Genomic DNA, 54,682 nt, shown 5'->3' with positions numbered 1-54,682 from the left:
ACCGGAGAAGCTCACCGTCGCCGGCCCCTGCGCCAGCTCCGCCTGCAGGGCCTGGGAGTCCGGCCAGGTCACCGTGCGCGGTGACCGGGGCGGTTCGGTTACTTCAGCTGGCCGATCGCCGGCGCCGGCTCGAACTGGTAGTTCGCCGGGCCGAAGGTCTCGTCCATCACCTTCTGCCAGGTGCCGTCGTCCACCATCTTCTCGAGCGCCGTGTTGATCTTGGCGGTGAGCTCGGAGCCCTTCTTGGTGCCGATGCCGTAGTTCTCGTTGGACAGGCTCAGGCCCGCCAGCTTGAACTTGCCCTTGTACTGGTCCTGCGCGGCGTAGCCGGCGAGGATCGAGTTGTCGGTGGTCAGGGCGTCGACGACCTTGCTCTGCAGGGCGGAGATGCACTCCGAGTAGCCGCCGCGCTCGACGAGCTGCGCCTCCGGGGCGATCTTGGTCTTGACGTTCTGCGCCGAGGTCGAACCGGTCACGGAGCAGAGCTTCTTGCCGTTGAGGTCCTCGCCCGCGGCGATGTTGTCGTCGGCACGGATCAGCAGGTCCTGGTGGGCCAGGAAGTACGGGCCGGCGAAGTCGACCTTCTGCTTGCGCTCGTCGTTGATCGAGTAGGAGGCGACGATGAAGTCGACGTCACCGTTCTGCAGCGCGGTCTCGCGGTCCGCGCTCTTGGTCTCCTTGAACTCGATGTTCTTCTCGTCGTAGCCGAGCTCCTTGGCGACGTACTTCGCCACCTCGACGTCCATGCCGGAGAAGGACCCGTCCGGCTCCTTCAGGCCGATGCCGGGCTGGTCGTACTTGATGCCGACGGTGATCTTCTTGCCGCCGTCGCCCGAACCGGACGAGCCGCTGTCGCCGTCGTCGTCACCGCAGGCGGAGGCGGTCAGGGCGAGTACGGCGACGAGGGCGGCGGCAGCGCCGGTCTTGCGGAGATTCATGGTGAACATCCTTCTGTGAAGTTGACGTTGCCAGGCAGGTCAGTGGTGCAGGATCTTCGAGAGGAAGTCCCGCGCCCGTTCACTGCGAGGGTTGGTGAAGAACTGGTCCGGCGTGGCCTCTTCGACGATCTGTCCGTCCGCCATGAAGACGACGCGGTTTGCTGCCGAGCGGGCGAATCCCATTTCGTGGGTGACGACGACCATGGTCATGCCGTCACGGGCGAGCTGCTGCATGACCTCCAGCACCTCGTTGATCATCTCGGGGTCGAGCGCCGAGGTGGGCTCGTCGAAGAGCATCACCTTTGGCTCCATGGCCAGCGCCCGCGCGATCGCCACGCGCTGCTGCTGGCCGCCCGAGAGCTGAGCGGGGTACTTGTCGGCCTGGTTGCCGACGCCGACCCGGTCGAGCAGCCGGCGGGCCTTCTCCTCCGCCTGCTGCTTGTTCTCCTTGCGGACCTTTATCGGGCCCAGCATGACGTTCTGCAGCACCGTCTTGTGCGCGAAGAGGTTGAAGGACTGGAACACCATGCCGACGTCCGCCCGCAGCTGCGCGAGCGCCTTGCCCTCGGCGGGCAGCGGCTGGCCGTCGAGCCTGATGTCCCCGGAGTCGATCGTCTCCAGTCGGTTGATCGCCCGGCACAGCGTGGACTTGCCCGAACCCGAGGGCCCGATCACCACGACGACCTCGCCCCGCGCGATCGACAGGTTGATGTCCTGGAGCACGTGCAGCGCGCCGAAATGCTTGTTGACGTTGTCCAGGACGACCAGCGGATCGCCCACCGGTGCCGCGTCCTTGGTCACCGAAACCTCGGTCATCGGCCTTTCGCTCCATCCTCTTCGGGTTGCCTGGACCTTAGTGACGCACAATGACGAGCGTCATTACATCTGAGGGGAAATTGAGCATAACGATCCGGCTTCAATCGGACACCAGGGGTAATTGGGGCGGGGCTGAGAGTAGCCGAGATGTGGCGGAAACATGGGTGTGACGAGGAGGCCCTTGACGCGCGCCCCCGCCGTAGGGGTGTATCTGTGTCTGGGACCCGCCGACGGAGTGAAAGGAGCGTGACACCGTGAAGCTGCTGCTTGTCGAGGACGACGACCACGTCGCCGCCGCGCTCTCCGCCGTGCTGCGCCGGCACGGGTTCGACGTAGGGACCGCCCGCAGCGGCGAGGAGGCCCTGCAGGAGCTGCTGCACGGCAGGCTCGCCCCGTTCGACGTCGTCCTTCTCGACCTCGGGCTGCCCGACCAGGACGGCTTCGAGGTGTGCGGCCGGATCCGCAAGCTCACCAGCACCCCCGTGATCATGGTCACCGCCCGGGCGGACGTCCGGTCGCGGATCCATGGCCTCAACCTGGGCGCTGACGACTATGTGGTCAAGCCCTACGACACCGGTGAGCTGCTGGCGCGCATCCACGCCGTCGCCCGGCGGACGAGCGGCGAGGGCGACGCCGAGGGCGGCCAGGCGGCGGCCGACGCCTACGAGTCGCTGCGGCTGGGCCCCCTCACCCTGGAGCTGCCGACGCGCCGCGTCCTGGTCAACGGCGAGGAGGTCGCGCTCACCCGAAAGGAGTTCGACCTGTTGGCGCTGCTCGCCAACCGGCCGGGCGTGGTCTTCCGCCGGGAGCAGATCATCAGCGAGGTCTGGCGCACCAGCTGGGAGGGCACCGGACGCACCCTGGAGGTGCACGTGGCCTCGCTGCGCTCCAAGCTCAAGATGCCCGAGCTGATCGAGACGGTGCGCGGGGTGGGCTACCGGCTCGTCGCGCCGCCGCTCGCGTCCTGAGGGCGGTCCCGCTTGCGTACCCGTCTCCTCCCGCTGCTGATCATCCTGATGGCGGGCATCCTTCTGGCGCTCGCCGTTCCGCTCGCCGAGCGGATCGCGCAGCAGGACCAGCAGCACGTCGTCGTCGACCGGATGGACGACATCGCCCGCTTCGCCTCCCTCGGCCTGTACGTCACCACGCGTGAGGAGAGCGCCGCCTCCGCGGAGGAGAGGGACCGCCGCCGGGCACTGCGGCAGGAGCTCGAGAAGTACTACTCCGTCTACGGCATCAAAGCGGGCGTCTTCTACCGCGACCACGGCGTGATGGAGGCCTTCCCGGAGGAGGGCTGGGAGCCGTCGGCCACGCCCGAGGGCGACGAGGCGTTCAAGGAGGCCCTGGCCGGCCGCCGCAGCCACGACCCCCGCCAGGTCTGGCCCTGGCAGGAGCGCTCCCTCGTCGTCGCCTCGCCCATCGTGCGCGACGGGGACGTGGTCGCCGTCGTGGTCACCGAGTCACCCACCGACAAAATGCGCGAACGGATCCTGATCGGCTGGCTCTGGCTGGCGGCGGGCATCGGCGGCGCCATGCTGGTGGCCGTCGCGGCGGCCTTCCGGCTCACCGGCTGGGTGCTGCGGCCGGTGCGCATCCTCGACAAGGCGACGCACGACATCGCCACCGGACGGATGAAGTCCCGGGTCGCGGCCTCCGGCGGCCCGCCGGAGCTCCAGCGCCTCGCCCGCTCCTTCAACGAGATGGCGGACAACGTCGAGGACGTCCTCGAACAGCAGCGGGCGTTCGTCGCGGACGCCTCGCACCAGCTGCGCAACCCGCTCGCCGCCCTGCTGCTGCGGATCGAGCTGCTCAAGTTCGAGCTGCCGGAGGGACACGAGGAGATCGCCTCCGTACAGGCCGAGGGCAAACGGCTGGCGCACGTCCTCGACGACCTGCTCGACCTGGCGCTCGCCGAACACGCGGCGGCCGATCCGCGGCTGACGGACGTCGCCCGCCTCGTCGACGAGCGGACGGCGGCCTGGGCCCCCCTGGCACAGGAGAAGGGCGTCACGCTGGCGCGCGGCGGCAACGGCGCGGTCACCGGCTGGGCCGACCCCGTGACGCTGTCCAGCGCGCTGGACGCGGTCGTCGACAACGCCGTGAAGTTCACGCCCGCCGGAGGGACGGTGCGGATCGAGGTGGCCGCGGACGGCGACACGGTCACGGTGACGGTCACCGACGAGGGCCCGGGCCTCGCCGAGGACGAGCTGGCACGGGTCGGCGACCGCTTCTGGCGCAGCGGCCGGCACCAGAACGTCAAGGGCTCCGGCCTCGGGCTGTCCATCGCGCGGACCCTGCTGGCGGCGGCGGGCGGGCACATAGCGTTCGAGTCGAACGAGCCGCACGGGCTGCGGGTGACGGTCTCCGTACCGCGCGAGGAGCCGTCGGGGGAGTAGGGCCCGGACCCTCCGTTAGGGTGCACGGCCGCCGCGCCGCTCAGGCGCGCGCGCCGCCCCCTGATAGCGGTGTACGTCATGCGCCTACGCCCCCTCGCACTCGCCGCCGCGGCTCTGGCCGTCCTCGCGGCCGCGCCCCCCGCCGGCAGCCCGCTGGGCATCGGGGACCCCCTCTTCCCGCACCTCGGCAACCCCGGCTACGACGTGACAGCGTACGACCTGGCGTTCCGCTACGAGGGCCGCAACGACCGACCCCTCGAGGCCGTGACCCGGATCGACGCCCGCGCCACCGACACCCTGCGCAGCGTCAACCTGGACTTCACCCAGGGCACCGTGCACGCCGTCACCGTCGACGGAGTGAAGGCCGGGTTCACCGAGGCGGGCGAGGACCTGGTGATCCGACCCGAGCACCCCGTCCGCGCCGGCGCCCGGTTCCGCGTCACCGTCCGCCACACGAGCGAACCGCTGCGCAACGACGGCGCCGGCTGGGTGCGTACCGCAGACGGCCTCGCCATGGCCAACCAGGCCGACGCCGCCCACCGCGCCTTTCCCTGCAACGACCACCCCGCCGACAAGGCCCGCTTCACGTTCCGCGTCACTGCCCCGCGCGGCTACACGGTCGTCGCCAACGGCCTGCCCGCCGGCGAGCCCGTCGACGGCGTCTGGACGTACCGCAGCCGGCACCCCATGGCCACGGAGCTGGCGCAGATCTCCATCGGCCGCTCCGCCGTCCTGACGGGCGAGGGCCCGCACGGACTGCCGCTGCGCCACGTCGTGCCCGCCGCCGACGGCAAGGCGCTGCGACCGGTCCTCACCCGCACCGCGGAGCACCTGCGGTGGATGGAGCAGCGCGTGGGCCGCTACCCCTTCGAGACGTACGGCGTGCTCGCCGTCGACGCCGGGCTGGGGTACGCCCTGGAGACCCAGACGCTCTCCCTCTTCGACCGGTCGCTGCTCGCCCGCGCGGGGGCGGAGGCGTACGCCGAGGGCGTGATGGTGCACGAGCTGGCGCACCAGTGGTTCGGTGACAGCGTCACCCCCCGCCGCTGGACCGACCTCTGGCTGAACGAGGGCCACGCCACCTGGTACGAGGCCCTCTACAACGACGAGCAGGGGGTGGAGCCGCTGGCCGAGCGGATGGCCGTGGCCTACGCGCACTCCGACGCCTGGCGCGCCCAGGGCGGCCCCCCGGCCGACCTCCGCAAACCGTCGGCCGACGGCAAACTGGGCATCTTCCGCCCCAACGTGTACGACGGGAGCGCGCTGGTGCTGTACGCGCTGCGCCAGGAGATCGGCGCCGACGCCTTCCAGCGGCTGGAGCGGGCCTGGGTGAGCCGCTACGCCGACCGTACGGCGGGCACGGCCGACTTCGTGGCCCTGGCCTCCGAGACCGCGGGCCGCGACCTCACCGGCTTCCTGGAGCCCTGGCTGTACGGCGAGCGGACACCGGCCATGCCGGGGCACCCGGACTGGCGCCCGGCGGTGCCGGAACGGGGCGGGCGCTCCTGACGGGGCCTGGCGGTCCCGCGGGCGGCGGACCCGCCCGTAATACGGATGACGCTCCCGGCGGCGGCGTGCGACCATCTACAGGTCGGCGACGCCGCCCCGAGGGGAATCCTCCGGTCCGGCGGAGCGTTGAATCCGACGTATCAGCAGCATCCAATCCAACGTAAGGATCCGATTGACCTCCCCTTCTTCCCTTCCCCAGGACGACCAGCGCCTCCAGAGCAGCCTGCGAGCCGACGCCCTGATGGAAGCGGACGCGGCCTGGAGTCACGGAGACGACAACAGGGACGGCGAGCAGTTCGAGCGCGAGGAGCGCGCGGCGCTGCGCCGTGTCGCGGGTCTGTCGACCGAGCTGGAGGACGTCACCGAGGTCGAGTACCGGCAGCTCCGGCTGGAGCGCGTGGTGCTCGTCGGCGTGTGGACCTCCGGGACCGCCCAGGACGCGGACAACTCCCTCGCGGAGCTCGCGGCGCTGGCCGAGACGGCGGGCGCGCACGTCCTCGACGGTGTCATCCAGCGGCGCGACAAGCCGGACCCGGCGACCTTCATCGGCTCCGGCAAGGCGATCGAGCTGCGTGACATCGTGCTCGAGTCCGGCGCCGACACCGTCGTGTGCGACGGCGAGCTGAGCCCCGGCCAGCTCATCCACCTCGAGGACGTCGTCAAGGTCAAGGTGATCGACCGGACCGCCCTGATCCTCGACATCTTCGCCCAGCACGCCAAGTCCCGTGAGGGCAAGGCGCAGGTGGCGCTGGCGCAGATGCAGTACATGCTGCCGCGGCTGCGCGGCTGGGGTCAGTCCCTGTCCCGCCAGATGGGCGGCGGCAAGGGCGGCGGCCTCGCGACGCGTGGTCCCGGTGAGACCAAGATCGAGACGGACCGGCGGCGGATCCGCGAGAAGATGGCGAAGATGCGCCGGGAGATCGCGGAGATGAAGACCGGCCGCGAGATCAAGCGGCAGGAGCGCAGGCGCAACAAGGTGCCCTCCGTGGCGATCGCCGGCTACACCAACGCCGGAAAGTCGTCCCTGCTCAACCGGCTGACCGGTGCGGGCGTGCTGGTGGAGAACGCGCTGTTCGCCACCCTCGACCCGACGGTGCGCCGGGCGGAGACGCCCACGGGCCGCGTCTACACCCTCGCCGACACGGTCGGGTTCGTCCGGCATCTGCCGCACCACCTGGTCGAGGCGTTCCGCTCCACGATGGAGGAGGTGGGCGAGTCCGACCTCATCCTGCACGTGGTCGACGGTTCGCACCCCGCTCCGGAGGAGCAGCTCGCGGCGGTCCGCGAGGTGATCCGGGACGTCGGCGCCGCCGATGTGCCGGAGATCGTCGTGATCAACAAGGCCGACGCGTCCGACCCGCACGTGCTGCAGCGGCTGCTGCGCGTCGAGAAGCACTCCATCGCGGTCTCCGCCCGTACGGGCGAGGGCATCCAGGAGCTGCTGGCGATGATCGACGCCGAGCTGCCGAGGCCGCAGGTCGAGGTGGCGGCGGTCGTGCCGTACACGCACGGCTCGCTGGTCTCGCGGGTGCACGCCGAAGGTGAGGTCATCACCGAGGAGCACACCGCGGAGGGCACGCTGCTCAAGGCCCGCGTCCACGAGGAGCTCGCGGCCGAACTCGCACCGTACGCCGTCTGAGACTCATCCCCGAGGCCCTGCCCGGCGTCCGCCGGGCGGGGCCTCGTGCTGTCCTGCCCCCTTCAGAAACGCGGAGGAACGCCATGCACCCTGTGCTCTCCCTGTACGACGAGCAGATGCGCCGTGACGTCCCGCCGGACGGTCCCGGCGTACGCGTCGAACGGACGGCGGCCGTCGTCCGGCAGACCGGAGCCGCCGACGACTGGAACGGCGTGCTCTGGTCGCGGCTCACCGCGGACACCGCGGACGCGGAGATCGCCGCGCAGATCGCGCACTACGGCGGGCTCGGGCTCGGCTTCGAGTGGAAGCACTACAGCCACGACGAGCCGGCGGACCTGGCCGGGCGGCTGCTCGCGGCGGGCTTCACGGCCGAGGAGCCGGAGGCGCTGATGGTCGCGTCGACGGCCGGGCTGTCCGCGGACGCTCCGGCGCCGTCCGGGGTGGAGCTGCGGCCCGTCACGGACGCCGCCGGAGTGGAACTGGTCGTCGCCGTCCACGAGGAGGCCTTCGGTGCGCCGGGAGACCGCCTGCGGCATCAGCTGCTGGCGCAGCTCGCCCACTCGCCGGACACGGTGGCGGCTGTCGTCGCCGTGGCCGACGGCCGCCCGGTCAGCTCCGCACGCCTGGAACTCGTCCCCGGCCGGGACTTCGCCGGCCTGTGGGGCGGCGGCACGGTCCCCGCGTGGCGGGGCCGGGGCGTGTACCGCGCGCTGGTCGCGTACCGCGCCCGGATCGCCACGGCCCGTGGCTACGGCTACCTCCAGGTCGACGCCTCCGACATGAGCCGCCCCATCCTGGAACGCCTCGGCTTCGAACGCCTCGCGGTGACGACGCCGTACGTGTACGCGGCCCGCTGAAGGCCGCAGGTCACTGCATCGTCGCCTGCGGCGGGTGCTCCGCGGACCGAGGGCAGCGGTAGATCTGCATGGTGTAGCCGCGGCCCATCGTCACCAGCGTGGGCTCGCCGGCCGGCGGGTACGACGAGCCGGAGACCGGTTCCTCCACGGGCCGCCAGCTGAGCCCCTCCTCGCCCTGCCACTCCCCGCTGTCCGCGGTGAGCAGCGCGTCCATCGGCGCGCCGCAGCCGCAGACGACGGGTTCGGGATCGCGGAAGGTCCAGGGTGCGGGCCATCCGCCCGCCTTCCAGCCCGGAGCCACCGACAGCGCCTGGGAGTACAGGAACGGCCGGTGCCCCGCGGCTCGCGCCCAGGTATCGAGGCGGGCCACGACCTCCTCCGGCAGGAGGTGGCCCGGAGGGTATTCGACGACCGGCTCCGGATGCAGAACGCAGGGCGCCGGTACGAAGTCGTCCTCGGCGTACGCTGGTTCCGGACGGTCGTCCGACGGCACCCCGATCTCCGTGACCGTCCGCCAGCGGATCCGTATCGCCGGCAGATAGTCGTCGCCGTGCCCGAACGGACACCACAGCAGCTGGAGCAGGTCCGACCCGGGCGGGAAGCCGGCGTCCGGCGCGTCCCGTGCGTACAACTGGAGCACGGGCAGCATCGGCACGGGTCCGTCCGGCGCCCCGTACCCGTTGCCGCTGATCCGGTCCAGGACGGCCGTCTCGTCCGGCGTCAGCAGGTTCGTGCCCGGCTGCTGGGGGCGTCCCCACGCCTCGGTCAGGATCCGGCGCCGCAGTCGCACGTCCGCGACCGCGTGCACGCTGAAGGTCTCGTGCGAGGCGTCGCACCGCGGCCACGCCTCACCCCGCGGCCACAGCAGCGGTCCGCCCACCGAGCTGTCGTCCACCCCCGGCGTGCCCGGCCGCGGATGCAGCCGGACCGCCGTGCGGCCCAGTCCGGCGAGCTCCGGTACCGCGGCGGCGATGTCCACCGGGCGTGAAGGTGTCGCAGGCTTCATGACGTCCCCCCCCCGAAAAGGTCAGGCCGACATCACATCACGCGGGTCCGACAATCCCCGCGGCGGCGGTCCTCAGCCGACCGCGCAGCCGCCCGCCTCGGCCGCCGGCAGCGGGTCCGGGACGCCGATCTTCGGCAGGCCCAGCATCACGCCCTGCGGCTTCGGGGCCGCGCTGCGCAGCTCCCAGGCGTCGCCCGAGCGGGTGCGGCGCACGGACCTCGCCGGGCCCTCCGCGAGGAGGTGGTGCGGGGCGGCGTAGGTGATCGCCACGGTCACCATGTCGCCGGGGCGGACCGGCTCCTCCGGCTTCGCGAAGTGCACCAGCCGGTTGTCGGGGGCGCGGCCGGACAGGCGCCGCGTGGCGTCGTCCTTGCGGCCCTCGCCCTCGGCGACCATGACCTCGACGACCCGGCCGACCTGCTTCTTGTTCTCCTCCCAGGAGATCTCCTCCTGGAGGGCGACCAACCGGTCGTACCGCTCCTGCACGACGGCCTTCGGGATCTGGCCGTCCATCGTCGCCGCCGGCGTCCCCGGGCGCTTGGAGTACTGGAAGGTGAACGCCTGCGCGAAGCGCGCCTCGCGCACCGTGTGCAGCGTCTGCTGGAAGTCCTCCTCGGTCTCGCCGGGGAAGCCCACGATGATGTCGGTGGAGATCGCGGCGTCCGGCATCGCGGCGCGCACCTTCTCGATGATCCCGAGGAAACGCTCCTGCCGGTACGACCGGCGCATCGCCTTCAGCACCGGGTCCGAACCGGACTGCAGCGGCATGTGCAGCTGCGGCATCACGTTCGGCGTCTCGGCCATCGCCTCGATCACGTCGTCCGTGAAGTCGCGCGGATGCGGCGAGGTGAAACGCACGCGCTCCAGGCCCTCGACGTTCCCGCAGGCCCGCAGCAGCTTGCTGAACGCCTGCCGGTCGCCGATGTCGGAGCCGTAGGCGTTGACGTTCTGACCGAGCAGGGTGATCTCCGAGACACCCTCGGCGACCAGCGCCTCCACCTCGGCGAGGATGTCGCCGGGGCGGCGGTCCTTCTCCTTGCCGCGCAGCGCCGGGACGATGCAGAAGGTGCAGGTGTTGTTGCAGCCGACGGAGATCGACACCCACGCCGCGTACGCCGACTCGCGCCGCGTCGGCAGCGTGGAGGGGAACGCCTCCAGCGACTCGGCGATCTCGACCTGGGCCTCGGCCTGCACCCGCGCCCGCTCCAGGAGCACGGGCAGCTTGCCCACGTTGTGCGTGCCGAAGACGACGTCCACCCACGGCGCCCGCTTCACGATCGTGTCGCGGTCCTTCTGCGCCAGACAGCCGCCCACGGCGATCTGCATGCCCGGGTTGGCGGCCTTCTTCGGGGCCAGCTGGCCGAGATTGCCGTACAGCTTGTTGTCGGCGTTCTCCCGCACCGCGCAGGTGTTGAAGACGACGACGTCCGCGGCCTCGGCGTCCTTGGGCGCGCGGACGTAACCGGCGGCCTCCAGCAGGCCCGCCATCCGCTCGCTGTCGTGGACGTTCATCTGACAGCCGTAGGTCTTGACCGTGTACGTGCGCTGGAGCTGCTCCGACATGCCAGTGATCATCCAAACGGGTCAGGGTTTCCGGAGGCCGGGGTGCCGAGAGGGGCGGACGGCCAAGGCTCCAGTTTACGGCTCTGGCACCGCCTTCCGGTCCCCGGGAACGACGGATCCGGCCCGGCCCGCATTACGATCGCGTGCATGCACCTGTCCCTGCGCCGTCCCGGCCGCCGCCGCGCGATACGTATCGCCGCCGCGGCCGTCCTGGCGCTCGCCCTGCTGGCGTGGTGGCTGCTGCCCCGAGGCGACAGCAGGCCGAGCGGCGACATGACCTTCGCCACAGGGGTGTCCAAGGGCGTCTACGCGCGCTACGGCGGACTGCTCAAGCAGCAGCTGAACCAGGACCTGCCCGATCTCGACGTCCACCTCGTGAACAGCGAGGGGTCCATCGACAACATGGAGAAGGTCGCCACGGGCCAGGCGGACTTCGCCGTCGCCGCCGCGGACGCCGTCGCCGAGTACCGGCTCAAGAAGCGGGAGGGCTGGCGGCAGCTGCGGGCGGTGGCCCGCCTCTACGACGACTACATCCAGCTCGTCGTGCCCGCCGGCTCGGACATCCGCACCGCGCAGGACCTGGCCGGCAAGAACGTCGGCGTGGGGACGGACAAGTCCGGGGTGCAGCTCATCGCCAGCCGTCTGCTGAAGGCCGCCGGACTCGACATGACGACCGACGTGCACGCCGTACGCGAGTCGATCACCACCATGACGGGACTGCTGAAGGACGGCGACATCGACGCCTTCTTCTGGTCGGGCGGACTGCCGACCGCGACGGTGAACACCCTCTCCGAGCAGATGAGCATCCGGCTCGTCCCGCTGAACAACCTCCTGGGCCCGCTGCACGACCAGAGCGCGTACGCCCACTACTACCGCTCCGCCGTGATGTCGCCCGACGCCTATCCGAAGCTCGCGGACAACAAGGCGGTCTCCACGATCGCCGTGGCGAACCTGCTGGTCACCACCACCCGCGCCGATACGGAGCTGACCGAGGCGATCACCCGCGAGGTGATCAGGAGCCGCGACCGGATCGCCGGGGAGGTGCACGCCGCCCAGCTGGTGGACCTGCGCACCGCGATCTTCACCGACCCGCTGGACCTGCACGAGGGCGCGCAGCGGTACTACCGCGACGAGAAGCCGTAGCGGACGAGAAGCCGTAGCGGCGTCCCGGGCGGTCCCTCACCGCAGCCGAGAGTGCACGCCGCGCGGCGGGCTGCCGGCGGCCGCCCGCTGCACGCGGGAGACGTCGTACACGCCCGGCACCCGGCGCATCGCCCGCATCAGCACCGGCAGCCGGGACGGATCACGCAGCTGCAGCGTGTACGTGTGGCGCACGCGCTGTTCGCGCGGCAGCTCGACGTCCGCCGCGACGATCGCCGCGCCCTCCGCCGCGATCGCCTCCGTGAGGTCCGCCAGCAGATGCGCGCGGACGAACGCCTCCGCGTGCAGGGTGACGCGCAGCTCCGACTCGCCCTCACGCCAGGTCACCGTCACCGGCTCACGCCCGGCCGTCGTCATCCGTACGACGGCCGAGCACTGCACGCGGTGGACGGCGACGGCGCCGCCCCGTACCTCGAAACCGGTCACCGCGTCCGGCGGCACCGGTGTACAGCAGCGCGCGAGACGGACGGCGGCGCCGGGGAGGTCGGCGATCGCCGGCTCGGCGGGCTCTGGTCTGTCGGGCTCCGGCGCCACCGGAGCGGCCGACGGGGCGGCGGGCGCCTGCCCGGCCTCCGGGACGGCCGGCGCGGGCGGCTCGAGGTCCGCGGGGTGCGCCGCCAGCCACCGGGTGATGGAGATGCGCGCGCCCGGCGTCTGCGCGTGCTCCAGCCACTCCGGCGACGGCCCGGAGGCGGGCTCCGGCGACTCGGGCTCGGGGGACAGCAGCAGCTGCAGCGTGTCGCCGTCCCGAAGCTCCGTCCCCATGCTCACCAGCCGGCCGTGCACGCGCGCGCCCACGCACGCGTGGGCGTCCTCCCCGTGCGCCGCGTAGGCGGCGTCCACGCACGTGGCGCCCGCCGGCAGCCGCAGCGGCAGGCCGCGGTCGGAGAACACCGTGATCTCCCGGTCGGGCGCCAGATCCTCGCGCAGCGCCGTCCAGAAGGTGTCCGGGTCCGGCGCCGCCCGCTGCCAGTCCAGCAGTCGCGCCAGCCACTCGCCGACCGGACCGCCGTCGCCTCCCGCGCTCCCCACGGCGACGACACCCGTCTCCGCCACCCGGTGCATCCGGTGGGTCCGCACCAGTACCTCCACGACCAGCCCGCGCGACTCGGCGACGGCCGTGTGCAGCGACTGGTAGAGGTTGAACTTCGGTACGGCGATGAAGTCCTTGAACTCCGAGATCACCGGCGTGAAGCAGGTGTGCAGCTCGCCCAGCACGGCGTAGCAGTCGGCGTCCTCCGGTACGAGCACCAGCAGCCGCCCGAAGTCCGCCGCGCTCAGCGCGCCGCGCTTCAGCAGGACCCGGTGCACGGAGACCACGTGCCGGGGGCGGATCAGCACCTCGGCGGAGATGTCCGCCTCGCGCAGCAGCGCGCGCAGCTCCCGCGCCGTGTCCTGGAGCGGATCCGGCTGCGAGCGGTGCGCGACGACCAGCTCGCGGGTGGAGGCGTACTCCTCGGGGTGCAGGATCGCGAAGACCAGATCCTCCAGCTCCGTCTTCAGCGTCTGCACGCCCAGCCGCTCGGCGAGCGGGATGAGCACGTCGCGGGTGACCTTGGCGATGCGGACCTGCTTCTCGCGGCGCATCACGCCCAGCGTGCGCATGTTGTGCAGCCGGTCGGCGAGCTTGATGGCCATCACCCGGACGTCGCTGCCGGTGGCCACCAGCATCTTGCGGAAGGTCTCCGGCTCGGCCGCCGCCCCGTAGTCGACCTTCTCCAGCTTGGTGACGCCGTCGACGAGATAGCAGACCTCCGCGCCGAACTCCTCCTGGACCTGCTCCAGCGTCACGTCGGTGTCCTCGACCGTGTCGTGCAGCAGGGAGGCGGTCAGCGTCGTGGTCTCCGCGCCGAGTTCGGCGAGGATCAGCGTGACGGCGAGCGGATGGGTGATGTACGGCTCGCCGCTCTTGCGCATCTGCCCGCGGTGCGACTCCTCCGCCAGCACATAGGCGCGGGCCAGCACCGACAGGTCCGCGTCCGGGAAGAACGAGCGGTGCGCCTTGGCGACGTGCTCCAGGGCGTCGGGCAGCCGGTCCCGCCCGCCGGTGCCGATCTGCGCCGCGGCCCGGCCCAGCCGTCGCAGGTCGAGGCGGGGGAGCCCGCGTCTGCCGCTACGGGGCGGGGCGGGAGGGGCGGCGTCCGCGCTGGCCTCTGCGCTCAAGGGGGCACCTCCGGCAGTCCGACCGGCGTGTACGGGACCCGTGCGGCGACGACGGCCGCCCGGTTCTCGGGGGCGATGATCCCGGTGCCGGTGATTGATGGTACCGACCTCACCACGCAGCGCGACCGCGCTCTCCCCCAGCCGGGTGGCTATCACCCGTTCGAGGTATGGCGTTCTTGCCTGGGCAGGGTGTTGGGTGCCCCGGACCGATTTCGTACGCCCCCGCGGAAGGCTCCCGTACGGCCCCGCGGTCCGTTCCCGTACGCCGCCCTACAGCCAGCCGGCCGCGGTGGTGCCCTCCGCGACGATCACCGCCGGGCCCGTCATCTCCACAGTGCCGTCCGGGTGTTCGGTGATGACGAGCCGTCCGCCCGGGACGTCGACCGTGTACGTCTCGGGGCGGCCGGTGACCGCCGGGTCGACGCCGTCGCGGCGGGCGGACGCCACCATCACGGCGCACGCGCCCGTGCCACACGAGCGGGTCTCGCCGGAGCCGCGCTCGTGCACGCGCATCGCCACGTGCCGCGGGCCCCGGTCCACGACGAACTCGACGTTCACGCCGTCCGGGTAGGCCGCGGCGGGGGAGTACGCGGGTGCGTCGTACAGCTTCCCGGCGTCCGCCAGATCGGCGACGAAGGCCACGGCGTGCGGGTTGCCCATGTTGACGTTGGCGGCCGGCCAGGAGCGGTCGTCGACCGACACGGTGACCTCGCCGTCCACCAGCCGCGCGGCGCCCATGCGCACCGTGACGTCGCCGTCCTTCGCCAGATGCGCGCGGCGGACCCCGGCGCGGGTGGCGATGGCCAGATCGCCGGCCTCCACGTGGCCCGCGTGCTGCAGATAGCGGGCGAAGACGCGCACGCCGTTGCCGCACATCTCGGCGATTGAACCGTCGCTGTTGCGGTAGTCCATGAACCACTCGGCCTCGCCGGCCAGACGCGCCGCCTCCGGATGCGCGGCCGAGCGCACCACGCGCAGCACTCCGTCCGCGCCGATACCGGCGCGCCGGTCGCACAGGCGGGCGACGTCGGCGGGGGAGAGGTCGATCAGGCCGTCGGGGTCGGGAACGATCACGAAGTCGTTCTCGGTGCCGTGGCCCTTGAGGAAGTGCAGCGGAGCGGAGGTCACGTTCCCGATCGTACGGGGTGCGGTGGACGGCCGACGCGGCCGGTGGGCGTCGCGGAGTGCGGTGGGTGTTCCGGTGAAGGTGAGGCGGTGCGCGTCCCGCTCAAGCGGCGTCCGTTCTACCGCAGCCGCGCGATCCGCCAGATGGCCAGAACGGCCACCACCGCGACCGTCACGGCGTAGAGCAGCACGACCCGCCAGTCCGTCCGCTGTTCCGCGTCCCCTCCGCTCAGCCCGGGCAGCACGTAACCGACCCGGCGGGCGGCCATCAGCGCCCAGCCGCCGGCCGACAGGGAGATGAGCAGCCCGAGCATCGCCACGACCGCCCCGCCGTCCCCGAACTCGAAGGCGAGCGGGAAGGCGAACATCAGGGAGCCGATCACGGCGCAGCCGATGATGGGCGCGAGCTGCCAGAAGCGCAGCAGGCGCGGCGGACGCAGTTCGCGGAAGGACTCCTCACCCACGGTCACCGCGGGATCGGTCTCGTCGAGGGGGGCGTCGTGCAGCAGCTCCGCCGTCTCGTCCGGCAGCGGGCCGGTCGCGCCCAGCGCGTAACCGCCGTCCCGTCCGCCGGGGCCTGGGGAGGGATCCTGACGGCTGTCACGAGGGCCGGCCTCCATCGCCACGTGCCCTCCCAACCTCCGGCGTACCTGCGGAACACTGCTCCGACAGCCGTGCGCGCCCCACGCGGAAGCGTGTATTCGACACGGCTCGATCGCAATCGATGATGGCATGCCGCCGGGCGCCGAAAGGGCCGTCAGAGCGTCCCGATGCCATCACGTGATCAGGCTGTGACCGGTCGTTCGAGGGGCCGGTGCGCGGGAGGCGCGACGTGCCCCTGAGCCGCCCGGAGCAAGGGCCCGCGGCCCGGGGACGATCACGGTCGGTGCCGACCGGAACCATGATCGCGACGGGGCGTCCGCAGCCGTCGTTCGTCTCACCCGAACGGCCCGGAGAGCGGTGCGCCCCTCCCCGTACGACACGAGTCTGGAGCCAGCGCATGGCCTTCGGGGCTGTGCCCGGCGAGGCAGGGAGCCGCTTATGAGTTCCATGGACGTCCCGGCGGACGTACCCAAACAGGCCGTCCGGGCGGCCGTGCACCGTCCTCCGGTCACGCTCACCTGGGTGACGCTGGCCATGATGACGACGGCGTCGGTCGCCAGCCTCCGTGCCGCGCCCACCATGGCCGTGTACGGGCTGGCGTGCGTGTTCCTCTACCTGCTGCCGGCGGTCGTGTTCCTGCTGCCGACCGCCCTGGTGTCGGCGGAGCTGGCCTCCGGCTGGTCGGGCGGCGTGTACCGGTGGGTCAGCGAGGGCCTGTCGAAGCCCCTCGGCTTCCTCGCCGTGTGGTGCCAGTTCGCGATGACGATCTTCTACTACCCGAGCCTCCTGGCGTTCGTGGCGAGCACCATCGCGTACATCATCGATCCGTCCCTGGCCTCCAACGGCGTCTACACCGCGATCGTGATCATGGTGCTGTACTGGACGGGCGTCTGGGTCTCCTCCCGCGGCACCGAGGCGCTCGCCGGGCTCTCCAAGTGGGGCCTGATCATCGGCACCCTCATCCCCGGCACCCTGCTGGTGGTCCTGGGCATGATCTTCCTCGGCCAGGGCAACCCGTCCGCCGCGCCGATGGACAGCTCCCATCTGCTGCCGCAGTGGACCGGTCTGGCCAGCCTGGTGCTGATCGTGAACAACTTCCTGTCGTACTCCGGCATGGAGATGAACGCGGTCCACGTCTCCTCGCTGAAGGAGCCCGCCAAGGAGTTCCCCAAGGCGATGTTCCTGGCCGTGGGCATGGTGCTGCTGATCTTCATCCTGCCCGCGCTGGCGATCAGCTGGGTGGTCCCGGCCAGCCAGCTCAGCCTGACGGCCGGTGTGATGCAGGCGTTCGACGCCTTCTTCAAGTACTTCCACATCGGCTGGCTCACCCCGATCGCCGCCGTCGCCCTGATCTCCGCCTCGCTGGGCGGCATGCTCACCTGGCTGGCCGGCCCGTCCAAGGGCCTGCTGGAGATCTCCCGCAGCGAGGGCTACCTGCCGCCGTTCCTGCAGAAGCTCAACAAGTACGGGATCCAGCAGAACATCCTCGTCACGCAGGGCATCGTCACCTCGGTGATCGCCCTGGGATACGCGCTGATCCCCGACGTCTCCAGCGTCTACTGGATCTTCTCGACCATCACCACGCAGGTGTATCTGATCGTCTACCTGCTGATGTTCATGGCGGCCATGCGGCTGCGGAAGAACAAGCCCGACCATCCGCGCGGCTACCGCACCCCCGCCCTCGGGCTGGTGTGCGTCGTCGGCCTGCTGTCCTCGCTGGCGGCGCTGTGCATCGGGTTCGTACCGCCCTCGCAGTTCGGCGGCAACAGCGTGCTGCAGTACGTCGTCATCGTCGGCGGCGGCCTGGTGATCCTGGGTCTGCTCATCCCCTGGCTGTTCCTGAAGTTCAGGAAGCCGAGCTGGCAGACCGAGGCCGCACGGGAAGAGGAGGCCACGTCATGAGCCCCACCCGCTTCGCCTCCGAGCACAAGTGGATCTACATCGGCGCCATCGTGATGCTGGTCGTCATCGCCGTCATCGGCCTCATCCAGTACGAGAGCGTGAAGACCACCAACGAGGCCACGAAGAAGGCGAACCAGCTCGCCGACGCGGCCGAGGCCGCCGGCTACCCCCGCCCCGACGCCGCGGCCATCGCCCGCACACTCGGCACGGACGGCGGCCCCGTGTGCGACGACCCGGCGAGCGCGCTGGAGTCCGGGCTGTGGAAGGTCAACCTCTCCAACGGCGCCACGGGCCCCGGCCAGCGGCCGGTCATCTCCGACACCCAGGTCGTACGGGCCGAGGCGAAGGTGCTGGAGATCTACTGCCCCGACAAGCTCTCCAAGATCCAGGACCGGATCGACGACCTGAAGACGGACGACACGGTACGGCGCTGAGTCTCCTGGCGCTCCGGCCGGAAGGTCTGGAGGTTCTGGAAGAAGAAGCCCCCGGCGGGGTCATCCCGCCGGGGGCTTCTTCTTCGGGGGTTCCGTGGGGACCGCGTCACGCGTGGGCGGCCTGCGGCGCCTTCCGCTGCACGAACTGCGTGGTCAGCGTGGCGATCACCGACGAGATGACGATGAGGGGCATCTGGTTGTACGCGTCCGGCCCCGTCAGCAGGACGCTGAGGACCGCGCTCGTCAGCGGCAGACCGGTGACCGTCGCCGTGGCCGCCGTCATACCGACCGCGAGCGCGGGGGTCGCGCCGAACCCGGGCAGCCCCGAGCACGCGATGGCCGCCGCCGCCCCGATGAGCACCGCGGGGAAGATGGGACCGCCGCGCAGACTGCCCAGGCAGATGCCCCAGGCCAGGCCCTTGCAGGCCACGAGGGCGACGAGGGCGGCCACGGACCAGGCGTGCGGATCGGCGGCCAGCTTGCCGAGCATCGTCTGGCCGGACAGCGCCGCCTCCTCCGGCGACCGGTCGGTGAGCAGGGCGTACGCCGTGAGGCAGCCGCCGACGGCGACGGCGCACAGGACGGTCCGTACCGCTGTCTGCTGCTTCGTCCACGCCACGGTGCGGTGCCCGAGGGTGCGGCAGGCCGACACGACGACTGCGATGAGGACGGCCACCGGCAGACCCCACAGGAAGTCCCCCGCGTCGGGATTGACATTGGGGGGAACCTCGGGGAGCTGCAGGGCGCCGATCGACAGACCCGTCCACTCGCCGAAACCGGTGAAGACCAGCGCACCGGCCGCGCTGGCGGCCAGACAGGGCAGGACCAGGGCGACGAGCTGCGCGCTGCCGAGCCCGGCGGCCTCGATCACCATGACGGCGGCCGCCACCGGACCGCCCAGGATCGTGGAGATCGCCGCGGTGGAACCGGCGGTGGCCAGGACGGCGCCCGCCCGCGGTTCGGGCTCGGCGCGCAGCGTCCGCAGCGCGAGCAGGGCCAGCCCGCTGCCCACCGCCATCAGCGGTGCCTCCGGCCCCAGCACCACGCCGAGCGGGAGCGTGGCCAGCGCGGCGAGCACCACGCCCGGCAGCGCGTCCGGCCCGACGGGCGGGCCGCCGAGCCCGAAGACGGGCACATGGCCGCCGCTCCCGGGCATACGGGTCACGATCGGCGCCATGATCAGCCCGGCCAGCAGCAGCGCGGGCAGCGGCCACCACCAGGGCGCGCGGTCGAAGCCGGCCGCTTCCGGAAGCGACTCCCAGACCCAGTGCTGCAGGGAGTGTTGGAGGCTGACGAAGAAGAAGCAGGCCAGGGCGATGGGCACGCCGAGCAGGAGGGAGAACAGCAGCAGGCGCAGATAGCCCCGGTTGAGGAGGAGTTCGCGCAGGGTGGGGGAGGGCCGTGCCTCCGCTGGGGCGGTCATGGGCGTCCGCGGCGGATGTCGTTGTCGGCCATGGCCACATCCAACGGGCGGACGTGGCGCGACGCATGCCGGGGAGGGCGAACGGGTGGGGCGGCGGCGCGGTGCGGACAGGGCCGTCGGCCGTCGGTTCCTACGCCGTGAGCTGCCCGCTGGGGGCGTTACGTCGTGGGCCTCAGGCCGTGGCCGCCCGCTCCAGCAGCTCGGACGCGCGTGACTCCAGGAGGTCGCGGTCCTGTGCGGCGCCGCTCAGCCAGTGCACCCGCGGATCCCGCCGGAACCACGAATCCTGACGGCGGGCGAAGCGCTTGGTCGCGCGTACGGTCTCGGCGCGCGCCTCCTCCTCCGTGCACTCGCCCGCCAGGAACGCCAGCACCTGCTGGTAGCCGAGGGCGCGCGAGGCGGTGCGCCCGTCGCGCAGCCCCTCCGCCTCCAGCCGGCGGACCTCGTCGACCAGGCCCGCCTCCCACATCCGGTCCACCCGCAGGGCGATCCGCTCGTCCAGCTCGGGACGGGGGACGTCGACGCCGATCTGCAGGGTGTCGTAGACCGACTCGTGCCCGGGCAGGTTCGCCGTGAACGGCCGGCCGGTGATCTCGATCACCTCCAGCGCGCGGACGACCCGCCGTCCGTTGCTCGGCAGGATCGCCGCCGCCGCGGCCGGGTCCGCCTCCGCCAGCCGCCGGTGCAGCGCCCCGGAGCCCAGCTCCGCCAGCTCCGCCTCCAGCGCCGCCCGTACGGCCGGGTCGGTGCCGGGGAACTCCAGCGCGTCGACGGCCCCGCGGACGTACAGCCCGGAGCCGCCCACCAGCACCGGCGTACGGCCCTCGGCCAGCAGCCGGTCGATCACCCCGCGGGCCAGGCGCTGGTACTCGGCGACGCTCGCGGTCTCGGTGATGTCCCACACGTCCAGCAGATGGTGCGGGACGCCCTGCCGCTCGGCGGGGGTCAGCTTGGCGGTGCCGATGTCCATCCCCTGGTAGAGCTGCATCGAGTCGGTGTTGACGACTTCGCCGCCGAACCGGCGGGCGAGGGCGACGCCCAGATCGGACTTGCCGGTGGCGGTGGCGCCGACGACGGCGACGACCTGGGGGCGGTGCGGCTTGGTGTTCACGGAGATCAGTCTCCCAAACACCGGGGCCGCCCCTCGAACGAGCGACGTGACGTGCCGTCGGCGGCGTCGTTGGCCGTTGCGAGGTTCCGGCCGCCGGTTGCTGGACCGACATGCCGGGGCGGCGCAATGAGACGCTCCGGGCGGTCCGGGATTTCGCCCACACGAGTCAGTTATGGAGTAGATATGGGCGTTTTGGCCAAGCTGCTTGGTCGCAAGGGTGAGCCGTCGAGCGACGCCGCCGCGGCCGCGGAGCCGGTTGTGGAGGCCGCCGGGTCGGCGGAGGCCGCCGGGTCCGCGGAGGCGGCCCGGGTTGCGGAGCCGGCTCGGGAGCCCGCCGGCGAGCCGGCCGCCGAAGCGGCGGAGTCTGCTGCCGAGGGTGGCGCGGAGGAGGCCGTCGCCGGGGTCGGGGCGGAGGCCGGGGGCGCGGAATCGGCGGAGCCCGCGGTGGTCGAGGCCGCCGAGATCCCCAAGCAGCAGTCCGCGGGCGAGGCCGCGGACAGCGGGGCGGGCGAGGACGTCCGCGGCTAGCTTCTCCGGCGCGACGCCCGTTGCCGGACGGCGGCGCGGGCGACGCGCCGCCCTCGCGTCCGGCTTGACACCAAAATCGAACATCCATTCAGATGGTGTCTCCGGCCCCGTGTTTCCAGGGGGCGGCACAGCCGCTCTCCTTCAGTTTTCCACAGGCCGGCGCGACGTCTCGGCGGATTGTCAGTGGTACCCGCTAGCGTCGTGGACGTGAAGCGATCGACTCAGACATCCCGGGTGGAGCCCATGGCAGCGACCGACCGCGAGAAGGCCCTTGACGCCGCTCTCGCCCAGATTGAACGGCAATTCGGCAAGGGCGCCGTGATGCGCCTCGGTGAGCGGCCCAACGAGCCCGTCGAGGTGATCTCCACCGGGTCGACCGCTCTCGACGTCGCCCTCGGCGTCGGCGGCCTCCCGCGCGGCCGTGTGGTGGAGGTGTACGGACCGGAGTCCTCCGGCAAGACGACCCTCACGCTGCACGCCGTCGCCAACGCCCAGCGGGCCGGCGGCCAGGTGGCCTTCGTGGACGCCGAGCACGCCCTCGACCCCGAGTACGCCAAGAAGCTCGGCGTCGACATCGACAACCTGATCCTCTCCCAGCCCGACAACGGCGAGCAGGCGCTCGAGATCGTCGACATGCTGGTCCGCTCCGGCGCCCTCGACCTCATCGTCATCGACTCCGTCGCGGCGCTCGTCCCGCGCGCGGAGATCGAGGGCGAGATGGGCGACTCGCACGTGGGTCTGCAGGCCCGGCTGATGAGCCAGGCGCTGCGGAAGATCACCAGTGCGCTGAACCAGTCCAAGACCACGGCGATCTTCATCAACCAGCTCCGCGAGAAGATCGGTGTGATGTTCGGCTCCCCCGAGACCACCACGGGTGGCCGGGCGCTGAAGTTCTACGCCTCGGTGCGACTGGACATCCGCCGCATCGAGACCCTGAAGGACGGCACGGACGCGGTCGGCAACCGCACCCGCGTCAAGGTCGTCAAGAACAAGGTCGCCCCGCCCTTCAAGCAGGCCGAGTTCGACATCCTCTACGGCCAGGGCATCAGCCGCGAGGGCGGTCTGATCGACATGGGCGTGGAGCACGGCTTCGTGCGCAAGGCCGGCGCCTGGTACACGTACGAGGGCGACCAGCTCGGCCAGGGCAAGGAGAACGCCCGCAACTTCCTCAAGGACAACCCCGACCTCGCCAACGAGATCGAGAAGAAGATCCTGGAGAAGCTGGGCATCGGCGTCCGTCCCGAGGCCGCCGCCGAGGGCGAGTCCGCCGCGGACGCCGCCACTCCGTCCGCGGCCGCGGACGACAAGGCGGCGGACAAGAAGACCGTCCCGGCCCCCGCCAAGACCACGGCGAAGGCCGCCAAGGCCACCGCCAAGGCCTGAGTCGGTGACCCGCCGTACGGAGTGGGTCCCGCAGACGGCTGACGACGCGGCCCTCCTCCCGACGAGCGGCGAGGGCGAGGAGGAGGGCGTCCGTCCGGCCGGCTCGCGCCGTTCGTCGCGGACCGGCCGGGGGCGGAACGGACGGGAGCGGGGCGGGCTGGACCCGAACGGGCGGGAGCAGGGCGGGCGGGAGCGCGCCCCCTCCGGGCCGCCGGCCGACCCCGCCGAGCGGGCGCGGGCGATCTGCCTGCGTCTGCTCACGGGGACGCCCCGGACGCGTAAGCAGCTCGCCGACGCGCTGGCCAAACGGGAGATCCCCCGGGAGGTGGCGGACGAGGTGCTCTCCCGTTTCGAGGAGGTGGGCCTCATCGACGACGCCGCGTTCGCCTCGGCCTGGGTGGAGTCCCGCCACCACGGCCGCGGGCTGGCCCGGCGCGCACTGGCCGGGGAGCTGCGGACCAAGGGCGTGGACCCCGCGCTGATCAGCGAGGCGGTGGCGCGGCTCGACTCCGACCAGGAGCTCGAGACGGCCCGTGAGCTGGTCGCCCGCAAACTCCGCGCCACCCGCGGCCTGGACCGCGACAAACGCCTCCGCCGCCTCGCCGGCATGCTCGCCCGTAAGGGCTACAACGAGGGCCTGGCCCTGCGGGTGGTGCGCGAGGCGCTGGAGGCCGAGGGGGAGGACACGGACGAGCTGGGGGAGTGGGACTGAGACCCCACGGCGAGGGGCGGGACCGCCACCGGCCCCGCCCCAGCCGTACGGATCATGCCCTGGGCTGAACGCATCCCGCGCTCGTACGGATCACGCCCGATCCCCGGCGTACCCCACCCTCGCTCGTGTGGGTCAGCCCGAGACCTGGTCGAAGACGCCCTTGGCCTCCTGGCCCAGATGCGGGCCGGCCAGCCAGACCTGGTTGAGGGCGCCGATCGAGGTGACGGAGACCAGCGCCGGCCCGCCGTCACGCTCGGCGAACCAGCCGCCGCCCGAGGAGCCCGCGGTCATCGAGCAGCCCATGCGGTACATCGTGGGCTGGTCCGGGTCGATCGACAGCCGGCCCGGGTCGCCCGCGCAGGAGAAGATCCGCTGCCCGTCGTAGGGCGGCGCCTCCGGATAGCCCATCGCCGTGACGTCCACCGCGTCGGCCACCTTCGGAGCGTCGAACCACACCGGCACGGCCGCCTTGGTCGTCTCCTCCAGCGACGCCGCCCCGCCGTCCTCCGGCTTCACCCGCAGCATCGCGAAGTCGTACGGCGCCCCGGCGCCGCCCTCCGCCTGGCCCTGCGCGATCCACTCGTCGGTCGTCCGTGCCTGGTCCGCCCACCACACGCCCAGCGGCGCCAGCTCGTCGCGCGGCGCGTTCTCCAGCTGGTCCGCCGGCTTGCCGGCGTCGTTGTAGGAGGGGACGAACGCCACGTTGCGGTACCAGCCGCCGGTCTTGCCGGCGTGCACGCAGTGTCCTGCCGTCGCCACCAGGTTCGACTTACCCGGGTTCGCCGGATCGGCGACCACCGTGCCGGAGCACACCATCGACCCCTCCGGCCCGTCGAAGAACACCTTCCCCACGGGCGAGGCGTTCTCCCGGTACGGCGCGTCGATCTCCGTGGCCTCCACCCGCTGCGGCTCCGGGTCCGTCACCCCCTGCTCGTCCCCGGTGTCCGCCGGCACCTGCTCCTCCGGCGGCTGGTCCGCGTCGCGCATCCGCTCCGGGCCCCACAGGTCCTCGATGACCGGGTTGATGAAGTCCTCGGCCTCGCGCAGCCAGTCGTCCTGGTCCCAGTTCTTCCAGGCGCCGTTCTTCCACTCGTCGAGGTTGATCCCGAGGCCCTCGAGCGACGACTCCAGATCGCTCGGCAGCTCCAGGTCATCCAGCCCGCCCGGCGCGCTCGGCTTCGCGTCGGCCGTCTTTCCGTCGTCCCCGGAGCACCCCGCGCCGGTCAGCGCCAGCGCCGTGACCAGCGCACACACGGCGGCGGCGCGCCGTGCGACACCCGCATGCCGGACCAGCGGCGCGCCGGCTCGGCGGTTCCGTGTAACGGGCATGACTCGAACTCCCCCACATGTCTGAATACTTCGAACGCCCGGACCCTACTGGTGGGGCCAAGCCGCCACCATGCCGGTGCAGTTGGGGACGGCCCGGCGGGGCTCGCGGTTCCGTTCCGCCCGCAGGCCGCCGGAAGGATCTTCAGACTGCCCGTGCTCCCCCGCCGCTCCTGTCGTTGATACGTACGGGGGAAGACCCGGCCCCCCGTACCCGAACGGAGGGGAGCGCCGTGCTCGCAGCAGACCGCGAGGCCATCCTGCGCCGCCAGGCCACGCGCGAATCGACCGCACGCACGTACGCGCGCTCACTGCCGATCGTGCCCGTCCGCGCCCGCGGTCTGACGATCGAGGGCGCCGACGGCCGGCGCTATCTCGACTGCCTCTCCGGCGCCGGAAGCCTCGCCCTCGGACACAACCACCCCGTCGTGCTGGAGGCCATCCGCTCCGTCCTCGACTCCGGCGCCCCGCTGCACGTCCTCGATCTGGCGACGCCGGTCAAGGACGACTTCACCACCGAGCTGTTCGACACCCTGCCCGCGGGCCTCGCCGACCGCGCCCGCGTGCAGTTCTGCGGTCCGGCCGGCACCGACGCCGTCGAGGCCGCGCTCAAGCTCACCCGCACCGCCACGGGCCGCGGCGGCGTGCTCGCCTTCTCCGGCGCGTACCACGGCATGACCGCGGGCGCCCTCGGCGTCGGCGGCAGCTCCGGCCCGCCGGCCTCGGACGCCGGCGTGACCCGGCTGCCCTACCCGTACGACTACCGCTGCCCCTTCGGCACCGGCGGGGAGGAGGGCGCGGACCTCGCCGCCCGCTACACCGAGAACCTCCTCGCCGACCCCAAGGGCGGCGTGGAGCCGGCCGCCGCGATGATCGTCGAACCCGTGCAGGGCGAGGGCGGCGTCATCCCCGCGCCCGACAGCTGGCTGCGCCGGATGCGCCGCCTCACCGAACAGCGCGGCATCCCCCTGATCGCCGACGAGGTGCAGACCGGGGTCGGCCGCACCGGCACGTTCTGGGCCGTCGAGCACAGCGGGATCGTCCCCGACGTGATGGTCCTGTCCAAGGCCATCGGCGGCAGCCTCCCGCTGGCCGTCGTCGTGTACGACCAGGACCTCGACCTGTGGCCGCAGGGCGCCCACGCCGGCACCTTCCGCGGCAACCAGCTCGCGATGGCCGCCGGCGCCGCCACCCTCCGCTACGTACGGGAGAACGAACTCCCCGCCCGCGCCGCCCGCCTCGGCGAGCGGATGACGGCCGCCCTGCGCACCCTGGCCGGCGAACACCCCTGCATCGGCGACGTCCGCGGGCGCGGCCTCATGATCGGCATAGAGCTCGTCGACCCCACCGCCGGCGACGCCCCGCACCCGCCCGCCCCCGTGCTCGCCGCCGCCGTCCAGCGCGCCTGCCTGGACCGCGGCCTGATCGTCGAACTCGGCGGCCGGCACGAGAGCGTCGTACGCCTGCTGCCGCCCCTGACCATCACCGAGGAGCAGACCGAGGCCGTCCTGGACCGCCTGGCCGACGCCCTCGCCGCGGCCGAGCGCGGCCGGCCGCGGGGCAGGCGGCCCAGCCTGTCCGTGCTCCTGGGCGGCGCGGGCCGCCACTGAGACCGCGCGCCCGCCCGCTCCATTCCATACGCCCCCGTTCGAGGACCCGTTGTGAACGCAAGCCCCGCCGACGACGACGCCGCCACCGCACGCCCTCCCGTCCGCCGCCGGCTCGCCCGGCTGATCGAGCCCGCCGTACCCCGCCAGTACCGCCGCGGCGAGACCGGCCCCGCCGCGGCCGACCCCGTCGAGGACCCGGACCCCCGCGCCGCCGCCGAGGCCGCCACCACCGAGAGCCTGCTGCGCTGCTGGGTCCGCGAGAACGCGGTGGAGCGCCCCGAGAACGACACCCTGCGCGTCCTCCTCCCCGCCAGCGGCGCCGCGCTGCGCGTCCCCGTCCGCTACTGGTCCCCGACCGGCCACCACCGCTTCGGCCGCCCCGTGCTGCACGGCGCGCCCAAGGACGCCCCGCCGCTGGACTCCGTCACCCTCGCCGCCCTGCTCGGCCGCGAGGCGGCGTACGCGGCGGGCGGCGAGTGCATCGACCGCGACGGCTCCGAACTCGTCGGCCGGGTCGCCGACTCCGCCCGCCGCACGGCGGCCTTCCTGGCCCGTACGCCGGAGGAGACCTCCCCGGTCCGATTCCTCACCGCCGAGCAGTCCCTCGTCCTCGGCCACCCGCTGCACCCCACCCCCAAGAGCCGCGAGGGCCTCTCCGACGCCGAAGCCGCCGCCTACTCCCCGGAGCTGCGCGGCTCCTTCCCCCTGCACTGGTACGCGGTGAACCCCGCCGTCCTCGCCGCCGACTCGTACTGGACGCACGGCGGCAGGACCGTCACCGCCGCCGCCCTCGCCCTCGAACTCGCCGGCGACGGCCTGCCGCTGCCCGCCGGCCATATCCCGCTGCCCCTGCACCCCTGGCAGGCCCGCGAACTCCAGGCGCGGCCCGAGGTCGTACGCCTCATGGACGCCGGACTGCTGCGCGACCTCGGCCCGTACGGCGAGCCCTGGCACCCCACCTCGTCGGTGCGCACCGTCCTGCGCCCCGGCGCGCCCGCCATGCTCAAGCTGTCCCTGGGGCTGCGCATCACCAACTCCCGCCGGGAGAACCTCCGCAAGGAACTCCACCGGGGCGTCGAGGTCCACCGGCTGCTGCGCTCCGGGCTCGCCAAGGGCTGGGCGGCGGCCTTCCCCGGCGGCGTCGGGTTCGACATCGTGCGCGATCCCGCGTGGCTCGCCGTGGACACCGAGGACGGAGCGCCCGTCCAGGGCCTCGACGTCGTCATCCGGCACCAGCCGTTCGCCGACACCGACGACGTGCTGTGCATCGCCGCCCTCACCGCCCGCCGCCCCACCGCCGGCAACCACGGCATGCGGTCCCGGCTGGAGGAGGTCATCGGGCGGCTCGCCGAGGCGACCGGGCAGTCCGCCGCGGCCGTGTCCGCCGAGTGGTTCCTGCGCTACCTCGAAGCCGTCGTCCGCCCCGTGCTGTGGCTCGACGCCGAGGCGGGCGTGGCCCTGGAGGCCCACCAGCAGAACACCCTCGTCGTCCTGGACGGCGACGGCTGGCCCGTCGGCGGCCGCTACCGCGACAACCAGGGTTACTACTTCCGTGAGTCCCGCCGCGAGGACCTCGACCGCCGCCTGCCCGGGATCGGCGGGGCCAGCGACACGTTCGTCCCCGACGACGTCACCGACGAGCGCTTCGCGTACTACCTCGGCATCAACAACGTACTCGGCCTCATCGGCGCGTTCGGGGCCGCCGGGCTCGCCCCCGAGCCCATGCTGCTCGCCGCCTTCCGCCGCTTCCTCACCGACCTCACCGACGGGCCGGCGCGGCTCGCCACCCCGCTGCCGGCGCGGCTGCTGGAGCCGCGGACGCTGCGCTGCAAGGCCAATCTGCTCACCCGGCTGCACGGGCTCGACGAACTGGTCGGCCCCGTCGACACCCAGTCCGTGTACGTGACCATCCCCAACCCGCTCGCCCCCTGAGAGGAAGCCGGCCGTGGCCGACGACGACACGCTGGTCCTGCGGCTCCCCTTACCGCGCCCCGCCCCGGACGACCTGGAGCCGCTCCCGGTCCCCGACTGGAAGCCGGCCGACACCGCGGCCGGCCACTTCCGCCTCGAACCGGTGGCCCCGGACCGTGATCTGCCGCTCCTGCACCACTGGATGAACGACCCGGCCGTGGACGCCTTCTGGAGCCTCGCGGGCCCGGCGTCCCGCGTCGCGGCCCACCTGCGGGCCCAGGCCGGTACGCCGAGCGTCCCCTGCCTCGGCCTGCTCGACGGCCGGCCCATGAGCTACTGGGAGCTCTACCGCGCGGACCGCGACCCCCTCGCCGCGTACTACCCGGTCCGCCGCCACGACATGGGCGTCCACCTGCTGATCGGCTCCGCCGCGGACCGCGGGCGCGGCGTGGGCTCCGCGCTGCTGCGCGCGGTCTCGGACCTGGTCTTCGACCACCACCCGCGCTGCGACCGCGTCGTCGCGGAACCCGATCTGCGCAACACGCCGTCCATCGCGGCCTTCCTCAACGCGGGCTTCCACTTCCACGGCGAGCTCACCCTGCCGGACAAACGGGCCGCGCTGATGGTGCGGGAACGCTCCCTGCGGCATTGGTGAGCGCAGGCGCACAGACCACCAACTACCCTGTGACGAACCGCTCACGGACCGTGACGTCGGTCACTGTCAGTGGTCCGACGTAGGGTGTGGGGCCATGGGAGACGACAGCCCGGGCAGGCCGGGGATTGACGAGCTGCTGCACGCCGCCGTGACCGCGGTGGGCGGTGTGGAGCGGCCCGGCCAGGCCGCCATGGCCAAGGCGGTGCGGGACGCGATCGAGGGCGATTCGCATCTGCTGGTGCAGGCGGGGACGGGTACGGGCAAGTCCCTCGGTTACCTCGTGCCCGCGCTCGCCAGCGGCGACCGGGTCGTGATCGCCACCGCGACGCTCGCACTGCAGCGCCAGCTCGTCGAGCGCGACCTGCCCCGCACGGTCGAGGCGCTGCACCCGCTGCTGCGCCGCAAGCCCGAGTTCGCGATGCTCAAGGGCCGGTCGAACTACCTCTGCCTGCACCGGGTGCACGAGGGCGTGCCGCAGGAGGAAGAGGAGGGCCTCTTCGACCAGTTCGAGGCGCACGCCCCCACGAGCAAGCTCGGCAAGGACCTGCTGCGCCTGCGCGACTGGGCCGACGAGACGGAGACCGGCGACCGCGACTCCCTCACGCCCGGCGTCTCCGACCGGGCCTGGTCCCAGGTGTCGGTGTCCGCCCGCGAATGTCTCGGCGCCTCCCGCTGCGCCTACGGCGCGGAGTGCTTCGCCGAGGCCGCCCGCGAGCGGGCCAAGCTGGCCGAGGTGATCGTCACCAACCACGCCCTGCTGGCCATCGACGCGCTGGAGGGCGCCCCCGTCCTCCCCAGCCACGAGGTGCTGATCGTCGACGAGGCCCACGAGCTGGTGTCCCGGGTGACGGGCGTGGCGACGGGCGAGCTCACCCCCGGCCGGGTGAACCGCGCGGTGAAGCTCGCCGCGAAGCTCGTCAACGAGAAGGCCGCCGACGATCTGCTGAGCGCCGGCGACAACTTCGAGCGCCTGATGGAGCTGGCCCTCCCCGGCCGGCTGGAGCCCGTGCCCGACGACCTCGACCACGCGCTGCGGATGCTCCGCGACTCCTGCCGCACGGTGATCACCGCGCTCGGCTCCACGCGCGACAAGAACGTCGCCGACGAGGACGCCGTCCGCAAACTCGCCCTGGCCTCCGTGGAGAACGTGCACGAGGTCGCCGAGCGGATCACCCACGGCTCGGAGTACGACGTGGTGTGGTTCGAGCGGCACGACCGCTACGGGGCGTCGCTGCGCGTGGCGCCGCTGTCCGTGTCGGGCCTGGTCCGCGAGAAGGTCTTCAACGACCGCTCCGTGGTCCTCACCTCCGCCACCCTGAAGCTCGGCGGCGACTTCAACGGGGTGGGCGCCTCGCTGGGCCTGCCCCCGGAGGGCACCGAGGAGGAGGACGCCCCGTCCTGGCAGGGCCTCGACGTCGGCTCCCCGTTCGACTACCCCAAGCAGGGCATCCTCTACGTCGCCCGGCACCTCGCCCCGCCGGGCCGGGACAGCAGCCGCGGCGACATGCTGGACGAGCTGGCCGAGCTCGTGGAGGCGGCCGGCGGCCGCACCCTCGGCCTGTTCTCCTCGATGCGGGCCGCGCAGACCGCCGCCGAGGAGCTGCGCGGCAGGCTCGACCTGCCGATCCTGCTGCAGGGGGAGGAGACCCTCGGCGAGCTGATCGCCCGCTTCGCGGACGATCCGCGCACCTGTCTGTTCGGCACCCTGTCGCTGTGGCAGGGCGTCGACGTCCCCGGGGCCGGCTGCCAGCTCGTGGTGATGGACCGCGTCCCGTTCCCGCGGCCCGACGACCCGCTGACCAAGGCCCGCGGCGACGCCGTCGACAAGGCCGGCGGCAACGGCTTCATGGCCGTCTCCGCGACCCACGCCGCGCTGCTCATGGCCCAGGGCGCCGGCCGGCTCATCCGCGCCGCCGGCGACCGGGGCGTGGTGGCCGTACTCGATCCGCGGCTGGCCACCGCCCGGTACGGGAGCTTCCTGCGGGCGTCGATGCCCGGGTTCTGGTACACCACCGACCGCAACCAGGCGCGCAGGTCGCTGGCGGCGATCGACGCGGCGGCGAAGCAGTCGGAGGGCTGAAATACGTCGGATCTCTGATGTCGAAAGGGTGGTGCCGCACGCGCAATTGCCAGCAGAATGTGGGGCCGTTGGGCTGATACAACCGATCTCTGGGACGGGACTACGGTTTTGGCTACCTCATTCGATCCGCAGCGACGCGACATCCTGAAACTGGGCGGGGCCCTCGGCCTCGCCTCCCTCATGGGCGGCGCGGCCGTGGGCGGCGCCACCGCACACGCCGCCACCGCACAGGCCGCCACGGCCGGGCGTATGCCCGACCTCTCCGCCACCTCTCTGCGCTACCTCGCCCCTGCCACCGACTGGCAGTCGCAGGCCCTGCCCATCGGCAACGGCCGCCTGGGCGCGATGCTGTTCGCCGGCCCCGACGAGGACCGGATCCAGTTCAACGAGCAGAGCCTGTGGGGCGGCGTCAACAACTACGACAACGCCCTCGCGGGCCAGCCGGACGACGCCTTCGACACGAGCATGACAGGCTTCGGCTCGTACCGGAACTTCGGCGACCTCGCGGTCACCTTCGTGCCCCGCCCGAAGGTGACCGCCCCCGGCGGCCCGTACCAGACCTCCTCCACGGAGGGGCTGGACAAGTCGTACGACGGGAGCGCGCAGACCAAGTGGTGCATCGTGGGGCCCGGCGCCACGGTGCAGTGGCAGGCCGCGCTGCCCGAGCCGGCGGTCGTCGGCACCTACCGGCTGACCAGCGCCAACGACGTACCGGACCGGGACCCGCAGCAGTGGACGTTCGCCGGCTCCGACGACGGCGCCGCGTGGGTGACGCTCGACAGCCGGACCCTGTCCGGGCCCTTCGAGAGCCGCTTCCTGACCAAGGAGTTCAGCTGCGGCAACACCACGGCGTACCGCTACTACCGCTTCACCTTCGTGCCCAAGGCGGGGATCAGCCACTTCCAGGTCGCCGAGATCGCCCTCGCCGGCGTCGACCTCGACCCGGACTCCCAGCAGCACGTCACCGGCTACGAGCGGGCCCTCGATCTCACCACCGGCGTCCATGTCACACGCTTCGGGCTGCCCGGCGGGCAGGTCCTGCGCGAGGCGTTCGCCAGCCGCACCGCAGACGTCCTGGTCCTGCGCTACTCCACGGACGGCGCCGAGGGCCTCTCCGGGGCGCTGTCCCTGACCTCCGCCCAGGACGGCGCCCCGACGACCGCCCAGACGTCCGACGGCTCACCGCGGCTGAGCTTCGCCGGCGCCATGGGCAACGGTCTGAAGCACGCCTGCACGGTGCGGGTCGTGGCGGCCGACGGCGAGGTCCGCGCCGACGGCGCCGGGCTGAGCTTCAGCCGCTGTACGACGCTCACGCTGCTCCTCGACGCCCGCACGGACTACAAGCTGGACGCGGCCGCCGGCTGGCGCGGCGAGGACCCCGCGCCGGTGGTGGCGCGCACGCTCGCGGCGGCGGCCGGCCGGTCGTACGCCTCGCTCCTCGACGAGCACACGGCCACGATGCAGGCCCTCATCGGCCGCGTCACGGTCGACTGGGGCACCAGCGACAAGTCGGTCCAGGCCCTGCCCACGGACACCCGGCTGACCCGGTACGCGGCGGGCGGTCAGGACCCGAGCCTGGAGCAGACGATGTTCCACTACGGGCGCTATCTGCTGATCAGCTCCTCCCGGCCGGACGGACTGCCGGCCAATCTGCAGGGCCTGTGGAACAACAGCAACCAGCCGCCGTGGGCCTCGGACTACCACACCAACATCAACGTCCAGATGAACTACTGGGCCGCCGAGACCACCGACCTGCCGGAGAGCCACGAGGCGCTGGTCAGGTTCGTCCAGCAGGTGGCGGTGCCGAGCCGGGTCGCCACCCGCAACGCCTTCGGCGCGGACACCCGCGGCTGGACCGCGCGGACCAGCCAGAGCGTGTTCGGCGGCAACGCCTGGGAGTGGAACACCGTCGCCAGCGCCTGGTACGCCCAGCATCTCTACGAGCACTGGGCCTTCACCCAGGACAAGGGCTATCTGCGTACGGTCGCCTACCCGATGATCAAGGAGATCTGCCAGTTCTGGGAGGACCGGCTGAAGGAGCGCGCGGACGGGCTGCTCGTCGCGCCGGACGGCTGGTCGCCGGAGCACGGTCCGCGCGAGGACGGCGTGATGTACGACCAGCAGATCATCTGGGACCTGTTCCAGAACTATCTCGACTGCGAGCGGGCCCTGGAGGCCGATCCCGCGTACGCCGCGATGATCGCCGACATGCAGGCGCGGCTGGCACCCAACAAGATCGGCCGCTGGGGGCAGCTCCAGGAGTGGCAGGAGGACATCGACGACCCCGCCGACATCCACCGGCACACCTCGCACCTCTTCGCGGTCTACCCGGGCCGGCAGATCACCCCGGACACCCCGGAGTTCGCGGCGGCGGCGCTCGTGTCGCTGAAGGCGCGGTGCGGTGAGAAGGAGGGCGTACCGTTCACGGCCGCCACCGTGTCCGGGGACAGCCGGCGCTCGTGGACCTGGCCCTGGCGGGCGGCACTCTTCGCCCGGCTCGGCGACGGGTTCCGCGCGGGCGTCATGCTGCGGGGCCTGCTGACGTACAACACGCTGCCGAACCTGTTCTGCAACCACCCGCCCTTCCAGATGGACGGGAACTTCGGCATACCGGCGGCGCTGGCCGAGATGCTGCTGCAGAGCCACGACGGGACCATCGATCTGCTCCCCGCCGTGCCCGACGCGTGGAAGGCGCGCGGCTCCTTCACCGGGCTGCGGGCGCGCGGCGGCTACGAGGTCAGCTGCGAGTGGCGGGACGGGGTGGTCACGTCGTACCGCGTGGTGGCCGACCGTGCGCCGGACTCGGGGCATGTCACGGTCCGGGTGAACGGGCGGGAGGCGAAGGTCAAGCCGCTCAAGGCGTGAGCGTGTGACGGCGGGCGCCGAGAGCGCGTGACGGCATCGGCCGTGAGCGTGTGACGGCAGTGGCACAGCTGACGGGCGCCATCGGCGCCCGTCACGTGTCTCCCGGGGCGGGCCGGACGGCTCAGACCCGCCGCAGCACCGCCACGACCTTGCCCAGGATCGTCGCCTCGTCGCCGGGGATCGGCTGGTACGCGGCGTTGTGGGGGAGCAGCCAGACATGGCCGTCCTCGCGCTTGAACCGCTTGACCGTCGCCTCGCCGTCCAGCATCGCGGCCACGATGTCGCCGTTCTCGGCCACCGGCTGGCGGCGCACGGCCACCCAGTCGCCGTCGCAGATCGCGGCCTCGATCATGGAGTCACCCACGACCTTCAGCACGAACAGCTCACCGTCGCCGACCAGCTGCCGCGGCAGCGGGAAGACGTCCTCGACCGACTCCTCCGCCAGGATCGGCCCACCGGCGGCGATCCGGCCGACCAGCGGCACGTACGACGCGGCCGGCTTGCCCGCGGTGTCCGTCGGCTGCACCGTCGGTGTGTCCGAGCCGCGCACCTCGTACGCCCGGGGGCGGTGCGGGTCGCGGCGCAGGAAGCCCTTCCGCTCCAGGGCCATCAGCTGGTGGGCCACCGACGACGTGGAGGACAGGCCCACGGCCTGCCCGATCTCCCGCATCGACGGCGGGTAGCCGCGGCGCTGCACGGAGTCGCGGATCACCTCGATGACCCGCCGCTGGCGGTCGGTGAGCCCCGAGCTGTCCGCCCGGATGCCGGGTGGACGGCCGGGGAGCGAGCGCTTGGGAGGTCGGTCCTGGCTGTTCTCGTCACTCATGGGATGCTGCGCCTGCCGATCGAGTGCCTGGGCGGCGATGGTCACTGCGCTCGCCGTGGCAGTGGTGTCTGCTGTCGTGGTCACGTCGGCCCCTCTCGATGTGGTTCTCCCTGGTTGGACAACGGTAGTTGGTTTCGAAAGGTTGCGCCAAACACACGTTCGAGTGAAAAATTACGGTTTGGCTGACGCGATCAAACGACGGGGTGTAAAACGGCTCGCTTCGGGCTGAATGAGGAGCGCGGTGGGTGCTGCCCGGTCCGCGTAGTCTGCCATCCTCCGCCCCCGCCCGACACCCGCGGGCACCCCTCCCGTAGGCTCTTCCGGTCCGCGCCGCACCCCCTGCGCGGGGTCTCCCGGTCCGCGCGACCGCGTTCCGGTTGCGCGCGACGGCCCCCGTGGTGACGCTCCGGCGCCGTCACGGGCGCCACTCCGGTTGCGCTTTCGGGGGTCCGCCGAGGCCCCTCCGGAGGCCGTCGGCGGCGACACGCCGCCTGACACGCCATCCGTCGAAAATGGCGACCGGACCCCAGATCTAGTGGTTAGATTGCGGACGCAGCCCACAAGTTGTGGTCCCCCCTCCAAAGAGGAGATGGGCATCCCATATGCTTGTGGCCGTCCCGGAGGGCCTCAACCGCCCACCCGGGCACACAGTCATGCATGTGCGACAGAAGGAGGGTGGGACCAGTGCACTGCCCCTTCTGCAGGCACCCCGACAGCCGCGTGGTCGACAGCCGCACCACCGACGACGGCACCTCCATCCGGCGCCGCCGCCAGTGCCCCGACTGCTCCCGCCGCTTCACCACGGTGGAAACCGCCTCGCTCATGGTGATCAAGCGCAGCGGCGTCACCGAGCCCTTCAGCCGGGACAAGGTCATCGCCGGCGTCCGCAAGGCATGCCAGGGCCGGCCCGTCACCGAGGACGCCCTCGCCCAGCTCGGGCAGCGCGTCGAGGAGGCCGTCCGCGCCACCGGCTGCGCCGAGCTCTCCACCCACGACGTGGGACTGGCCATACTCGGCCCGCTCCAGGAGCTCGACGTCGTCGCCTATCTGCGCTTCGCCTCGGTCTACCGGGCGTTCGACACGCTCGAGGACTTCGAGATCGCCATCGCCGAACTCCGGACGGCGGTCCCCGGACCCGAGGGGCCCGGCACGGACCCCCTCGACGACCGGCCCCCGGTCGAGGGCGCCCCCGCCGGCGCCGAAGGACCGGGCCACGGCCCGGACATCCCCGCGCCGGCCACCGCCGGATAACGCGCGACGCCCGCCCCGCACGGCGGGCCCCAGAACGGCCGAGGCGCCTCACCCGCGCCCGGCAGCACCCGTACACAGACGTACAAACACGCATAAACAGACCGACACAGTGCCCGGGAAGAAGAGGGCGCATCAGGACGTTTACGTCCTAAGAGGGAGGCGGAATGACCGAGACGACGAGCGGCCCGGCACGCGGCACCCGCAAGGGCGGCGGCAAGACGACGGCTGCCAAGAACGCGGGACTGCAGATCGAGCGCATCCACACCACCCCCGGCGTACACCCGTACGACGAGGTGGAATGGGACCGCCGTGACGTCGTCATGACGAACTGGCGTGACGGCTCCGTCAACTTCGAGCAGCGCGGGGTCGAGTTCCCCGCCTTCTGGGAGACCAACGCCGTCAACATCGTCACCAGCAAGTACTTCCGCGGCGCCGTCGGCACCCCCGCGCGCGAGACCAGCCTGCGGCAGCTGATCGACCGCATCGTGAAGACGTACCGGAAGGCCGGCGAAGACTACAAGTACTTCGCCTCCCCCGCCGACGCGGAGATCTTCGAGCACGAGCTGGCGTACGCCCTCCTCCACCAGATCTTCAGCTTCAACAGCCCCGTCTGGTTCAACGTCGGCACCCCCCAGCCCCAGCAGGTCTCCGCCTGCTTCATCCTGTCCGTCGACGACTCCATGGAGTCGATCCTCGACTGGTACAAGGAAGAGGGCATGATCTTCAAGGGCGGCTCCGGCGCCGGCCTGAACCTCTCCCGCATCCGCTCCTCCAAGGAGCTCCTCTCCTCCGGCGGCAACGCCTCCGGCCCCGTCTCCTTCATGCGCGGCGCCGACGCCTCCGCCGGCACCATCAAGTCCGGCGGCGCCACCCGCCGCGCCGCGAAGATGGTCATCCTCGACGTCGACCACCCCGACATCGAGTCCTTCATCGACACCAAGATGAAGGAGGAGGAGAAGATCCGCGCCCTGCGCGACGCGGGCTTCGACATGGACCTCGGCGGCGACGACATCACCTCCGTCCAGTACCAGAACGCCAACAACTCGGTCCGCGTCAACGACGAGTTCATGAAGGCCGTCGAGGGCGGCGAGAAGTTCGGCCTGCGCGCCCGGATGACCGGCGAGGTCATCGAGGAGGTCGACGCCCGGCACATCTTCCGCAAGATGGCCGAGGCCGCCTGGGCCTGCGCCGACCCCGGCATCCAGTACGACGACACCATCAACCACTGGCACACCTGCCCGGAGTCCGGCCGTATCAACGGCTCCAACCCGTGCAGCGAGTACATGCACCTGGACAACACGTCCTGCAACCTCGCCAGCCTCAACCTGATGAAGTTCCTCAAGGACGACGGCAAGGGCCACCAGTCCTTCGACGTCGAGCGCTTCAGCCAGGTCGTCGAGCTCGTCATCACCGCGATGGACATCTCCATCTGCTTCGCCGACTTCCCCACCCAGAAGATCGGCGAGAACACCCGCGCCTTCCGCCAGCTCGGCATCGGCTACGCCAACCTCGGCGCCCTCCTCATGGCGACCGGCCACGCGTACGACTCCGACGGCGGCCGCGCGCTCGCCGGCGCCATCACCTCCCTGATGACGGGTACGTCGTACAAGCGCTCCGCGCAGCTCGCCGCGGTCGTCGGCCCGTACGACGGCTACGCCCGCAACGCCGACGCCCACAACCGCGTCATGCGGCAGCACGCCGACGCCAACGGCGAGGCCAAGCGGATGGACGACCTCGACACCCCGGTGTGGGCGGCGGCCACCGAGGCGTGGCAGGACGTCCTGCGGCTCGGAGAGAGGAACGGCTTCCGCAACGCGCAGGCGTCGGTCATCGCCCCGACCGGCACCATCGGCCTGGCGATGTCCTGCGACACCACCGGCCTGGAGCCGGACCTCGCCCTCGTCAAGTTCAAGAAGCTCGTCGGCGGCGGTTCGATGCAGATCGTGAACAACACGGTCTCCCAGGCGCTGCAGCGCCTCGGCTACCAGGACGAGCAGATCGAGGCGATCGTCGCGCACATCGCCGAGCACGGCCACGTCATCGACGCGCCGGGCCTGAAGCAGGAGCACTACGAGGTGTTCGACTGCGCGATGGGCGAGCGGTCGATCTCCGCGATGGGGCACGTGCGGATGATGGCGGCGATCCAGCCGTGGATCTCGGGCGCCCTCAGCAAGACGGTCAACCTGCCCGAGACCGCCACGGTCGAGGAGATCGAGGAGGTCTACCTCCAGGGCTGGAAGCTGGGCCTGAAGGCGCTCGCGGTGTACCGCGACAACTGCAAGGTCGGCCAGCCGCTCTCCGCGAAGAAGAAGGAGAAGACGCCCGAGCAGGTCGCCGCGAAGACCGAGGCGACCCTCCGCGAGGCCGTCGAGAAGGTCGTGGAGTACCGCCCGGTGCGCCGCCGCCTCCCGAAGGGCCGCCCGGGGATCACCACCTCCTTCACGGTGGGCGGTGCCGAGGGCTACATGACGGCGAACTCCTACCCGGACGACGGTCTGGGCGAGGTCTTCCTGAAGATGTCGAAGCAGGGTTCGACCCTGGCCGGCATGATGGACGCCTTCTCGATCGCGGTGTCCGTGGGCCTGCAGTACGGCGTGCCGCTGGAGACGTACGTCTCGAAGTTCACGAACATGCGCTTCGAGCCGGCCGGCATGACGGACGACCCGGACGTGCGGATGGCGCAGTCGATCGTCGACTACATCTTCCGCCGCCTGGCGCTGGACTTCCTCCCCTTCGAGACCCGCTCCGCGCTGGGTATCCACTCGGCGGAGGAGCGCCAGCGTCACCTGGAGACGGGTTCGTACGAGCCGTCGGAAGACGAGCTGGACGTCGAGGGCCTGGCCCAGTCGGCCCCGCGTGAGCCGCAGCTCCCGGTGCTGAAGGCGGTCACCGCTGAGCCGGCGAAGCCGGCCGAGGCCCCGGCCCCGCTGGAGGCCCACACCTCGGCGGAGCTGGCGGAGATGCGCCTCGGCGTCAGCGCCGACGCCCCGCTGTGCTTCTCGTGCGGCACGAAGATGCAGCGCGCGGGCAGCTGCTACATCTGCGAGGGCTGCGGCTCGACGAGCGGCTGCAGCTGACGCTGGGCGGCGTGAGCGCCGCAGACTGACACAGGAGGGGCGCCGGCCTTTGGCCGCGCCCCTCCTGTCGTTGGCGGTCCGAGCGGCCGCGTCAGGCCGCCATCGCCACCGCTGCGCGGTTCAGGTGCGGGGTGTGGTCCGTCGTCTTGCGGGTGAAGACCAGGAGCTTCAGGGCCGCGAAGCGGGCGAGGCCTGCCAGGGCTGAGGCGGAGAGGTAGACCGTCTGTTCGGTGAGTGCTGAGGGGGTGGGCTGGGTCAGGTGCAGGGCGTACAGGGCCGCCGTGGTGAATGCCCAGCTCACCGCCGCCGTGAAGGCGGACTGTGCGTGCATGCGCCAGCCGCGGCGGTCGCTGCGGAAGGTGATGCGCGCGTACAGCTCCGTGCACAGGAGCGTGCCGAGCACGGTGATCACGGCGTTGGCGACCGCCATCGGGACCGGGCCCGAGAGCAGGACGAGGGCGCCGGAGGAGGCGAGGCCGACCGAGCCGCCGCAGGCCACGAAGCGGGCGAAGGATGCCAGGGTGCTGCGGGCGGAGCTGGGCACGGTCGGCCTCCGTAGTCGGTGCACCGCCGATTGCGGTGTCGTCAACGACGCTACGGACTGCGGGAGCCTGGAACGATCAGGGGAACCCCCAGGATGTGTGGGGGTTAACCCCCACACGGGTAGGGGGTTTTGCCCCTGGGGGCAGAGCGGCGTCGGACGGCGGGCCGGGAGCCGGTCAGCCCTCGCCCATCACCCGGCCGAACTCCACCGGGTCCGCGTCGTACCCCCGCGCCTCGCTCGTGAAGAGCCATCTGCCGCCCGACTCCCGGACGAACTCCGCGACCGTCGCCGCCGTCGACTCCGGCAGCGTCGTCAGTTCGTGGCGCGCGAGTACGGTGTACCCCTCGTGGAGCGACACCACGGGCCGTGCCACCTCGCCGAAGGCGAGGCGGCCCGCGTGCTGCTGGATCGCCACGCCGATCACCACGCGCGTCAGCGTCTCGGGCACCCGGTAGAGGTCCAGGGTGAGCACTTCGTCCGCGCCGAAGCCGCGGCCGTCGTGGCTGTCCCGGTTGAGGATGATCGTGCCGTCGGGGGAGCGGCTGTCGAAGTGCACCAGGTACGTGGGCGGGCCGGAGGGCGCCGCCGCGGTGTACGTGGCGGCGATCAGGTCGAGGTCGTGGTTGGGCGCCCCGACGGGTGCCGGGTCCCAGCTGAGCTTCACCTCGACCTTGCGGTATCCCTTCGCCAGACCGGCCAACGTCCTGCCCTTTCGGTCGTGTTGACGGGCGAGCGCCGCCCCGTGCGCGCCATCGTAGCGGCGGAGTCAGTGGGGGATGGCGCGCGGTGGGCGCCGCCGGGGGAGTTCGTCGCGGTAGTCCTCGATGGCGCGGCTGACCTGGCGGATCAGCTGGGTGTCCTCGATCCGGTCGAGGTAGTGGCAGTGGGCGGCCAGACCCGGCAGGTCGAAGGCGAAGTACAGGGACATCAGCGGGTTGATGAAGAGCTGGGAGCCCCTGGTGCGCGAGGTGAAGTGCGTGTCGCCGAAGTCGCCGCGGACGGCGGCCGCGACGGAGCCGTGGACGATGCTCGGATGCTCGGGGGTGTGGTCCTGCGCGTGCTGTACGGCGTCGAGGTAGAGCACGCCCTCGGGGGTGCCGCGGGTGATCGAGAACGCGCCCGCGTACGCCCCGGCCCGCTCGAGGGCGGCGATGTTCTCCAGTACGTGCGCGTGGTGGACCCCGTGGTACGTGTCGATGCCGAAGCCCAGCGACAGGACGAGCCGTTGCGGTATCTCCGTCAGCCCCGCGACCGCCGCCAGGGAGGTCATGTCCTCCTCCGGTGTGCCCAGTCCCGCCTCGTCGCCGCGCATCAGGATGTCCGTACCGCCGTCGACGAGGACGATCGCGTCGATGCCGTACTCCTCGACGAGCGCCCGGTAGGCGGCGCGCAGCGGCTGGACGCCGATGCGGCCGGGGAAGGCGTGCACGGTCGCCGGATAGCGGTAGCGGGCGAGCCACTGGGCGAGGGTGCGTTCGGGGAAGTACGACATGTGCTCGGCGGAGTCGGGGCGGATGCGGACGACGTTGTCGGCGAGCCAGTCGCCGGCGGGCAGGCCCTCGACGGTGGCGAAGGAGAAGTTCGCCAGATGGACCTCGCGGTCGTGGTGCAGGAGGTTGAGGGCGAGGGGGAGTCCGGCGTAGACGTCGAAGCCGCCGCCGGCGCCGGCGATCAGGACGCGTTCGGACTTCTCCAGGCGTGCGAGGACCGGGTTGACGTGGAGGGGAGGCATGTCCGCCATGGTGCGGGGGGACGGGCCCGCGCGGCAATGCGATTAGGGGCGCGGGCCCCCGGTCTACGGCCGTCCTACGCATCGTGCCGTCCACCGGCCCGCCCGCATTCGGCTGGTGCGCGTGTCGCGGGGCTGGACCGGGGCCGCCTGCGCACTAGCTTCGGCCGCATGACCGAGCCCCGGATCACCTCGTTCCGTGTCCATGTCCCCCAGGCCGACCTCGACGACCTGCACGAGCGCCTGGACCGCACCCGCTGGCCGGAGGGCCTCCCCGAGACCGGCTGGGAGTCCGGCGTACCGCCGGAGTATCTGCGGGACCTGGCCGACTACTGGCGCGGCGGCTTCAAATGGCGCGAGCAGGAGGCGCGGATCAACGCCGTTCCGCAGTTCACCACGGTGATCGAGGGGCAGACGGTCCACTTCCTGCACCGTCGCTCGCCGGAGCCGGACGCGCTGCCGCTCGTCGTCACGCACGGCTGGCCGGGGTCGGTGTTCGAGATGCTGAGGATCATCGAGCCGCTGGCGGATCCGCGGGCGCACGGCGGTGATCCGGCGGACGCGTTCCACGTGGTCGTGCCGTCGCTGCCGTCGTTCGGCTACTCGAAGCCGTCGCCGGGGCCGGGGGCGGGGAACCTGTTCTGGGTCGGCGGGCTGTGGGCGGAGCTGATGGAGCGGCTGGGCTACGAGCGTTACGGCGCGCAGGGCGGCGACGTCGGCTCCGGGGTGTCGGGGATGCTCGGCATGCTGGCGCCGGAGAAGGTCGCCGGGGTGCACATCAACGGTCCGATGCCGCTGCCGTTCGGCCCGCCCGTCGACCCGGCGGGGCTGTCGGAGGCGGACCGGGTGCGGGCGGAGCGGTTCAACGCCTTCCAGCGGGAGGGCATGGGCTACGCGCAGATCCAGACCACGCGGCCGGTGACCGTCGGCTACGGACTGCACGACTCGCCGGTGGCGCAACTGGCGTGGATCACGGAGAAGTTCCACGAGTGGACGTACCCGGGCGCCGCCACGCCCGACGAGGCCGTGGACCGTGATCAGCTGCTGGCGAACGTCAGCCACTACTGGTTCACGGGTACGGGCGCCTCGTCCGCGCTCTTCCTGGCGGAGGGCTTCCGGGCCTGGCGCGCGATGGAGGAGCGGGCCGGCGACGAGGGGGCGTGGGGGCAGGAGGGCCCGCCGACGGCGATGGCGGTGTTCGCGGCCGATTTCGGCATCCGCAGCGTCGTCGACCCGCAGGGCAGGGTGGCGCGCTGGACGGAGTTCGACCGCGGCGGCCACTTCGCGGCGATGGAGGCGCCGGACCTGCTGGTGGGCGACGTACGGGAGTTCTTCCGGCCGCTGCGGTAGGGCACGGGTCGGCCCGGTACGGATCCACGGCCCACCGCCCCTTCGGCGGACCCCCTGGCAGGCAGCCCCGTTCGGCAACCATCCGCGCCCCCCGAGCGTCGCCGTGTACATGCAGTACGTCGAGGCGTCGGAGTACAGCGTGCGGTCGGCGGTGTGGACGCTGCGCCGGGGGCAGACGCCGCTGTGTTTCGTGCTGTTCCCGATGGTGCATCTGGGGTCGCAGGAGTTCTACGACGAGGTGGCGCGGCGGGCGGCACGCTGCGATGTGATCGTCGCCGAGGGGCACGGCGGCGAGCCGCCGCCGCGCCGGCGGATGTTCGTCGCGCTGAACAGGCGGGCCCGGCGGCTGCACGGGGAGGGCCTCGTCTACCAGAACATCGACTACGCGGCCACCGGCCGCCCCGTGCTGTGGCCGGACGAGGAGCCGTCGCCGGTCCGGCGTCCGCTGCGCCACCGGCTGCTGTTCGCGGGGCTGGTGCTCGCGCTGCCGTTCGTCATGGCGTACTTCCTGCTGCGCGGCGGGGCGTGGTTCCTGCAGGGCCAGTCCGGGCTGAACGTGGAGGACACGTCGTACGACGACGGGCTCGGCGACGGGACGCTGGACACGATGGTGCTGCGGGACCGGGACCGGAAGCTGATCGCGGTGCTGGAGCGGCTGCACGAGGAGCGGCAGGAGGAGCCGCTGAGCGTCGCCGTGGTGTACGGGGCGGCGCACATGCCGGGCGTCGTACGCCACTTCACCGGTGCGCACGGCTACCGGCCGGGCTCGGCGGAGTGGCTGACCGTGTTCGGGGCCCGGTACGAGCGGCGGCGTGACGTGCGTGTGTCAGAGTGAGGGGATGGACGACGTCATCCTTGTCACCGGTGGTACGGGCACGCTGGGACGGCCCCTGGTACGGCGGTTGGCCGCGGACGGGGCGCGGGTGCGCGTGATGTCCCGCCGGGCGCGGCCCCAGGACGCGCCGGAGGACGTCGAGTGGGCGACGGCCGACCTGGCCGCGGGGACGGGGCTCGACGCCGCGCTGGACGGCGTGCGGACCGTCGTGCACGCGGCGACGAACGCCCGGGACGACGTCAAAGCGAGCCGGCACCTCGTCGAGGCGGCGCTGCGGCGGCCGGGCGCGCCCCTCCATCTGGTGTACGTCTCGATCGTCGGCATCGACGCCGTGCCGTTCCCCTACTACAGGTCGAAGCTGGCGGTGGAGCGGCTGGTCGAGGAGTCCGGTCTGCCATGGACGACGCTGCGCGCGACGCAGTTCCACGACCTCGTCGCCACGTTCACCCTGGTGCAGCGGTGGCTGCCGGTCGCGCTGTATCCGAGCGGGTTCCGTTTCCAGCCCGTGGAGGTGGCGGAGGTGGCCGACCGCCTCGCGGAGCTGGCACAGGGCGCGCCGGCCGGGCGGGTCGCGGACTTCGCCGGTCCGCGCATCCGCGACGCCCGCGAACTGGCCGCCGTCACGCTGCGGGCCGCCGGCCGCCGCCGCCCGCTGGTGCCGCTGCGGCTGCCCGGCAAGGCGTTCCGGGGCTTCCGGGCCGGGGGGAACGTCGCCACGGAGCCCGGGGCGGGCAAGGTGACGTACGAGGACTATCTGGCGGCCCGCTTCTGACGCGGGGGCGATGGCCGCCCGCTACTGAGGCGGGGCGATCGCCACCCGCTTCTGACGCGGGGCGACGGCCGCCCGCCGCCGGCCCGATTCAGTCGCACAACCCCCGCGCCGCCTCCCGCAGCAGCGGCAGGAACGCCTCGACCGCGGGCGTCCGCGCCGCCCCGCGGGCCGTCGCCGCGTGTACGGTCCGTATCGGCGCGTCGTCGCGGTGCAGCGGACGCAGCACGAGCCCCGCGGGCAGCGCCCCCGCGGCAAGCTCGGGCACCAGTGTCAGCCCGAAACCGGCCGTCACGAAACCGAACTTGGCGACCCACTCCTTCGCCACGAACTCGATCCGCGGCCGGAACCCCTTGCGCAGGCACGCGCTGATCAGGGTGTCCTCGGGGGACGAGCTGCCCGCGATCCACGGCTCGCCCTCCAGCTCCGCCAGGCGCAGCGTGCGCCGCCGCGCCAGCCGGTGCCCGGCGGGCAAGGCCACCAGGACCTGTTCGTCGAGGACCGGCGCGAGGTCCACGGCCTCGAACACCTCGAGTTCCTCCCGGTAGCCCGACACCACCGCCAGATCCAGGTCCCCGGCCCGCAGCGCGGCGACGTGGTCGCGGCTGAAGCCCTCGCTGTGGCTGACGGCCACGTCCGGATGCCGCGCCCGGAACGCCGCCAGGGCCCGCGGCACCAGCGCCGCCCCGGCGGTGGCGAAGGAGCCGAGCCGCAGCCGGCCCGCGCGTACGTCGCGCAGCGCCGCCAGATCGCGGCGCGCGGCGGCCAGCCTGTCCAGGGCCGCGTTTGCGTGCGCCAGGGCGTGCAGCCCCTGTTCGGTGAGCCGCACCCCGCGCGGCAGCCGGTCGAACAGCGGGGCGCCGAACTCCGCCTCCAGCGCGGCGATCTGGCGGGACACGGCGGACTGGGTGAAGCCCAGCTCGGCGCCCGCCGCGGTGAACGAGCCGTGCCGGGCGACGGAACGGAACACCTCGAGCCAGGCGGTGTCCACGGTGCTCCTCCGATCGACGGGCGGGCCTGCGGCTCCGGTTGAAGGCAGGCATGCGTGGTCGGAATGGTACGCATGCCGGACATTCGTTGGTCGAATGGGTGGCTGCCCGCCTACCGTTTTCCGCATGACAGAGATCGCTTTTCTGGGGCTGGGAGCCATGGGCCTGCCGATGGCCCGCCGGCTGCTCGACGCCGGCCACCGGCTGACCGTGTGGAACCGCACCGCCGCCCGCGCCGAGCCCCTGGCGGCGGCCGGCGCGCGGCTCGCCCGTAACCCCGCGCAGGCCGTGGAGGGCGCGGAGGTGGTGGTCACGATGCTGGCTGACCCCGCCGCGGTGGAGGCCGTGCTGCGGGACGCGGCGCCGGGGCTGCGGCCCGGCACGACGGTCGTCGACATGTCGACCATCGGACCTGACGCCGTACGGGACCTCGCCGGCCGGCTGCCCGCCGGGGTGGCGTTCGTCGACGCGCCCGTCATGGGCAGCACGCCCCGCGCGGAGGCCGGGGAGCTGACCATCTTCGCCGGGGGAGAGGTGGCGCCCGCGGTGGAACCGGTGCTGGCCGCGCTCGGCACCGTGGTGCACTGCGGCCCGCTCGGCAGCGGTGCGGCGCTGAAACTGGTCAACATCACGGCCGTCATCACCTCCGTGACAGCGGTGGCCGAGGCCCTCGCGCTGGCCGGCGCGCTGGGCGTGGAGCGGGAGGCCGCCGAGCGGTCGCTGGCCGCGGGTCCGCTCGGCGCGATCGTCGGGCGGGCGCTGGACACATACAGCGCCTTCGGTCTGGGCCTCGCGGCGAAGGACCTGGCACTGGCGCTGGACGCCGCCAAGGGGCTGCGGGTGGTGGCTGCCGCGGGGGAGCAGCTGCACGCCGCCGCCGGCGAGCGGGGGGCCGGCGCGGACCTGTCGGCGGTCGTCACCCATCTGCGGGGCGTCACCGCGTAGAACACGCACACCCACCGACGTAACAGAAGACGTAGCAGAAGACGCAACAGAAGAGGCGACCACCCGTGCTCAAGACCATCGACAACCCCGCCACCGTCCCGGCCCCCGCCGGCGCCTACTCCCACGTCGTCCGCCTCGACACCGGCGACGGCACGCTGCTCTTCCTCTCCGGGCAGGCCGCCCTCGACGAGAACGGCGAGCTCGTCGGCCCCGACGACATGACGGTCCAGTCGCGCCACGTCATGGACCTCATCGCGAGGATCCTCGGGGCCCACGGCGCGACCGTGGACGACATCGTCAACATCCGTACGTTCCTCACCGACATGGACCGGCTCGACGAGTACGGCGCGGTGCGCAGGGAGTACATCAAGGGCGAACCGCCGGCCTCCACGACCGTCGAGGTGACGCGCCTGTTCCGCCCCGGGGCGCTGATCGAGGTGGAGGTCGTCGCCGCCCTGAGCTGATGCGCCCGATCCCGGTGATCAGCCTCAAATCAGGCCGTACGATGGCGCGGTGCTGGTCAAGTGGATGCGCTGCACCGTGGTGGACCGCCGCGGTTTCGAACGGGCGCAGCGCAAGTGGGCGGGGCTGCTCGGCGAGCCCGGCTTCCGCGGGCAGGGCGGCGGCTGGAGCCGTTCACGCGAGGGCGTGGCGCACGTCTTCGGCTTCTGGGAGAGCCGCGCGCTGTACGACTCGTTCATGGCCCGCTCCCACGACCGGCTGGCGGCGGCGCAGGTCGGCACCTACCGCGATCTGCGGGTGCGCCTCTTCGAGCGGGTGCACGACGTGAAGGTCGGGTTCGAGCCGCGCTTCGGCGACGCCGACGTGCTCCGGGTGGCGCACACCCGGATCAAGCCCGACCGCGTGGAGAACTTCACGCTCATGCAGGAGAAGGTGTGGAACCCGGCCATGGCCGGCTCCCCGGGCATGCTGCGGGGGGTGTTCGGCCGGGCGCCGGGGGACGAGTTCCTGGTGCTGTCGATGTGGAACTCGGCCGCCGAGCACGGCAAGTACCGCGTCGAGCGGATCGAGCGGCTGGGCCTGCGCGCCCAGACGGCGGCCGACGTGGCGGCGCTCGCGGGCGACGTGGTCAACGTCGACCCGGGGTGGACGGTCTGACGGGCCGGGGTGGACGGTCTGACGGGCCGGTACGGTCCGGCTCGTCCGTCCACGGACCGCCCCGGGCGGTCCGATCCGGTCGGGCCCATTACGCTGGCGTTCATGGCACGGCCCCGGCGCATCGTTCTCATCCGGCACGGCGAGTCGGAGGGGAACGTGGACGACACGATCTACGAACGGGAACCCGACCACGCCCTCCGCCTCACCGAGCGCGGCCGGCAGCAGGCCCGCCGGGCCGGCGAGCGGCTGCGCGAGCTCTTCGGCGACGAACGCGTCAGCGCGTACGTCTCCCCCTACCGGCGCACCCAGGAGACCCTCGTCCACATGCGGCTGGACCGCGCCCGGATGCGGATCCTGGAGGAGCCGCGGCTGCGCGAGCAGGACTGGGGGAACTGGCAGGACCCGGAGGAGGTCCGGATGCAGAAGGTGTACCGCGACGCGTACGGGCACTTCTTCTTCCGCTTCCCGCAGGGGGAGTCCGGGGCGGACGTGTACGACCGGGTGGGCGCCTTCCTGGAGAGCCTGTACCGCAGCTTCGACAAGCCCGACAACCCCGAGAACGTGCTGCTCGTGACCCACGGGCTGACCATGCGCCTGTTCTGCATGCGGTGGTTCCACTGGACGGTGGCGGAGTTCGAGTCCCTGTCCAATCCGGGGAACGCGGAGACGCGCATGCTGCTGCTGGACGAGGCCACCGGGCGCTACCACCTGGACCGGCCGTTCGAGCGGTGGTGCGCGCCGGAGTCGTATCTCTGAGGGGCTGATGTCGGACCCTGCGGATAGGCTGGCGGGAAATGACCAGTGAACCTTCCGACTCCGGGCGTCTGGAGCGCGCCCTCGACAGTCTGCGCGGCCTCAGTGTGGGCGACGCGCTCGGCTCCCAGTTCTTCGTACCCGACAACCTCCCCCTGCTGAAGCGGCGCGAGCTGCCGCCCGGCCCCTGGCAGTGGACCGACGACACCGAGATGGCCTGCTCGGTGCTGTACGTGCTGGCCGGACACGGCCGGATCGACCAGGACGCGCTGGCGGCCTCCTTCGCCGAGCGGCACGACTTCGACCGGGGTTACGGGCCCGCCGTGAACCGGATGCTGCGCCAGATCCGCCAGGAGGGCGCCGACTGGCGCGAGCTGTCCGCGGCCCTCTTCGGCGGCCGCGGCTCCTGGGGCAACGGCGCCGCGATGCGCATCGCGCCGCTCGGCGCCTGGTACGCGGGGGACGCCGAGCAGGCGGTGCACCAGGCGGAGATCTCCTCGTACGTCACCCATCAGCACCGCGAGGCCGTCGTCGGCTGTATGGCGGTGGCCGCCGCGGCCGCGCTGGTCGCGGACCCGGCCGGGGCGCCGGGGCCGTACGAGCTGCTGCGCGGGGTGAGCGAGCTGATCCCGAAGAGCGCCGTCGGCCAGGGCGTGCGGCGGGCGATGGACCTGCTCGACTACCAGGACGTGGCCACCGTCGCCGCGGTCCTCGGCAACGGCCGCAGGACCAGCGCGCACGACACGGTGCCGTTCGCGCTGTGGTCGGTGGCGCGGCATCCGGGGGACTACGAGCGGGCGTTCTGGTCGACCGTACGGGCCGGGGGCGACGTCGACACGATGTGCGCGATCGTCGGCGGCGTCCTGGCGTCCCGCCCGCAGGGGGCGCCGCCCGCGTCGTGGCTGGAGCGCACGGAGTCCCTGCCGGGGTGGGTGCCCGGGGTTCCGGGCGCGTGAGTGTCACCACTTCGTCACGGGATCGTGCCAGGGCGGCACAACGGGGTTCGGTTCGGTGAGACCGTGAGGGGACGCACCTAACCTGTCGGCCACACCGACGTGTCGATCTTGCCGGGGAGGCAGGTGCGGCGGTGGTGGGGAGGGGCACGACATGGCCGATACGCCGATACCGGAACCGCAGGACGCCGTCCCGCCGCAGCAGGCGGCTCCAACTGCCCGGAAGGCAGAGGAGACCCAGGAGGCCGGGGCCGCCCGCGAGGAGGCCGAGGCCGCCCGGAAGGCGGAAGCGGCCTGGAACGCCTGGGAGGCCCAGCGGCCCGTCGGCCCCGGACCCCGTCCCGGGACGCAGACCCCCGCGCGGGCCGTCGCGGGCAAACCGCCCGGCATGCCGGTGCCCCCGCCGCGCCCCATGGCGTACAGCTACTCCCCACAGCCGCCCGCCGAGCCGGAGTGGCTGAAGGCCGTCCGCCCGCTCACACCGCAGCCGGTGCGCGCGGCGACGCTGATCGCCGCCGCGGTCACCGGCCTGCTCGCGGCGCTGCTGCTCGGCGACGGCATCGGGGCGAACCTGCTGATCGTCGCCGTGCCCGCGGCGGCCGCCGCGTTCTTCGCCGCGCAGGCCGCCGGGCGCACCGTCCGCCCGTGGGCGCTGCTGTGGGCGGCGGGCGGGCTGGGGCTGCTCGTCGTACCACTGCTGCGGGAGGCCGGCTGGCCGGTGGGGCTGGCGATGGTCGCGGCCCTGGCGGCCGGCACCTGCGCGCTGGTCGGCGGGCGCAGCTGGTACGCCGTGGTGCTCGGGCCCACGGGGCTGTTCAGCGCCGCGCCGGCCTCGGTGGCCTGGCTGGTCGACGGGATCAAACGGCGGGCGGCGGTGAACCGGCAGCGGTGGGTGTTCTGGATCCGGACCGTGGGCATCGCGGCAGGGCTGCTGATCGTCTTCGGGGCGCTGTTCGCCTCCGCGGACGCGGCGTTCGCGGATCTGCTGGGCTCGCTGGTGCCGGACATCACCCTCGGCGACAGCCCGTGGCGGGCGTTCCTGTTCCTCCTCGGCGCGTTCGGCGCGCTGGCCGCCGCGCGCAACGCGGCGGCGCCCGCCCGCTGGGACCGGATCCGCACCAAGCCCGGCAAGGCGCGCGGCCGGCTGGAGTGGGCGCTGCCGCTGGCCGTGCTGAACGTCCTGTTCGCGTTCTTCATCTCCGTCCAGCTCGTGGTGCTCTTCGGCGGCTACGACACCGTGCTGCGCGAGACCGGGCTGACCTACGCCCAGTACGCGCGGCAGGGCTTCTGGCAGCTGCTGTGGGCGACCGTGCTCGTTCTGGTGGTGATCGCCCTCGCGCAGCGCTGGGCACCGCGCGCCGGACACCGCGACCGGGTGCTGGTCCGGGGGGTCCTGGGCACGCTGTGCGCGCTGACGCTGGTCGTCGTCGCGTCCGCGCTGCGGCGGATGGACCTGTACGTCGACGCGTACGGGCTGACCCGGCTGCGGATCTCGGTGTACGCCATGGAGGTGTGGCTGGGCCTGGTGATCGTGATGATCATGGCGGCCGGGGTGTTCGGGGCGCGGTGGCTGCCGCGGGCCGTGGCCGGTTCGGCCGCGGCGGCGGTGCTGGCGTTCGGGCTGGTCAACCCGGACGGGATCATCGCGGAGCAGAACGTCGCGCGGCACGAGCGCACGTCGAAGATCGACGTGGACTATCTGTCGCGGCTGTCCGCGGACGCGGTGCCGGCGCTGGACAAGCTCCCGGAGCCGCTGCGCTCCTGCGCGCTCGCGCCCATCGCCGAGGAGCTGGGCGACGGGGGTCCGTGGTACGCGACCTCGCTGGCCGAGCGGCGGGCGCGGGACATCCTGGCGAGCCGGCCGCTGGTGGACACGAGCCGGGAGCCGAGTTCCCTGCCCGTGTCCGACGCCCGGACGACGCAGTGCCCGATCAGCGGCGTGAGGTAGCCGTACGGCCCGGGGCCCCTCGTCGCGGTGACGAGGGGCCCCGGGCCGCATGAGGAGCTCGGCGCGGACCGGCTCAGTGCGGGGCGCCGCCGCCCCCGTTGCCGCTGAGGGCCTCCAGGTCGCTCTTGCGGACCTGGATCACGAACAGCGCGGTCAGGGCCGCGATGCCGATCATGCCGACGGCCAGCCAGAAGCTCTGGGCGATGCCGGCCGCCAGTACCTCCCCGCCCCACTTGCCGGGCAGCTGGCCGGTCTTGTCGAAGACCGCCTTCGCCTGCGCCGAGGCGTGCGCCATGAAGTCGGGGACCTGCTGCTTGGCCTCGTCCCGGCTGGCCGAGCCGAACACCGTGGTCAGCAGGGCCAGCCCGATCGAACCGCCCACCTGCTGCGTCACGTTGAGCAGGGCGGAGGCCGCACCCGCCTCGTGCTGCGGCACGCCGGAGACGGCCGTCAGGGTGAGCGTCACGAAGTTCAGACCCATACCGAAGCCGAAGATCACCATCGGCCCGAAGACGCCGCCCAGATACGAGCTGGACGAGTCGATCTGCGTCTGCCACGCCATACCGCCCGCCGTCAGCAGCGTGCCCGCCACCATGAACGGCTTCGGGCCCAGCACCGGCAGGAACCGCTGCGACAGCCCGGCGCCCAGCGCGATCGCGAAGGTGACCGGGAGGAAGGCCAGGCCCGCCTTGATGGCGCTGTACCCCAGCACGTTCTGCACGAAGAGCACGATGTAGAAGAACATGCCGAACATCGCGGCGGCCAGGGTCGTCATGATGACGTACGTGCCGGCGCGGTTCCGGTCGCGGAACATCTTCAGCGGAGTGATGGGATCGCGGGCTATTCGCTCCACCACGATGAACACCACCAGCAGCACCGCGGAGACACCGAAGCACAGCAGCGCCCGGCTGTCGTCCCAGCCCTTGTCGGCCGCGCGGATGAAGCCGTACACCAGGGAGGCCACGCCCAGCGTGGACGTGATGGCGCCGACGAAGTCGAAGCGGCCCGGATGGCGCTCCGACTCGCTGATGTACAGCGGCACCAGCGCTACGATCGCCACACCGATCGGCACGTTGACGAAGAGCACCCAGCGCCAGTTCAGCCAGTCCGTGAGCAGACCGCCCGCGAGGAGGCCGACGGCGCCGCCGCCCGCGGAGACGGCCGCGAACACGCCGAACGCGCGGTTGCGCTCCGGGCCTTCGGGGAACGTGGTGGTCACCAGCGCGAGCGACGTCGGCGACGCGATCGCACCGCCGACCCCCTGCAGCGCCCGGGCGGCCAGCAGTTGCCAGGGCTCCTGGGCCAGGCCGCCGAGCAGAGACGCGACGACGAAGAGCAGGATGCCGAAGATGAACACACGGCGCCGGCCGAGGATGTCACCGGCCCGGCCCCCCAGCAGCAGGAGCCCGCCGAAGGTCAGGGTGTAGGCGCTGACCACCCAGGTGAGACCGGTCGTTGAGAAGTCGAGGGCGGTCTGGATGTGCGGCAGCGCGATGTTCACGATCGTCGCGTCCAGGACCACCATCAGCTGACACGCGGCGATCAGCACCAGTGCTATGCCGCGTTTGTCCGCACGTGGGGCCGGAGTCGGCCCCGTGCGGTCCTTTACAGAGGTTGTCACCATGCTCCCCTTGCACGTGAAATAGTGAACGATAGCGTTCACTGTCGCGTCCGACAGTAGTGACTTCCGCTCAAGGAACGCAAGCGTTCACTAGGTTTCAATGGAGTGAAAACTTATGGGTAGTTCGCACCGGACCGCTCCCGGCGCGCACCCCGCAGCAGCCCGGCGACGGGGCAGTGTGCTGGAGAAGGCGATCCTCGACGCCGCCCTCGACCAGCTCGGCACGGTCGGCTGGAACGGGCTGACGATCGAGGGTGTGGCCGCCCGTGCGCAGACGGGCAAGGCCGCCGTATACCGTCGCTGGTCCTCGAAATCCGATCTGGTCGCCGACGCGCTGAAGGCCGGCCTCCCCCCGGTCGACCGCCTCCCGGACTTCGGCAGCCTGCGCGACGACCTCCTCGGCCTCGTGCGGATGCTGCGCTCGCGCATGTACTCCCGCTCGGGCCAGGCGCTGCGGGTCCTGCTCGACGAGTGCGACCGCGGCCAGGCGGAGCGCTTCATGGGCCTGATCATCGGCCGCGTCCTCGAACCCGGGAAGGAGCTGACCTGCGAGATCGTCAAACGCGGCATCAACCGCGGCGACGTCCGCCCGGACGCCACCAGTGAGCTCGTCGTCGACGTGCTGCCCGCGATGATGATGTACCGGCACAAGGTCAGCGGGGCCGACGTGCGGGAGGAGGACCTGGTGCGGGTGGTCGACGAGATCATGATCCCGCTGCTCAGCCCCGGACCCGACCCGCGTCCGCATGGATCCTGACTCGCGCGTTCCCGGGGCCCCGGTCCGCCGGGCGGCCCCGGGGGCGTAATCTGAAAGCGTCATGACGTACGTACCTCCCACCCACGCCGTCGAGCGCTCGATCCGCGCGAAGACCGGAGCGAAGATCGTCGCCGGTATCGACGAAGTGGGCCGCGGCGCCTGGGCCGGTCCGGTCACCGTGTGCGCCGCCGTCACCGGGCTGCGCCGGGCGCCCGAGGGGCTCACCGACTCCAAGCTGCTCACGCCCAGGCGCCGCGCCGCGCTCGCGGTCCGGCTCGACGACTGGGTGACGGCCCACGCCATCGGCGAGGCCAGCCACACGGAGATCGACGAACTCGGTATGACCGCGGCGCTGCGCCTGGCCGCCGTACGCGCGCTGGAGGCGCTGCCCGTCCGACCCGACGCCGTCATCCTCGACGGCAAGCACGACTACCTCGGCCCGCCCTGGCACGTGCGCACCGTGATCAAGGGCGACCAGAGCTGCGTCGCCGTCGCCGCGGCCTCCGTCCTCGCCAAGGAGCACCGCGACGCGCTCATGGCCGAACTCGGCGCGCCGATCCCCGCCTATGCCTTCGCCGACAACGCCGGCTACCCCTCGCCCGTACACAAGGCCGCGCTCGAGGAACTGGGACCCAGTGAACTGCACCGGCTGTCGTGGGCATATCTTGATGCGTTGCCGCGTTGGCAGCATTTGAAGCGGCCGAGGACCTCGCCCGAGACGGCAGCGCTGGAAGCGGCGGGGCAGCTCGGCTTCGACATCTGACGATCGACGGTTCACGGGGGGTTCGCGCCTTCGATATCCGATTGACGCCACCCCGCGTCTTGATCCCTACTCATGTTTGATAGACATCAGCTCATGCCTCTCTCTCCCGAGGAGCCTCAGATTCACGAGAGCGTTCCGGGCCGCGCCGTAGCGAGCCCGCGTCCTGTCCCCGGCCCCCGTCCCGCACGGCCCGGCCGCCCCGGCCCCGGACGAGTTCCGGCGGCCCGTACCCCCCGTAACGAGACCAAGCCGGCCGCCGCCGGACCCCAGCTGCAGCTGATCCCCAGCTCCGCCGAGGGTGCCGTCGACGCCGCCGACGAGGCCGTGGACCTGCTGCTGGAGTCCGGCCGACCGCCGGGCGAGGTGCTGGTCCTGACCACCGGTGAGCCGCACCCGTGGGCCGCGCACGAGCTGTCCTTCGGCGAGGACGCCTACTGGGCCCAGCAGTCGGTGGCCGACGACGTGTTCTACGCCGACGCCGCCGCCGGGCGGCTGGCCCCGCGGCCCGTCGTGGTCGTGGCCGTGAACGGCGGCGAGGACACCGTCGTCGCCCACGGGCTGGCCGGCGCCGTGCAGCGGGCCGGAGCCCTGCTCGTCCTGTGCGGCGACCCGGGCCGTATCAACGCGCTCGCGGGGGCCGCGTCGGCGCCGGCGGCGACAGCCGGAAGTGGGAGTACTTCGACGACCGGATCTACAACCGGACCTACGACGACTACCAGGACCTCCACGGGTACTTC

The 54,682-nt window shown here is 72.3% G+C and carries 45 protein-coding genes and 1 pseudogene; 30 read left to right on the top strand and 16 right to left on the bottom strand.

Annotation, left to right across the window (positions count from 1 at the left end):
* Positions 1–98: 98 nt before the first annotated feature.
* Positions 99–938: a glutamate ABC transporter substrate-binding protein gene (locus AB0M28_RS21355; RefSeq protein ID WP_365407014.1), complete on the bottom strand. Its 840-nt coding sequence runs from the start codon at positions 936–938 to the stop codon at positions 99–101.
* Positions 939–977: 39 nt separating this feature from the next.
* A complete protein-coding gene (locus AB0M28_RS21350; protein ID WP_365407011.1) occupies positions 978–1,754 on the bottom strand; it encodes an amino acid ABC transporter ATP-binding protein in 777 nt (258 codons plus the stop codon).
* Between the two features lie 254 nt (positions 1,755–2,008).
* Between AB0M28_RS21350 and AB0M28_RS21345 the strand changes: the two genes are divergently transcribed.
* The 5 genes from AB0M28_RS21345 to AB0M28_RS21325 all read left to right on the top strand — a co-directional run bounded on the left by AB0M28_RS21345 (position 2,009) and on the right by AB0M28_RS21325 (position 8,155).
* Entirely contained in the window at positions 2,009–2,722 is a 714-nt protein-coding gene (locus AB0M28_RS21345) for a response regulator transcription factor (RefSeq protein ID WP_365407008.1), read from the top strand.
* Positions 2,723–2,734: 12 nt separating this feature from the next.
* Positions 2,735–4,150 carry a HAMP domain-containing sensor histidine kinase gene (locus AB0M28_RS21340; protein ID WP_365407005.1) on the top strand — a complete coding sequence of 472 codons (1,416 nt, stop codon included), beginning with the start codon at positions 2,735–2,737 and terminating at the stop codon, positions 4,148–4,150.
* A gap of 78 nt (positions 4,151–4,228) precedes the next feature.
* The gene (locus tag AB0M28_RS21335; protein WP_365407002.1) at positions 4,229–5,659 is read left to right on the top strand and encodes a M1 family metallopeptidase; all 1,431 of its coding nucleotides are present in this window, start codon (positions 4,229–4,231) and stop codon (positions 5,657–5,659) included.
* A 172-nt stretch (positions 5,660–5,831) separates the two neighbouring features.
* Positions 5,832–7,298, top strand: coding sequence for a GTPase HflX (gene hflX, locus AB0M28_RS21330; RefSeq protein WP_365406999.1), 1,467 nt, complete (start codon positions 5,832–5,834; stop codon positions 7,296–7,298).
* A gap of 83 nt (positions 7,299–7,381) precedes the next feature.
* On the top strand, positions 7,382–8,155 hold the full coding sequence (locus AB0M28_RS21325; RefSeq protein ID WP_365406996.1) for a GNAT family N-acetyltransferase: 774 nt from the start codon (positions 7,382–7,384) through the stop codon (positions 8,153–8,155).
* Positions 8,156–8,165: 10 nt separating this feature from the next.
* On the opposite strand, the gene AB0M28_RS21320 is transcribed toward AB0M28_RS21325, so the two are convergent.
* Both AB0M28_RS21320 and miaB read right to left on the bottom strand, forming a co-directional pair.
* A complete protein-coding gene (locus AB0M28_RS21320) occupies positions 8,166–9,134 on the bottom strand; it encodes a hypothetical protein (RefSeq protein ID WP_365406993.1) in 969 nt (322 codons plus the stop codon).
* Between the two features lie 99 nt (positions 9,135–9,233).
* Positions 9,234–10,724, bottom strand: a complete 1,491-nt coding sequence (gene miaB, locus AB0M28_RS21315; protein WP_365406990.1) for a tRNA (N6-isopentenyl adenosine(37)-C2)-methylthiotransferase MiaB — start codon at positions 10,722–10,724, stop codon at positions 9,234–9,236.
* A gap of 147 nt (positions 10,725–10,871) precedes the next feature.
* Here miaB and AB0M28_RS21310 point away from each other — a divergent pair, with 147 nt between their 5' ends.
* Positions 10,872–11,867 (top strand): TAXI family TRAP transporter solute-binding subunit, encoded by a 996-nt coding sequence (locus AB0M28_RS21310; RefSeq protein WP_365406987.1) that lies wholly within the window; start codon positions 10,872–10,874, stop codon positions 11,865–11,867.
* A 36-nt stretch (positions 11,868–11,903) separates the two neighbouring features.
* Here AB0M28_RS21310 and AB0M28_RS21305 read toward each other — a convergent pair whose 3' ends face one another.
* The 3 genes from AB0M28_RS21305 to AB0M28_RS21295 all read right to left on the bottom strand — a co-directional run bounded on the left by AB0M28_RS21305 (position 11,904) and on the right by AB0M28_RS21295 (position 15,793).
* Positions 11,904–14,048 (bottom strand): HD domain-containing protein, encoded by a 2,145-nt coding sequence (locus AB0M28_RS21305; protein WP_365406984.1) that lies wholly within the window; start codon positions 14,046–14,048, stop codon positions 11,904–11,906.
* A 270-nt stretch (positions 14,049–14,318) separates the two neighbouring features.
* On the bottom strand, positions 14,319–15,176 hold the full coding sequence (gene dapF / locus AB0M28_RS21300) for a diaminopimelate epimerase (RefSeq protein ID WP_365406981.1): 858 nt from the start codon (positions 15,174–15,176) through the stop codon (positions 14,319–14,321).
* A gap of 116 nt (positions 15,177–15,292) precedes the next feature.
* A complete protein-coding gene (locus tag AB0M28_RS21295) occupies positions 15,293–15,793 on the bottom strand; it encodes a hypothetical protein (RefSeq protein WP_365407016.1) in 501 nt (166 codons plus the stop codon).
* 421 nt (positions 15,794–16,214) lie between these two features.
* Between AB0M28_RS21295 and AB0M28_RS21290 the strand changes: the two genes are divergently transcribed.
* Positions 16,215–17,678 (top strand): APC family permease, encoded by a 1,464-nt coding sequence (locus AB0M28_RS21290; protein WP_365406978.1) that lies wholly within the window; start codon positions 16,215–16,217, stop codon positions 17,676–17,678.
* Positions 17,675–18,112 (top strand): hypothetical protein, encoded by a 438-nt coding sequence (locus AB0M28_RS21285; RefSeq protein ID WP_365406975.1) that lies wholly within the window; start codon positions 17,675–17,677, stop codon positions 18,110–18,112. Before AB0M28_RS21290 ends, AB0M28_RS21285 begins: the two co-directional genes overlap by 4 nt.
* 106 nt (positions 18,113–18,218) lie before the next feature.
* Here the strand turns inward: AB0M28_RS21285 and AB0M28_RS21280 are convergent, their stop codons facing one another.
* Positions 18,219–19,535 (bottom strand): chloride channel protein, encoded by a 1,317-nt coding sequence (locus tag AB0M28_RS21280; RefSeq protein WP_365406973.1) that lies wholly within the window; start codon positions 19,533–19,535, stop codon positions 18,219–18,221.
* A 172-nt stretch (positions 19,536–19,707) separates the two neighbouring features.
* On the bottom strand, positions 19,708–20,646 hold the full coding sequence (gene miaA / locus AB0M28_RS21275) for a tRNA (adenosine(37)-N6)-dimethylallyltransferase MiaA (RefSeq protein WP_365406970.1): 939 nt from the start codon (positions 20,644–20,646) through the stop codon (positions 19,708–19,710).
* A gap of 183 nt (positions 20,647–20,829) precedes the next feature.
* Here miaA and AB0M28_RS21270 point away from each other — a divergent pair, with 183 nt between their 5' ends.
* From AB0M28_RS21270 to recX, 3 genes are all read left to right on the top strand, one after another.
* Complete coding sequence (locus tag AB0M28_RS21270; protein WP_365406967.1) at positions 20,830–21,174, top strand: hypothetical protein; 345 nt, start codon at positions 20,830–20,832, stop codon at positions 21,172–21,174.
* A 243-nt stretch (positions 21,175–21,417) separates the two neighbouring features.
* Positions 21,418–22,557, top strand: coding sequence for a recombinase RecA (recA, locus tag AB0M28_RS21265; RefSeq protein ID WP_365406964.1), 1,140 nt, complete (start codon positions 21,418–21,420; stop codon positions 22,555–22,557).
* 4 nt (positions 22,558–22,561) lie between these two features.
* Positions 22,562–23,269: a recombination regulator RecX gene (recX, locus tag AB0M28_RS21260; protein ID WP_365406961.1), complete on the top strand. Its 708-nt coding sequence runs from the start codon at positions 22,562–22,564 to the stop codon at positions 23,267–23,269.
* Positions 23,270–23,401: 132 nt separating this feature from the next.
* Here the strand turns inward: recX and AB0M28_RS21255 are convergent, their stop codons facing one another.
* Positions 23,402–24,598 (bottom strand): hypothetical protein, encoded by a 1,197-nt coding sequence (locus AB0M28_RS21255; RefSeq protein WP_365406958.1) that lies wholly within the window; start codon positions 24,596–24,598, stop codon positions 23,402–23,404.
* A 230-nt stretch (positions 24,599–24,828) separates the two neighbouring features.
* Between AB0M28_RS21255 and AB0M28_RS21250 the strand changes: the two genes are divergently transcribed.
* The 5 genes from AB0M28_RS21250 to AB0M28_RS21230 all read left to right on the top strand — a co-directional run bounded on the left by AB0M28_RS21250 (position 24,829) and on the right by AB0M28_RS21230 (position 33,716).
* Positions 24,829–26,205 (top strand): diaminobutyrate--2-oxoglutarate transaminase family protein, encoded by a 1,377-nt coding sequence (locus tag AB0M28_RS21250; RefSeq protein ID WP_365406955.1) that lies wholly within the window; start codon positions 24,829–24,831, stop codon positions 26,203–26,205.
* Positions 26,206–26,256: 51 nt separating this feature from the next.
* Positions 26,257–28,137 carry an IucA/IucC family protein gene (locus AB0M28_RS21245; protein ID WP_365406952.1) on the top strand — a complete coding sequence of 627 codons (1,881 nt, stop codon included), beginning with the start codon at positions 26,257–26,259 and terminating at the stop codon, positions 28,135–28,137.
* Positions 28,138–28,150: 13 nt separating this feature from the next.
* Positions 28,151–28,771 carry a GNAT family N-acetyltransferase gene (locus tag AB0M28_RS21240; RefSeq protein ID WP_365406949.1) on the top strand — a complete coding sequence of 207 codons (621 nt, stop codon included), beginning with the start codon at positions 28,151–28,153 and terminating at the stop codon, positions 28,769–28,771.
* A 94-nt stretch (positions 28,772–28,865) separates the two neighbouring features.
* A complete protein-coding gene (locus AB0M28_RS21235) occupies positions 28,866–30,851 on the top strand; it encodes an ATP-dependent DNA helicase (RefSeq protein WP_365406946.1) in 1,986 nt (661 codons plus the stop codon).
* 108 nt (positions 30,852–30,959) lie between these two features.
* The gene (locus tag AB0M28_RS21230) at positions 30,960–33,716 is read left to right on the top strand and encodes a glycoside hydrolase N-terminal domain-containing protein (protein WP_365406943.1); all 2,757 of its coding nucleotides are present in this window, start codon (positions 30,960–30,962) and stop codon (positions 33,714–33,716) included.
* 121 nt (positions 33,717–33,837) lie between these two features.
* Here AB0M28_RS21230 and lexA read toward each other — a convergent pair whose 3' ends face one another.
* Positions 33,838–34,626, bottom strand: a complete 789-nt coding sequence (gene lexA, locus AB0M28_RS21225) for a transcriptional repressor LexA (protein ID WP_365406940.1) — start codon at positions 34,624–34,626, stop codon at positions 33,838–33,840.
* Between the two features lie 600 nt (positions 34,627–35,226).
* Between lexA and nrdR the strand changes: the two genes are divergently transcribed.
* Together nrdR and AB0M28_RS21215 are read left to right on the top strand one after the other, a co-directional pair.
* Positions 35,227–35,793 carry a transcriptional regulator NrdR gene (gene nrdR, locus AB0M28_RS21220; RefSeq protein ID WP_365406937.1) on the top strand — a complete coding sequence of 189 codons (567 nt, stop codon included), beginning with the start codon at positions 35,227–35,229 and terminating at the stop codon, positions 35,791–35,793.
* A 164-nt stretch (positions 35,794–35,957) separates the two neighbouring features.
* Positions 35,958–38,870: a vitamin B12-dependent ribonucleotide reductase gene (locus AB0M28_RS21215; RefSeq protein WP_365406934.1), complete on the top strand. Its 2,913-nt coding sequence runs from the start codon at positions 35,958–35,960 to the stop codon at positions 38,868–38,870.
* Between the two features lie 91 nt (positions 38,871–38,961).
* Here AB0M28_RS21215 and AB0M28_RS21210 read toward each other — a convergent pair whose 3' ends face one another.
* From AB0M28_RS21210 to AB0M28_RS21200, 3 genes are all read right to left on the bottom strand, one after another.
* Complete coding sequence (locus AB0M28_RS21210; RefSeq protein WP_365406931.1) at positions 38,962–39,414, bottom strand: hypothetical protein; 453 nt, start codon at positions 39,412–39,414, stop codon at positions 38,962–38,964.
* 175 nt (positions 39,415–39,589) lie between these two features.
* Positions 39,590–40,114 carry a TerD family protein gene (locus AB0M28_RS21205; RefSeq protein WP_365406928.1) on the bottom strand — a complete coding sequence of 175 codons (525 nt, stop codon included), beginning with the start codon at positions 40,112–40,114 and terminating at the stop codon, positions 39,590–39,592.
* 66 nt (positions 40,115–40,180) lie between these two features.
* On the bottom strand, positions 40,181–41,146 hold the full coding sequence (locus tag AB0M28_RS21200) for a DUF1152 domain-containing protein (protein ID WP_365406926.1): 966 nt from the start codon (positions 41,144–41,146) through the stop codon (positions 40,181–40,183).
* A gap of 168 nt (positions 41,147–41,314) precedes the next feature.
* Here AB0M28_RS21200 and AB0M28_RS21195 point away from each other — a divergent pair, with 168 nt between their 5' ends.
* The 3 genes from AB0M28_RS21195 to AB0M28_RS21185 all read left to right on the top strand — a co-directional run bounded on the left by AB0M28_RS21195 (position 41,315) and on the right by AB0M28_RS21185 (position 44,100).
* Positions 41,315–42,493, top strand: a complete 1,179-nt coding sequence (locus AB0M28_RS21195) for an epoxide hydrolase (protein WP_365406923.1) — start codon at positions 41,315–41,317, stop codon at positions 42,491–42,493.
* 109 nt (positions 42,494–42,602) lie between these two features.
* Positions 42,603–43,328 (top strand): hypothetical protein, encoded by a 726-nt coding sequence (locus tag AB0M28_RS21190; protein WP_365406920.1) that lies wholly within the window; start codon positions 42,603–42,605, stop codon positions 43,326–43,328.
* A 4-nt stretch (positions 43,329–43,332) separates the two neighbouring features.
* Complete coding sequence (locus tag AB0M28_RS21185; RefSeq protein ID WP_365406918.1) at positions 43,333–44,100, top strand: NAD(P)H-binding protein; 768 nt, start codon at positions 43,333–43,335, stop codon at positions 44,098–44,100.
* Positions 44,101–44,188: 88 nt separating this feature from the next.
* Here AB0M28_RS21185 and AB0M28_RS21180 read toward each other — a convergent pair whose 3' ends face one another.
* Complete coding sequence (locus AB0M28_RS21180; protein WP_365406916.1) at positions 44,189–45,088, bottom strand: LysR family transcriptional regulator; 900 nt, start codon at positions 45,086–45,088, stop codon at positions 44,189–44,191.
* A 124-nt stretch (positions 45,089–45,212) separates the two neighbouring features.
* Between AB0M28_RS21180 and AB0M28_RS21175 the strand changes: the two genes are divergently transcribed.
* The 6 genes from AB0M28_RS21175 to AB0M28_RS21150 all read left to right on the top strand — a co-directional run bounded on the left by AB0M28_RS21175 (position 45,213) and on the right by AB0M28_RS21150 (position 50,804).
* Positions 45,213–46,031: an NAD(P)-dependent oxidoreductase gene (locus AB0M28_RS21175; RefSeq protein WP_365406914.1), complete on the top strand. Its 819-nt coding sequence runs from the start codon at positions 45,213–45,215 to the stop codon at positions 46,029–46,031.
* A gap of 65 nt (positions 46,032–46,096) precedes the next feature.
* The gene (locus AB0M28_RS21170; protein WP_365406911.1) at positions 46,097–46,495 is read left to right on the top strand and encodes a RidA family protein; all 399 of its coding nucleotides are present in this window, start codon (positions 46,097–46,099) and stop codon (positions 46,493–46,495) included.
* A gap of 49 nt (positions 46,496–46,544) precedes the next feature.
* Positions 46,545–47,150 carry a YdbC family protein gene (locus tag AB0M28_RS21165; RefSeq protein ID WP_365406909.1) on the top strand — a complete coding sequence of 202 codons (606 nt, stop codon included), beginning with the start codon at positions 46,545–46,547 and terminating at the stop codon, positions 47,148–47,150.
* Between the two features lie 102 nt (positions 47,151–47,252).
* A complete protein-coding gene (locus tag AB0M28_RS21160; RefSeq protein ID WP_365406906.1) occupies positions 47,253–47,906 on the top strand; it encodes a histidine phosphatase family protein in 654 nt (217 codons plus the stop codon).
* Positions 47,907–47,944: 38 nt separating this feature from the next.
* Positions 47,945–48,859: an ADP-ribosylglycohydrolase family protein gene (locus AB0M28_RS21155; RefSeq protein ID WP_365406903.1), complete on the top strand. Its 915-nt coding sequence runs from the start codon at positions 47,945–47,947 to the stop codon at positions 48,857–48,859.
* 151 nt (positions 48,860–49,010) lie between these two features.
* Positions 49,011–50,804 (top strand): DUF4173 domain-containing protein, encoded by a 1,794-nt coding sequence (locus tag AB0M28_RS21150; RefSeq protein ID WP_365406898.1) that lies wholly within the window; start codon positions 49,011–49,013, stop codon positions 50,802–50,804.
* Between the two features lie 73 nt (positions 50,805–50,877).
* Here AB0M28_RS21150 and AB0M28_RS21145 read toward each other — a convergent pair whose 3' ends face one another.
* On the bottom strand, positions 50,878–52,425 hold the full coding sequence (locus tag AB0M28_RS21145; RefSeq protein WP_365406896.1) for an MFS transporter: 1,548 nt from the start codon (positions 52,423–52,425) through the stop codon (positions 50,878–50,880).
* 115 nt (positions 52,426–52,540) lie between these two features.
* Here AB0M28_RS21145 and AB0M28_RS21140 point away from each other — a divergent pair, with 115 nt between their 5' ends.
* From AB0M28_RS21140 to AB0M28_RS21130, 3 genes and pseudogenes are all read left to right on the top strand, one after another.
* Positions 52,541–53,182 carry a TetR/AcrR family transcriptional regulator gene (locus AB0M28_RS21140; protein ID WP_365406893.1) on the top strand — a complete coding sequence of 214 codons (642 nt, stop codon included), beginning with the start codon at positions 52,541–52,543 and terminating at the stop codon, positions 53,180–53,182.
* Positions 53,183–53,243: 61 nt separating this feature from the next.
* Positions 53,244–53,945, top strand: coding sequence for a ribonuclease HII (locus AB0M28_RS21135; protein ID WP_365406890.1), 702 nt, complete (start codon positions 53,244–53,246; stop codon positions 53,943–53,945).
* A gap of 93 nt (positions 53,946–54,038) precedes the next feature.
* Positions 54,039–54,584, top strand: a pseudogene (locus AB0M28_RS21130) (hypothetical protein); the annotation flags it as partial.
* Between the last annotated feature and the right edge of the window lie 98 nt (positions 54,585–54,682).

Origin of the sequence: Streptomyces sp. NPDC051940, from assembly GCF_040680895.1 — a bacterium.
Classification (GTDB): domain Bacteria; phylum Actinomycetota; class Actinomycetes; order Streptomycetales; family Streptomycetaceae; genus Streptomyces.
Note: the sequence above shows the minus strand (reverse complement) of the source record. Positions and strands in the feature narration are given on the sequence as shown.

Excerpts from the sequence above, each read along its gene's own strand:
- AB0M28_RS21335 (WP_365407002.1), top strand. The coding sequence starts at position 4,229 with ATGCGCCTACGCCCCCTCGCACTCGCCGCCGCGGCTCTGGCCGTCCTC.
- AB0M28_RS21135 (WP_365406890.1), top strand. The coding sequence starts at position 53,244 with ATGACGTACGTACCTCCCACCCACGCCGTCGAGCGCTCGATCCGCGCG.
- AB0M28_RS21175 (WP_365406914.1), top strand. The coding sequence starts at position 45,213 with ATGACAGAGATCGCTTTTCTGGGGCTGGGAGCCATGGGCCTGCCGATG.
- AB0M28_RS21290 (WP_365406978.1), top strand. The coding sequence starts at position 16,215 with ATGAGTTCCATGGACGTCCCGGCGGACGTACCCAAACAGGCCGTCCGG.
- AB0M28_RS21190 (WP_365406920.1), top strand. The coding sequence starts at position 42,603 with ATGCAGTACGTCGAGGCGTCGGAGTACAGCGTGCGGTCGGCGGTGTGG.
- AB0M28_RS21195 (WP_365406923.1), top strand. The coding sequence starts at position 41,315 with ATGACCGAGCCCCGGATCACCTCGTTCCGTGTCCATGTCCCCCAGGCC.
- AB0M28_RS21185 (WP_365406918.1), top strand. The coding sequence starts at position 43,333 with ATGGACGACGTCATCCTTGTCACCGGTGGTACGGGCACGCTGGGACGG.
- AB0M28_RS21355 (WP_365407014.1), bottom strand. The coding sequence starts at position 938 with ATGAATCTCCGCAAGACCGGCGCTGCCGCCGCCCTCGTCGCCGTACTC.
- AB0M28_RS21140 (WP_365406893.1), top strand. The coding sequence starts at position 52,541 with ATGGGTAGTTCGCACCGGACCGCTCCCGGCGCGCACCCCGCAGCAGCC.
- AB0M28_RS21215 (WP_365406934.1), top strand. The coding sequence starts at position 35,958 with ATGACCGAGACGACGAGCGGCCCGGCACGCGGCACCCGCAAGGGCGGC.
- AB0M28_RS21280 (WP_365406973.1), bottom strand. The coding sequence starts at position 19,535 with ATGACCGCCCCAGCGGAGGCACGGCCCTCCCCCACCCTGCGCGAACTC.
- recA (WP_365406964.1), top strand. The coding sequence starts at position 21,418 with ATGGCAGCGACCGACCGCGAGAAGGCCCTTGACGCCGCTCTCGCCCAG.
- miaB (WP_365406990.1), bottom strand. The coding sequence starts at position 10,724 with ATGTCGGAGCAGCTCCAGCGCACGTACACGGTCAAGACCTACGGCTGT.
- AB0M28_RS21155 (WP_365406903.1), top strand. The coding sequence starts at position 47,945 with ATGACCAGTGAACCTTCCGACTCCGGGCGTCTGGAGCGCGCCCTCGAC.
- AB0M28_RS21295 (WP_365407016.1), bottom strand. The coding sequence starts at position 15,793 with ATGGAGGCCGGCCCTCGTGACAGCCGTCAGGATCCCTCCCCAGGCCCC.
- AB0M28_RS21325 (WP_365406996.1), top strand. The coding sequence starts at position 7,382 with ATGCACCCTGTGCTCTCCCTGTACGACGAGCAGATGCGCCGTGACGTC.
- AB0M28_RS21310 (WP_365406987.1), top strand. The coding sequence starts at position 10,872 with ATGCACCTGTCCCTGCGCCGTCCCGGCCGCCGCCGCGCGATACGTATC.
- AB0M28_RS21160 (WP_365406906.1), top strand. The coding sequence starts at position 47,253 with ATGGCACGGCCCCGGCGCATCGTTCTCATCCGGCACGGCGAGTCGGAG.
- AB0M28_RS21235 (WP_365406946.1), top strand. The coding sequence starts at position 28,866 with ATGGGAGACGACAGCCCGGGCAGGCCGGGGATTGACGAGCTGCTGCAC.
- AB0M28_RS21255 (WP_365406958.1), bottom strand. The coding sequence starts at position 24,598 with ATGCCCGTTACACGGAACCGCCGAGCCGGCGCGCCGCTGGTCCGGCAT.
- AB0M28_RS21285 (WP_365406975.1), top strand. The coding sequence starts at position 17,675 with ATGAGCCCCACCCGCTTCGCCTCCGAGCACAAGTGGATCTACATCGGC.
- AB0M28_RS21270 (WP_365406967.1), top strand. The coding sequence starts at position 20,830 with ATGGGCGTTTTGGCCAAGCTGCTTGGTCGCAAGGGTGAGCCGTCGAGC.
- AB0M28_RS21150 (WP_365406898.1), top strand. The coding sequence starts at position 49,011 with ATGGCCGATACGCCGATACCGGAACCGCAGGACGCCGTCCCGCCGCAG.
- AB0M28_RS21200 (WP_365406926.1), bottom strand. The coding sequence starts at position 41,146 with ATGCCTCCCCTCCACGTCAACCCGGTCCTCGCACGCCTGGAGAAGTCC.
- AB0M28_RS21350 (WP_365407011.1), bottom strand. The coding sequence starts at position 1,754 with ATGACCGAGGTTTCGGTGACCAAGGACGCGGCACCGGTGGGCGATCCG.